Annotated in this window: 52 protein-coding genes and 2 tRNA genes (1 of these 54 only partly in view); 35 read left to right on the forward strand and 19 right to left on the reverse strand. The window is 69.3% G+C overall.

Annotation, left to right across the window (positions count from 1 at the left end; translation table 11 throughout):
* Window positions 1-426, reverse strand: partial view of a 1,4-alpha-glucan branching protein domain-containing protein gene (locus ABD987_RS27415; protein WP_345399761.1) — the beginning only. The gene continues 1,086 nt to the left of window position 1, outside the view; the window shows 426 of its 1,512 coding nt (coding positions 1-426); it begins with the start codon at window positions 424-426; its stop codon lies off the left edge, out of view.
* The gene (locus tag ABD987_RS27420; RefSeq protein ID WP_345399764.1) at window positions 423-1,196 is read right to left on the reverse strand and encodes a class I SAM-dependent methyltransferase; all 774 of its coding nucleotides are present in this window, start codon (window positions 1,194-1,196) and stop codon (window positions 423-425) included. Before ABD987_RS27420 ends, ABD987_RS27415 begins: the two co-directional genes overlap by 4 nt.
* An 86-nt stretch (window positions 1,197-1,282) precedes the next feature.
* On the opposite strand from ABD987_RS27420, the gene ABD987_RS27425 reads away from it, so the two are divergent.
* Window positions 1,283-1,708: a hypothetical protein gene (locus tag ABD987_RS27425; protein WP_345399767.1), complete on the forward strand. Its 426-nt coding sequence runs from the start codon at window positions 1,283-1,285 to the stop codon at window positions 1,706-1,708.
* On the opposite strand, the gene ABD987_RS27430 is transcribed toward ABD987_RS27425, so the two are convergent.
* Window positions 1,686-2,534 carry a DegV family protein gene (locus ABD987_RS27430; RefSeq protein ID WP_345399770.1) on the reverse strand — a complete coding sequence of 283 codons (849 nt, stop codon included), beginning with the start codon at window positions 2,532-2,534 and terminating at the stop codon, window positions 1,686-1,688. The two genes, ABD987_RS27425 and ABD987_RS27430, sit on opposite strands and share 23 nt — an antisense overlap.
* 241 nt (window positions 2,535-2,775) lie before the next feature.
* Between ABD987_RS27430 and ABD987_RS27435 the strand changes: the two genes are divergently transcribed.
* The 7 genes from ABD987_RS27435 to mnmA all read left to right on the forward strand — a co-directional run bounded on the left by ABD987_RS27435 (window position 2,776) and on the right by mnmA (window position 10,149).
* Window positions 2,776-3,561 carry an electron transfer flavoprotein subunit beta/FixA family protein gene (locus tag ABD987_RS27435; protein WP_345399773.1) on the forward strand — a complete coding sequence of 262 codons (786 nt, stop codon included), beginning with the start codon at window positions 2,776-2,778 and terminating at the stop codon, window positions 3,559-3,561.
* 26 nt (window positions 3,562-3,587) lie between these two features.
* Complete coding sequence (locus ABD987_RS27440; RefSeq protein WP_345399776.1) at window positions 3,588-4,547, forward strand: electron transfer flavoprotein subunit alpha/FixB family protein; 960 nt, start codon at window positions 3,588-3,590, stop codon at window positions 4,545-4,547.
* A gap of 177 nt (window positions 4,548-4,724) precedes the next feature.
* Entirely contained in the window at window positions 4,725-5,504 is a 780-nt protein-coding gene (locus tag ABD987_RS27445) for a GNAT family N-acetyltransferase (RefSeq protein ID WP_345399779.1), read from the forward strand.
* The gene (locus ABD987_RS27450) at window positions 5,504-6,385 is read left to right on the forward strand and encodes a lysophospholipid acyltransferase family protein (protein WP_345399782.1); all 882 of its coding nucleotides are present in this window, start codon (window positions 5,504-5,506) and stop codon (window positions 6,383-6,385) included. Before ABD987_RS27445 ends, ABD987_RS27450 begins: the two co-directional genes overlap by 1 nt.
* 50 nt (window positions 6,386-6,435) lie before the next feature.
* Window positions 6,436-7,800, forward strand: coding sequence for an MFS transporter (locus tag ABD987_RS27455; RefSeq protein WP_345399785.1), 1,365 nt, complete (start codon window positions 6,436-6,438; stop codon window positions 7,798-7,800).
* Window positions 7,801-7,863: 63 nt separating this feature from the next.
* Entirely contained in the window at window positions 7,864-9,054 is a 1,191-nt protein-coding gene (locus ABD987_RS27460) for a cysteine desulfurase family protein (RefSeq protein ID WP_345399788.1), read from the forward strand.
* A 3-nt stretch (window positions 9,055-9,057) separates the two neighbouring features.
* A complete protein-coding gene (gene mnmA / locus ABD987_RS27465; RefSeq protein WP_345399791.1) occupies window positions 9,058-10,149 on the forward strand; it encodes a tRNA 2-thiouridine(34) synthase MnmA in 1,092 nt (363 codons plus the stop codon).
* 77 nt (window positions 10,150-10,226) lie between these two features.
* On the opposite strand, the gene ABD987_RS27470 is transcribed toward mnmA, so the two are convergent.
* The 4 genes from ABD987_RS27470 to ABD987_RS27485 all read right to left on the reverse strand — a co-directional run bounded on the left by ABD987_RS27470 (window position 10,227) and on the right by ABD987_RS27485 (window position 13,710).
* The gene (locus ABD987_RS27470) at window positions 10,227-11,483 is read right to left on the reverse strand and encodes a DUF222 domain-containing protein (RefSeq protein WP_345399794.1); all 1,257 of its coding nucleotides are present in this window, start codon (window positions 11,481-11,483) and stop codon (window positions 10,227-10,229) included.
* A 240-nt stretch (window positions 11,484-11,723) separates the two neighbouring features.
* Window positions 11,724-12,176, reverse strand: a complete 453-nt coding sequence (locus ABD987_RS27475) for a GNAT family N-acetyltransferase (RefSeq protein ID WP_345399797.1) — start codon at window positions 12,174-12,176, stop codon at window positions 11,724-11,726.
* Window positions 12,169-12,588, reverse strand: a complete 420-nt coding sequence (locus tag ABD987_RS27480) for a GNAT family N-acetyltransferase (protein ID WP_345399800.1) — start codon at window positions 12,586-12,588, stop codon at window positions 12,169-12,171. The genes ABD987_RS27475 and ABD987_RS27480 overlap by 8 nt, the downstream gene beginning before the upstream one ends.
* Before the next feature lie 78 nt (window positions 12,589-12,666).
* The gene (locus tag ABD987_RS27485; protein ID WP_345399803.1) at window positions 12,667-13,710 is read right to left on the reverse strand and encodes an MBL fold metallo-hydrolase; all 1,044 of its coding nucleotides are present in this window, start codon (window positions 13,708-13,710) and stop codon (window positions 12,667-12,669) included.
* 236 nt (window positions 13,711-13,946) lie between these two features.
* On the opposite strand from ABD987_RS27485, the gene ABD987_RS27490 reads away from it, so the two are divergent.
* From ABD987_RS27490 to ABD987_RS27505, 4 genes are all read left to right on the forward strand, one after another.
* Entirely contained in the window at window positions 13,947-14,984 is a 1,038-nt protein-coding gene (locus ABD987_RS27490; RefSeq protein WP_345399806.1) for a methionine synthase, read from the forward strand.
* 70 nt (window positions 14,985-15,054) lie between these two features.
* A complete protein-coding gene (locus ABD987_RS27495; protein ID WP_345399809.1) occupies window positions 15,055-15,762 on the forward strand; it encodes a hypothetical protein in 708 nt (235 codons plus the stop codon).
* An 11-nt stretch (window positions 15,763-15,773) separates the two neighbouring features.
* On the forward strand, window positions 15,774-17,957 hold the full coding sequence (gene ligA, locus ABD987_RS27500) for an NAD-dependent DNA ligase LigA (protein ID WP_345399812.1): 2,184 nt from the start codon (window positions 15,774-15,776) through the stop codon (window positions 17,955-17,957).
* Window positions 17,944-18,444: a GNAT family N-acetyltransferase gene (locus tag ABD987_RS27505; protein WP_345399815.1), complete on the forward strand. Its 501-nt coding sequence runs from the start codon at window positions 17,944-17,946 to the stop codon at window positions 18,442-18,444. The genes ligA and ABD987_RS27505 overlap by 14 nt, the downstream gene beginning before the upstream one ends.
* Window positions 18,445-18,482: 38 nt before the next feature.
* Here the strand turns inward: ABD987_RS27505 and ABD987_RS27510 are convergent, their stop codons facing one another.
* Window positions 18,483-19,136, reverse strand: coding sequence for an ACT domain-containing protein (locus ABD987_RS27510; RefSeq protein ID WP_345399818.1), 654 nt, complete (start codon window positions 19,134-19,136; stop codon window positions 18,483-18,485).
* 221 nt (window positions 19,137-19,357) lie between these two features.
* Here ABD987_RS27510 and gatC point away from each other — a divergent pair, with 221 nt between their 5' ends.
* From gatC to ABD987_RS27535, 5 genes are all read left to right on the forward strand, one after another.
* Complete coding sequence (gene gatC, locus ABD987_RS27515) at window positions 19,358-19,657, forward strand: Asp-tRNA(Asn)/Glu-tRNA(Gln) amidotransferase subunit GatC (protein ID WP_345399821.1); 300 nt, start codon at window positions 19,358-19,360, stop codon at window positions 19,655-19,657.
* Entirely contained in the window at window positions 19,654-21,174 is a 1,521-nt protein-coding gene (gene gatA, locus ABD987_RS27520; protein WP_345399824.1) for an Asp-tRNA(Asn)/Glu-tRNA(Gln) amidotransferase subunit GatA, read from the forward strand. Before gatC ends, gatA begins: the two co-directional genes overlap by 4 nt.
* Window positions 21,174-22,679: an Asp-tRNA(Asn)/Glu-tRNA(Gln) amidotransferase subunit GatB gene (gene gatB, locus ABD987_RS27525; protein ID WP_345399827.1), complete on the forward strand. Its 1,506-nt coding sequence runs from the start codon at window positions 21,174-21,176 to the stop codon at window positions 22,677-22,679. Before gatA ends, gatB begins: the two co-directional genes overlap by 1 nt.
* A 10-nt stretch (window positions 22,680-22,689) precedes the next feature.
* On the forward strand, window positions 22,690-23,199 hold the full coding sequence (locus ABD987_RS27530) for a hypothetical protein (protein ID WP_345399830.1): 510 nt from the start codon (window positions 22,690-22,692) through the stop codon (window positions 23,197-23,199).
* A gap of 171 nt (window positions 23,200-23,370) precedes the next feature.
* Entirely contained in the window at window positions 23,371-24,516 is a 1,146-nt protein-coding gene (locus ABD987_RS27535) for a Gfo/Idh/MocA family protein (RefSeq protein WP_345399833.1), read from the forward strand.
* An 18-nt stretch (window positions 24,517-24,534) separates the two neighbouring features.
* Here ABD987_RS27535 and ABD987_RS27540 read toward each other — a convergent pair whose 3' ends face one another.
* A complete protein-coding gene (locus ABD987_RS27540; RefSeq protein ID WP_345399836.1) occupies window positions 24,535-25,752 on the reverse strand; it encodes a PQQ-dependent sugar dehydrogenase in 1,218 nt (405 codons plus the stop codon).
* 153 nt (window positions 25,753-25,905) lie between these two features.
* On the opposite strand from ABD987_RS27540, the gene ABD987_RS27545 reads away from it, so the two are divergent.
* Together ABD987_RS27545 and ABD987_RS27550 are read left to right on the forward strand one after the other, a co-directional pair.
* Entirely contained in the window at window positions 25,906-26,814 is a 909-nt protein-coding gene (locus ABD987_RS27545; RefSeq protein WP_345399839.1) for a 2-hydroxyacid dehydrogenase, read from the forward strand.
* Between the two features lie 84 nt (window positions 26,815-26,898).
* Window positions 26,899-27,423, forward strand: coding sequence for a DoxX family protein (locus ABD987_RS27550; RefSeq protein WP_345399986.1), 525 nt, complete (start codon window positions 26,899-26,901; stop codon window positions 27,421-27,423).
* A 310-nt stretch (window positions 27,424-27,733) separates the two neighbouring features.
* Here the strand turns inward: ABD987_RS27550 and ilvD are convergent, their stop codons facing one another.
* Together ilvD and ABD987_RS27560 are read right to left on the reverse strand one after the other, a co-directional pair.
* Entirely contained in the window at window positions 27,734-29,578 is a 1,845-nt protein-coding gene (gene ilvD / locus ABD987_RS27555) for a dihydroxy-acid dehydratase (protein ID WP_345399842.1), read from the reverse strand.
* A gap of 72 nt (window positions 29,579-29,650) precedes the next feature.
* The gene (locus ABD987_RS27560; RefSeq protein WP_345399845.1) at window positions 29,651-30,145 is read right to left on the reverse strand and encodes a PH domain-containing protein; all 495 of its coding nucleotides are present in this window, start codon (window positions 30,143-30,145) and stop codon (window positions 29,651-29,653) included.
* A 346-nt stretch (window positions 30,146-30,491) separates the two neighbouring features.
* Here ABD987_RS27560 and ABD987_RS27565 point away from each other — a divergent pair, with 346 nt between their 5' ends.
* The 4 genes from ABD987_RS27565 to ABD987_RS27580 all read left to right on the forward strand — a co-directional run bounded on the left by ABD987_RS27565 (window position 30,492) and on the right by ABD987_RS27580 (window position 34,435).
* A complete protein-coding gene (locus tag ABD987_RS27565) occupies window positions 30,492-32,381 on the forward strand; it encodes an acetolactate synthase large subunit (RefSeq protein WP_345399848.1) in 1,890 nt (629 codons plus the stop codon).
* A complete protein-coding gene (gene ilvN / locus ABD987_RS27570; protein WP_345399851.1) occupies window positions 32,378-32,884 on the forward strand; it encodes an acetolactate synthase small subunit in 507 nt (168 codons plus the stop codon). Before ABD987_RS27565 ends, ilvN begins: the two co-directional genes overlap by 4 nt.
* Before the next feature lie 45 nt (window positions 32,885-32,929).
* A complete protein-coding gene (ilvC, locus tag ABD987_RS27575; protein ID WP_016336537.1) occupies window positions 32,930-33,943 on the forward strand; it encodes a ketol-acid reductoisomerase in 1,014 nt (337 codons plus the stop codon).
* A 195-nt stretch (window positions 33,944-34,138) separates the two neighbouring features.
* Window positions 34,139-34,435: a DUF397 domain-containing protein gene (locus ABD987_RS27580; protein WP_345399877.1), complete on the forward strand. Its 297-nt coding sequence runs from the start codon at window positions 34,139-34,141 to the stop codon at window positions 34,433-34,435.
* Here ABD987_RS27580 and ABD987_RS27585 read toward each other — a convergent pair.
* The 4 genes from ABD987_RS27585 to ABD987_RS27600 form a co-directional block, all read right to left on the reverse strand.
* On the reverse strand, window positions 34,432-35,328 hold the full coding sequence (locus ABD987_RS27585) for a nuclear transport factor 2 family protein (RefSeq protein WP_345399880.1): 897 nt from the start codon (window positions 35,326-35,328) through the stop codon (window positions 34,432-34,434). The genes ABD987_RS27580 and ABD987_RS27585 overlap by 4 nt on opposite strands.
* A gap of 85 nt (window positions 35,329-35,413) precedes the next feature.
* Window positions 35,414-36,781: an ankyrin repeat domain-containing protein gene (locus ABD987_RS27590; protein ID WP_425551094.1), complete on the reverse strand. Its 1,368-nt coding sequence runs from the start codon at window positions 36,779-36,781 to the stop codon at window positions 35,414-35,416.
* Between the two features lie 176 nt (window positions 36,782-36,957).
* The gene (locus ABD987_RS27595) at window positions 36,958-37,791 is read right to left on the reverse strand and encodes a TIGR03620 family F420-dependent LLM class oxidoreductase (protein ID WP_345399883.1); all 834 of its coding nucleotides are present in this window, start codon (window positions 37,789-37,791) and stop codon (window positions 36,958-36,960) included.
* The gene (locus tag ABD987_RS27600) at window positions 37,788-38,696 is read right to left on the reverse strand and encodes a TIGR03620 family F420-dependent LLM class oxidoreductase (RefSeq protein ID WP_345399886.1); all 909 of its coding nucleotides are present in this window, start codon (window positions 38,694-38,696) and stop codon (window positions 37,788-37,790) included. Before ABD987_RS27600 ends, ABD987_RS27595 begins: the two co-directional genes overlap by 4 nt.
* Window positions 38,697-38,788: 92 nt before the next feature.
* Between ABD987_RS27600 and ABD987_RS27605 the strand changes: the two genes are divergently transcribed.
* Together ABD987_RS27605 and serA are read left to right on the forward strand one after the other, a co-directional pair.
* Window positions 38,789-39,352, forward strand: coding sequence for a TetR/AcrR family transcriptional regulator (locus ABD987_RS27605; RefSeq protein ID WP_345399889.1), 564 nt, complete (start codon window positions 38,789-38,791; stop codon window positions 39,350-39,352).
* Window positions 39,353-39,489: 137 nt separating this feature from the next.
* A complete protein-coding gene (gene serA, locus ABD987_RS27610) occupies window positions 39,490-41,091 on the forward strand; it encodes a phosphoglycerate dehydrogenase (RefSeq protein WP_345399892.1) in 1,602 nt (533 codons plus the stop codon).
* 57 nt (window positions 41,092-41,148) lie between these two features.
* Here serA and ABD987_RS27615 read toward each other — a convergent pair whose 3' ends face one another.
* Complete coding sequence (locus tag ABD987_RS27615; RefSeq protein ID WP_378214396.1) at window positions 41,149-41,787, reverse strand: GNAT family N-acetyltransferase; 639 nt, start codon at window positions 41,785-41,787, stop codon at window positions 41,149-41,151.
* 174 nt (window positions 41,788-41,961) lie between these two features.
* On the opposite strand from ABD987_RS27615, the gene ABD987_RS27620 reads away from it, so the two are divergent.
* From ABD987_RS27620 to cimA, 3 genes are all read left to right on the forward strand, one after another.
* Window positions 41,962-45,360 (forward strand): S8 family serine peptidase, encoded by a 3,399-nt coding sequence (locus ABD987_RS27620; protein WP_345399898.1) that lies wholly within the window; start codon window positions 41,962-41,964, stop codon window positions 45,358-45,360.
* Between the two features lie 231 nt (window positions 45,361-45,591).
* Window positions 45,592-46,632 carry a 3-isopropylmalate dehydrogenase gene (locus tag ABD987_RS27625; protein ID WP_345399901.1) on the forward strand — a complete coding sequence of 347 codons (1,041 nt, stop codon included), beginning with the start codon at window positions 45,592-45,594 and terminating at the stop codon, window positions 46,630-46,632.
* Window positions 46,633-46,991: 359 nt separating this feature from the next.
* Window positions 46,992-48,626: a citramalate synthase gene (gene cimA / locus ABD987_RS27630; protein ID WP_345399904.1), complete on the forward strand. Its 1,635-nt coding sequence runs from the start codon at window positions 46,992-46,994 to the stop codon at window positions 48,624-48,626.
* Between the two features lie 563 nt (window positions 48,627-49,189).
* Here cimA and ABD987_RS27635 read toward each other — a convergent pair.
* Together ABD987_RS27635 and ABD987_RS27640 are read right to left on the reverse strand one after the other, a co-directional pair.
* Window positions 49,190-49,390 (reverse strand): DUF397 domain-containing protein, encoded by a 201-nt coding sequence (locus ABD987_RS27635; protein ID WP_345399907.1) that lies wholly within the window; start codon window positions 49,388-49,390, stop codon window positions 49,190-49,192.
* Between the two features lie 14 nt (window positions 49,391-49,404).
* Window positions 49,405-50,223, reverse strand: coding sequence for a helix-turn-helix domain-containing protein (locus ABD987_RS27640; protein WP_345399910.1), 819 nt, complete (start codon window positions 50,221-50,223; stop codon window positions 49,405-49,407).
* 135 nt (window positions 50,224-50,358) lie between these two features.
* Here ABD987_RS27640 and ABD987_RS27645 point away from each other — a divergent pair, with 135 nt between their 5' ends.
* The 3 genes from ABD987_RS27645 (at window position 50,359) to ABD987_RS27655 (ending at window position 52,138) form a co-directional block, all read left to right on the forward strand.
* The gene (locus ABD987_RS27645) at window positions 50,359-50,667 is read left to right on the forward strand and encodes a hypothetical protein (protein WP_345399913.1); all 309 of its coding nucleotides are present in this window, start codon (window positions 50,359-50,361) and stop codon (window positions 50,665-50,667) included.
* 103 nt (window positions 50,668-50,770) lie between these two features.
* Window positions 50,771-51,331 (forward strand): lipoprotein, encoded by a 561-nt coding sequence (locus ABD987_RS27650; RefSeq protein ID WP_345399916.1) that lies wholly within the window; start codon window positions 50,771-50,773, stop codon window positions 51,329-51,331.
* A gap of 36 nt (window positions 51,332-51,367) precedes the next feature.
* Window positions 51,368-52,138, forward strand: a complete 771-nt coding sequence (locus ABD987_RS27655; RefSeq protein WP_345399919.1) for a fumarylacetoacetate hydrolase family protein — start codon at window positions 51,368-51,370, stop codon at window positions 52,136-52,138.
* On the opposite strand, the gene ABD987_RS27660 is transcribed toward ABD987_RS27655, so the two are convergent.
* Window positions 52,135-53,376, reverse strand: coding sequence for an FAD-dependent oxidoreductase (locus ABD987_RS27660; protein ID WP_345399922.1), 1,242 nt, complete (start codon window positions 53,374-53,376; stop codon window positions 52,135-52,137). The two genes, ABD987_RS27655 and ABD987_RS27660, sit on opposite strands and share 4 nt — an antisense overlap.
* A gap of 98 nt (window positions 53,377-53,474) precedes the next feature.
* Between ABD987_RS27660 and gltX the strand changes: the two genes are divergently transcribed.
* The 4 genes from gltX (at window position 53,475) to ABD987_RS27680 (ending at window position 56,191) form a co-directional block, all read left to right on the forward strand.
* Window positions 53,475-54,956, forward strand: a complete 1,482-nt coding sequence (gene gltX / locus ABD987_RS27665; RefSeq protein WP_345399925.1) for a glutamate--tRNA ligase — start codon at window positions 53,475-53,477, stop codon at window positions 54,954-54,956.
* Between the two features lie 202 nt (window positions 54,957-55,158).
* Complete coding sequence (locus ABD987_RS27670) at window positions 55,159-55,893, forward strand: HAD family hydrolase (RefSeq protein WP_345399992.1); 735 nt, start codon at window positions 55,159-55,161, stop codon at window positions 55,891-55,893.
* 51 nt (window positions 55,894-55,944) lie between these two features.
* Window positions 55,945-56,016, forward strand: a tRNA-Gln gene (locus tag ABD987_RS27675).
* Between the two features lie 102 nt (window positions 56,017-56,118).
* Window positions 56,119-56,191: transfer RNA gene (locus ABD987_RS27680), tRNA-Glu, on the forward strand.
* Window positions 56,192-56,803 lie beyond the last annotated feature (612 nt).

Below are 56,803 nucleotides of genomic sequence, written 5' to 3' on the forward strand. Positions count from 1 at the left end.
CGTCTCACTGTCCACAAGGGAGCGAAGAATGGGAGAAGATCCGTGGCGCCAACGGGTTTCGAGTTCCTCGGTAGCGTTGATGGCGGTACGGTGCTCGGCGGCCGCCAGCTCGCGCAGCAGCGGGTCGCCCCGCCACAACGTCGCCGCGTGCTGTGCGCGCAGCTGCCAGTGGCCGAGCCAGTCGTGGCACGCCGCGATGCTGTACGGGTCGTCGAGCTGGGCGGCGAGCACCGGCGTCATGCCGAGGGTGAGCACGTCACGGCGGCCTTCGTCGGCGAACCGGCGCAGCAGGTCGACCATCGGCAGGTAGGAATGCGCCCAGGCCTGGTAGAGCCATTCCTCGCCGACCGGCCAGCTCCCGTGATGTGCGAGCCACGGCAGGTGGCTGTGCACCACCAGGCAGAAGGTGCCCTCGTACTCGCTCACCGGCGCACCGCCACGGCGACCAGATCGAGGCTCGCGTCGAGGTCTTCCCCGTGGATGACGAAGTCCTCGGCGCGGATGGCCTCGACGTCCGCGAGCAGCGCGGGCGGCCAGGTCGCCTGACCGGGTAATTCACCCATGACGACGTCGAGCTGGGCGTCGATGATCGAGCCGCCGTACCGCGCGTCGAGCGCGCGGAGGGCCTCACCATGGTGCAGGCCGTGCAGCGATTCGACCTCGAATCCCGCGCCGGTCAGCAGTGAGTCCATTTCGGACGGTGCTAGTTCCCTGGTGTGGAACGGATTGAGCGGAGTTTCGCTGTCGGGGGTGAAGGTCAGCCGGTTCGGGGTGGTCACCAGTAGCCGCCCGCCGGGCACGAGCACACGGTGACATTCGGCGAGGAATCCGGCCTGGTCCCACAGGTGCTCGATCACCTGGAAGTTCGCCACGACGTCCACCGAAGCGTCCCGCAACGGCAGGAACGCGAGATTCGCGCGCGCGACCGCGACCGTGGGATAGCGGCGGGCGACGTGCTCGGTGGTCGGCCGGTCGTAGTCCAGCGCCACCACCCGGCGGGCGTGCCCGGCGAGAAGTCCCGCGCCGTACCCCTCGCCGCACCCTGCCTCCAGGACGGTCGCGCCCGCGCAGGAGGGCAGCAGGGCGAGATACGCGGCCTCGTGGCGGCGAAACCAGTAGTTCTCCTCGGCGATGCCGGGGACGGTCCGTTCGCCGGTGAGATGCAGCGCTTCGGCCCGCGTGGCTGGGGTGGTCACGCTCGCGACCCTAGCGGGTGACGCGGCCGGAACGGGTGGGGCGGCAGGCGATGTCACGTTTGGGGGAGCTGTCTTGTCCATGGGGTATGCAACGGACTTTCACACGTGTGCTGCTCGTGGTCTTCGGCGTGGTCGAGGCCGGTGTCGGCGTCTGGCCGCTGGTGGCTCCCATGGGCTTCTACCAGGATTTTCCCGGGTTCCGGCGGGGCTGGGTGGCCATGGACGGCCCTTTCAACGAACATCTCCTCCGCGATTTCGGCGGGCTGAACCTCGCACTCGCCGTCGTCCTGGTCGGGGCGGCGGTGATCGGCACGACGGCGACGGCCCGGCTCGCCGGCGTCGCCGCGCTGCTGTTCGGCGTCCCGCACTTCGCTTACCACCTCGTTCACCTCGTCCACTTCGACAGCGTGGACCGGATACTGATCGTCGCGACAACGGGGCTGGGCGCGCTGGTGCCGCTGGTGCTGATCCTGCTGCCGGGGCGGCGGGTCACGACACCGGCGACACCGTGATGCCGATGGCGCCCGGACCGACGTGGGCGCCGATGACGGTGCTGGCCTCGACAAGGAGGGCTTCGCCGAGGCCGGTCACCCGCCGCCGGATCGCGCCGCCGATCTCGAGTTCCCGCTCGTCGGGCCCGCCGAAACGGGTCACGGCGACATCCACGCGCCGCGTCCCCGCGGTCTGCACTGCCAGGTCGACCAGTTTGCCCAGGGCGCGCTTGGTGCCGCGGGCGCGTGACGCCGGGGAGACTTCGCCCGCGGTCACGGTGAGCAACGGCTTGATCGAGAGCGCCGTGCCCAGCATGGACTGCGCGGCGCCGATGCGCCCGCCGCGCCGGAGGTACTCGAGCGTGTCCACGTAGACGAACTCGGCGCTGGTGCGGCAGCGTTGTTCCGCCGCCGCGATCACCCGGTCCGCCTGGGCGCCGGCGGCGGCGGTCCGCGCCGCGGAAACGGCCGCGAAACCGAGGCTCATGCCGAGCGTCCCGCTGTCGAGGATGTGCACGGGGATGCGCACCTGTTGAGCCGCTTCGCGGGCGGCTTCGACGGTCGCGGACATGCGTCCCGAGATGTGGATGCTCACGACGGCGGCCGCGCCCCGGGCGGCCGCGTCCTGGTATGCCCAGAAGAACGCGCCGGGGTCGGGCGGGGTCGTGCTGACAGGGGTGCCGGCGCGCATCGACTCGATGAGCTCGGCGCGGTCGAAGCGATGTTCGTCGTCGAGGTGGTCGCCGACGTGGAGCTGGATCTGCGCGACGCCGATACCCCAGCGGGCGGCGAGTTGCTCCGGCAGGCAGGAACTCGAGTCCGTGATGACGGCGATGGAGGCGGCCATGGTGCCGGAGGTTAACAATTAACCACCTACTCCGAGTAGGCCACTGTTCGCCCGATCGGTGGAGTGAACGCCGGGATGGGTCAAAACAAAACTACTGGGACGATCGTCCAGCTGGATTGCTCATCCAGGTGAATGCGGTCACCTCGCCGGGTCAACGGCGCCGGATGGCCCTAATCTACCGGCCAGTAGAGCACTGTCCCGTGGCCGACGCCGGCCACTACCGGGAGGTCGAAGAAGACCCATGACGAACATCGTTGTCCTGGTCAAGCAGGTACCGGACACCTACTCGGAGCGGAAGCTCTCCGGCGCCGACCACACCCTTGACCGTGAATCAGCCGACGCCGTGCTCGACGAGATCAACGAGAAGGCCGTCGAAGAAGCCCTCAAGATCAAGGAAGCCGGCGAAGGCGAGGTCACCGTGATCTCGGTCGGCCCCGACCGCGCGACCGACGCGATCCGCAAGGCGCTGTCGATGGGGGCCGACAAGGCCATCCACGTCTCCGACGAGGCGCTGCACGGCTCCGACGCCATCGCCACCGCCAAGGTTCTCGCGGCCGCCATTTCGAAGGTCGACGGCTATGACCTGATCATCGCCGGCAACGAGTCCTCCGACGGCCGCGGTGGCGCCGTCCCGGCCATCCTCGCCGAGCTGCTCGGCCTTCCGCAGCTGACCTACGTCCGCGTGCTGAACGTCGAGGGCACGACCGTGAAGGCGGACCGCGAGACCGAGGACGGCATCACGCACCTCGAGGCGAACCTGCCCGCGCTGGTCAGCGTCGGTGAGAAGATCAACGAGCCGCGCTACCCGTCCTTCAAGGGCATCATGGCCGCGAAGAAGAAGCCGGTCGAGACCCTGACCATCGCCGACCTCGGCGTCGACGCGGGCGACGTCGGCCTCGGCAACGCCTGGTCGTCGGTCATCGAAGCCGCTCCGAAGCCGCCGCGCACCGCGGGCGAGAAGGCCGAGGACGAGGGCGACGGCGGCACCAAGGTCGCCGAATACCTGGTCGGCCAGAAGCTCATCTGAGACAGGTTTCGAGGAGGAATAGGGAAATGGCTGAAGTACTCGTCCTCGTCGACCACGTCGACGGTGAGGTCAAGAAGGTCACGCTCGAGCTGCTGACCGCCGCCCGTGCCCTCGGCGAGCCGTCCGCGGTCGTCGTCGGCCCGACCGGCTCCGCGGCGAAGGCCAAGGAAGCGCTGGCCTCCCACGGCGCCGCGAAGGTGTACGTCGCCGAGGGTGACGCCGCCACCGGTTTCCTGGTCACGCCGAAGGTGGACGTGCTGGCCAAGCTGGCCGAGCAGGCCTCCCCGGCGGCCGTGCTCGTCGCGGCCGGCGCCGAGGGCAAGGAGGTGGCCGCGCGTCTCGCCGTCCGGCTGGGCTCCGGCCTGCTCTACGACGCCGTGGGCGTCAACGCCGACGGCAGCGTGGACCAGTCCATCTTCGGTGGCGCGTTCTCGGTGAAGGCGAAGTCCGCCAAGGGCTCCCCGGTCGTCTCGGTGCGCCCCGGCGCGGTGGAGGCGGCGCCGGCCGAGGGTGCCGCGGCCGAGGAGACCGTCGAAATCCCGGCCGCCGACCCGGCGAAGTCCGCGCGCATCACCGGCGTGGAGCCGGTGGTGGGCGGTGACCGTCCGGAGCTGACCGAGGCGTCGATCGTCGTCTCGGGTGGCCGTGGCGTCGGCTCGGCGGAGAAGTTCGACGTCGTCGAGAAGCTCGCGGACTCGCTCGGTGCGGCCGTCGGTGCTTCCCGCGCTGCCGTCGACTCCGGCTACTACCCGGCGCAGTTCCAGGTCGGCCAGACCGGCAAGACCGTGTCGCCGCAGCTGTACATCGCGCTCGGCATCTCCGGCGCGATCCAGCACCGGGCAGGCATGCAGACCTCGAAGACGATCATCGCGGTCAACAAGGACCCCGAGGCGCCGATCTTCGAGATCGCCGACTTCGGCATCGTGGGTGATCTGTTCAACGTGGCCCCGCAGCTGACCGAGGCCGTCGAGAAGCGCAAGGGCTGAGCCCCGGCAGAATCGATTCGGATGGCCCTTCGGGATGTTCCCGGAGGGCCATTCGGCGTTTCCGGGGGTACTCGCGGACCTGAGAGGAGCCTGAGAACCCCCTATTCACTGAACGTGCACTAATCGGTCATCGGATTGCTCTCGCTGTGGCGCGTGCTCGCCAGGTACACCTTGACCATGACGACGTCACAGCTCCTCGTCAGCACTGATCAGCCGGGTGTCGAGGCCCCGCCCGGTGCCCCCAGGTACTCCTTGCTCGTCGCCCACGGAAACGACGAAGTCGTCGCCGCGCAAAAGCTGCGATACCAGGTGTTCGCCGAAGAAGTCGGCGCGAACCTCAATACCCTCCAAGCGGGGCTCGACGTCGACTATTTCGACGAGTTCTGCGATCACCTCGTGGTGCGGGACGACAACACGGGCGAGATCGTCGGCACCTATCGGATGTTGCCGCCCGAGCGGGCCGCGGAGGCCGGAAAACTCTATTCCGACAGCGAGTTCGACCTCACCGCGATCGACGGGATCCGGCCTTCGCTGGTCGAGACCGGACGTTCCTGTGTACACGCCGACCACCGCAGCGGCGCCGTCGTCAGCCTGGTGTGGGCCGGAATCGCGCGCTACATGCTCCTGTCCGGACATCGTTACCTCGCCGGGTGCGCCTCGGTGCCGCTGACCGACGACGGCAGCTTCGCCGCCGGGGTGTGGGACGTCCTGCGCACCAAGCACTACGCCGACGAGTCAGCCCGTGTCACACCCTTGCAGCCGTGGGTGGCCGATGGCGTCGCCCGGCCCGCGCGTTCGCTGCTCCCGCCGCTGATCAAGGGCTACGTCCGGCTCGGCGCCAAGGTGTGTGGACCGCCCGCGCACGATCCGGACTTCGGCGTCGCCGACTTCTTCGTGCTGCTCGACCTCCACAACGTCGACGAGCGTTATCTGAAGTTCTTTCTCGGAGCTCAGTGATGAGGCATCCGTGGATGCCCGCTTCCCCGTGCGGGGACGGCTGTCTGACCGAGGGTGCGCCGACGGTGGCGTTGCCTCGGCGGGTGCTGCGGTTCGCCGCGGCGATCGGTCTTGTCCTCGTAGCCGTGTTGAGCGCTCCACTTCTGCTGGTTCTTCGCGGCAGGGGCCGGGAACGGTTGGTCAGGGCGGTCTTCCGCGGGGTACTGCGTGCTTTTGGCGTCAAGCTGGTGGTACACGGCGGAGAAGGCTTTCTCGCAGCGTCAGCGGGACGTGGCGCGTTGGTCGTGAACAACCACATCTCATGGTTGGACATCGTGGCGATCAACGCGATTAGGCCGATGCGCGCGCTGGCGAAGCGTGAAATCGCGAGCTGGCCGATGCTGGGAAGCCTCGTCTCGCGGGGAGGCAGCATCTTCCTCGACCGGGAGCGGCTTCGCACGTTGCCGGGAACGATGGACGAACTCGCGGGTGCCTTGCGCGCCGGGTCGATGGTGAACGTGACCCCGGAAGGCACGACCTGGTGTGGCCTTGCTTCCGGCAGGTTCACGACGGCCACCTTCCAGGCCGCGATCGACGGGGGCGTCCCCGTGCGCCCGATCGCGCTGCGGTACCGGCTTTCCGACGGCAGGGAGACCAGCCAACCGGCGTTCATCGGTCCGGAGTCCCTGATCGCGTCGCTCCGCCGAGTGGCCGCTTTACAGGGGCTGGTGCTCGAGGTACGGGTGTGCCCGGAGATCGCGCCCGGACGCGCGTCGAACCGCCGTGAGCTGGCGTCACTGGCGGAGGCCGCGGTGCATTCGGCACTCGGGACAGTCCGCATCCCCGCGCAACGTCGCAAGCCGGTCCGTGTCTCCGCTCCGGTGCGCTCGGTCGGCAACTGACCAACGCGCATATTGACCTCCACCGAGCTGGAGGTTGCAGGCTGGCGATCATGAGCCGGACGACCGAGGCCCCTGCCCGTGGCAGCGTGCTCTGGGCGCCCGAACGCAGGTTGACCACCGTCGCACTACTGCTCGTCGTCACCTTGGTCGCTTTCGAGAACATGGGCGTCGCCACGGCGATGCCGACGCTGGTGGCCGAACTGCGCGGACTGTCGCTCTACGCGTGGCCGTTCGTCACGTTCCTGATCGCCAGCGTGGTCGCCACCGTGTTGTCGGGACGGATGGGGGACCGGCGTGGCCCGGTCCCCGGATTGCTCGCGGGCCCCGTCCTCTTCACCGGCGGCCTGGTCGTGGCGGGGACGGCGTCCGGTATGTCGCTGTTGCTCGCCGGTCGGGCGTTGCAGGGGTTCGGTTCTGGGCTGCTGCTGGTTTCGGTGTCGTTGCTCATCGCATTGACCTTCACCGACAGGGAACGGCCGGTCATCTACGCCGCGAACGCGGCGGCGTGGGTATTGCCGGCTGTCGTCGGGCCCTCGCTGGCGGGTTTGATCACAGTGAGTGTCGGTTGGCGGTGGGTCTTCCTCGGGCTTGTTCCCCTGGTCGTCCTGGGCATCGCGATGCTCGTCGTCGTCGCCCGCCGGCTACCGCCGCACATGCCCGCGGCTGATGGACGGCAGGCAGGGGTGATCATGGCGGTGGTCGCGGCCCTCGGCGTCGCCTCCCTGACCTGGGCCGCGCAACAGCGTTCGGCGTACGCCGCCGTTGCCGGGGTGGCCGGTCTCGTCGTACTGACGTACTCGCTGCGCAAACTGCTGCCCAAGGGCACCCTGACCTCTCGCCCAGGGTTGCCGACGGTCGTGGCTTCGCGAGCGCTGCTCGCCGGCGCCTACGCGGGTATGGAGGCCTACCTGCCGTTGACCATGAGCGCGGTCCATGGCTACGGCCCGGCACTTGCCGGGTTGCCGCTGACCATCACGGCGATGGGCTGGTCGGCGGCGTCCGCGGTGCAGGGCAAGTTCGTCGACTGGTCGAGGGAATCCTCCCTTCGTGCTGGATTCGTTCTGGTCGCGGTGGGCCTGGTCGGGTTCGGGCTCGTGTCCCAGCCCTGGGCTCCCGGATGGATCGCCTTCGTGGTCTGTGCGGTGGGAGGGGCAGGGATGGGGATCGCGATGCCGGCGGTTTCGGTGCTTCTGCTTAGGTACTCGCCAGAAGGTGAGCGGGGATTCAATACTTCGGCGATGCAGCTTGCCGACTGGGTGGGATCCGCACTGCTCATCGGGCTGGGCGGAGTCCTCCTGGGCCTTTTGGCGTCGGCGCGGCACCCGTCGTCGGCGATAGCGGTGCTCAGCGTGGTGCTCGTCGCACTCGCCGTGCTCGGCGCTCGTTTGACGGGCCGCTGGACGGCGAAGGTGTGACAGCCCACTCCGACCTGAGGGTGGGCTTCGTCACCCGCTGAAGCGGACTACCCTGAAGGGGCGATGACCTACCTCGACCACGCGGCGACGACCCCGATGTTGCCGGAAGCCATTGCGGCGATGACCGAGGCGTTGCCCACGGTGGGCAACGCCTCCGCCCTGCATTCTTCGGGAAGGCGCGCGCGGCGGATGGTCGAAGAGGCGCGCGAGACGGTCGCCGAGGCCCTGGGGGCGAGGCCGTCGGAAGTGATCTTCACCGGCGGCGGCACCGAGAGCGACAACCTGGCTGTCAAAGGCATCTACTGGGCGCGCCGGAACGAACGATCCGAGCGGCGGCGTGTGCTGTGTGGCGCGGTTGAGCACCACGCGGTCCTGGACACCGTCGAGTGGCTCGAGGAACACGACGAGGCGGAGATCACCTGGTTGGGGGTCGACGGCGAGGGCCGGGTTTCGTCCGAGACGTTGCGATCGGCTATCGCCGAGGACCCGGAGACCGTCGCCTTGGCGACGGTCATGTGGGCGAACAACGAGGTGGGGACGATCAACCCGATCCCCGAACTCGCGGCCGTTTGCGCGGAGTTCGGTGTGCCACTGCATACCGACGCAGTGCAGGCCGTCGGCGCGATCCCGGTCGACTTTGCCGCCAGCGGAGCCGCGGCGCTCAGCCTTACCGGGCACAAGGTCGGCGGGCCGTATGGTGTGGGCGCTTTGCTTCTCGGCCGGGACACTCCGTGCGTACCGCTTCTGCACGGTGGTGGCCAGGAACGCAGCGTCCGCTCTGGCACCTTGGACGTGCCGGCGATCGTTGGTTTCGCGGCCGCGGTACGAGTGTGCGTCGAAGCCCGGGAAGAACAATTCAAGAGGCTTGAACAACTCCGTGACGAGCTCATCGACGTAGTACGCCGCGAGGTGCCGGACGCGGTGCTCAACGGTGGCGAGGGAGAGCGGCTTCCGGGCCACGCCCACTTCACGTTTCCTGGGTGCGCCGGGGACAGCCTCCTGATGCTTTTGGACGCCAAGGGAATCGAGTGCTCGACAGGCTCGGCCTGTACCGCGGGGGTCGCCCAGCCCAGTCACGTACTGCTGGCCATGGGCGCGGATCCGGTCGCCGCACGTGGCTCGCTGAGGTTTTCGCTCGGTCACACGTCCTCCGCGGCGGACGTCGCGGCGCTCGCCCAGGAGATCGGCGGTGTCGTCACGCGGGCCCGCCAGGCAGGGCTGGCCGGGATGCGTAAACAGAAGCAAGAGGTGTAGGGCATGCGAGTACTGGCTGCGATGAGCGGGGGCGTCGACTCGGCGGTTGCCGCGGCACGGGCGGTGGACGCCGGCCACGACGTCGTCGGCGTGCATCTCGCGTTGTCGGCCAAGCCAGGCACCCTGCGCACCGGTTCGCGGGGCTGCTGCACGATCGAGGACTCGCACGATGCTCGCCGGGCTGCCGATATTCTCGGAATTCCTTTCTACATCTGGGATTTCGCTGAGCGCTTCACCGAGGAGGTCGTCGAGACCTTCGTCGGCGAGTACGCCGCGGGGCGTACCCCCAATCCATGCGTCACCTGCAACGAGAAAATCAAGTTCGAGGCGTTGCTGGAAAAGGCCATGGCACTCGGCTTCGATGCGGTGGCGACGGGACACTACGCACGCCTGGCTGTGCACGACGGTGTGCCGGAGCTGCGCCGTAGCGTGGACGAGGGTAAGGACCAGTCCTACGTTCTCGCGTCGCTGACACCCGAGCAGCTCGGTCACGCGATGTTCCCGCTCGGGGACTCGTGGAAGTCTGATGTGCGAGTCGAGGCGGAACGTCGCGGCCTGTCGGTGGCGAAGAAGCCTGACAGCCACGACATCTGCTTCATTCCGGACGGAGACACCAAGGCGTTCCTCGAGAAGCGGTTGGGACAGCATCCGGGGGACCTCGTCGACGCCGAAACCGGGGCGATCCTTGGACGGCACACCGGAGTGCACGGATTCACGGTCGGGCAGCGTAAGGGGCTCGGTATCGAAGCTCCCGCGCCCGATGGCCGGCCGCGGTATGTGCTCTCGCTGGAACCGGTGTCCGGTACGGTCAAGGTCGGTTCCAAGGCTGGCCTCGGGGTGCGGGTCATCGAGGCGGATCGTGCGATCTGGCCTGGCGGGCGGCCGTTGCACGGCCCGACCGAATGCGTTGTCCAGGTCCGAGCTCATGGTGGCATCGTCGATGCTGTGGCGGAAGTCGTGTCCGACAAGGTGACAGTTCAACTGCGAGAGCCTTTGCGTGGCGTCGCGCCCGGGCAGGTCGTCGTGCTTTACCGTCCGGATGCGGTTTCGGGTGACCTGGTCCTGGGTAGCGCGAAGATCTCGAGTACGCGCTGACCTCGGAGCCTGTCGAGTGGTTTCGCACAGCCCCGCTGTGATGGTGGCTCCAAACACGGCGACCTGATTCTCTGCTCCTACTCCGGGCGCGGGTCGTGGAAAGGCGGAGCAGAGCTGCTCTGAGTCCGGCCAGTGGGTGTGCTGACGGTGAGCAAATCATCTGAAGACACTTCATACCGCCAATTGGCGTGGCGTTTCAGTCGGCGATGGCGGGCACAGAGGGTTACCGGTTTTGACAGTGCTGTCTCGGTGCTGGCTCCGTTGCGGGTCTGAGTGTTTTCGACTCCGCAGTTTTGCGCCGGCCTCGTGCATCCCGGCTGGCGGCACTCGCGATCGCGGACGCGGACGAACTCGTCCATGTCGGGTGTGGGCCGGTATCGCGCGCTGCCGAGTTCGATCATTTGGCCGGTCATCGGGTCCGTGATGATCCGCCGAAGCGCCGTGTCCGGTCCTGCGGCGATGCGGCGGGCGAGCGTTGCGGGGATGTGGCCGTTGCCCGCCATCTCGACGGGATTGTCGTTGACGCCGAGATAGGTGGCCAGATCCATGTACAGAAATATCTCTGCCCGCTCCTCGCGGCCTCCGTCAGCGTCGAGCAGCAGATCCAGTGCGACGTCGGCTCTGAGCTGCTCCAGGGTCCGTCGTTCGTCGGGCGTCTTCAACGCGCGTGCGGCCCGATCGACACGGAGGTAGGCCGCTGTCGCCTTTTCCGCGGGTGCGTTGTCGATGGACAGGTGTGAAACACCTGCGGCGTTGTGGCGCAGTACTACGCGCCGTTCCGCACGGCGCCGCGCGCCACGGTGTGCGGCGCCGTCGGGGTCGACCTTCGTCGCGGCGTGCGTGGCGGCCTTCCGGACCTGGCTGGCGTTCTTGCCGGGCAAACGGTTCGACATGAGCGCGTCGACGATCGCCGCGTGTTCGTCGGAAAGCCAAGAGGTGGCATCTGTGACTTTTGTGGCCCGAAAGAGGTCAAGCGCGCCATCGTCCATCAGCTGCAACGTGCGTGGCAGCCGAACGGTGAGCGCTTCCGCGGCAGAGACCATTGTGTTCGCATGAGATTCGGTGATGGACAAGGTGGTGGCGATCTCGGTGATCGCGCTCTGGGAGTCGCGGTGGCGACGGGTGAACTCGGCGATGCAGCGGAGCTGCAGGGCCTGTAGCCGGGCTATTTCCGCATTCGCGTCCTGGGCTACCTGCAGGATCGTGTCATCATGCATACGCCGCAGGACCCGTGGGTCCGCGCGGATCGCGCGTCGCATGAAGGCAGAGCTTGCCGGTTGCTCTTGTTCGTCGGTGTCCCTGGTGTCGCGCATGGGGCGCGGTGAAGGTGTCATGTCAGCGACCGTACGCCTGCGAAGAGACAAAAAAGATGCGAGTGGAAGGAAACTGTCGAAATTGGCGCGAATGGTCCACTCGTGCCGTTGATTCTTGACCTGGAGCGGCGGCGTCGTCAATCTGATCCCGATGCGGCAAGGGATGCCGGCGGTGGTGATCAGTCGGCTATGCGAAGGGATCGAGGTGGAACGGACTTGACCGAGAGGGTCGGATATCGAGCATGTTCTCCGGCGGTACTTTCAGAGAGCCATTTTGAAACCCGTATGGCTCGCGACAAATCCAAGCCGCTCATAAAATCGGTGTGCGTTCACTCGCGACACGTCCGAAGTCAGCTGCACCAGTGCGCAGCCCCGCTGGCGAGACTCGGTGACAGCCCAGCGCATCAGCTCGCCACCGAGACCGGAGCCACGATGGTCGCGGCGAACCCGGACCGCCTCGATTTGGCCACGGCGCGCTCCCTTGCGGGCCATACCAGGGATGATCGTCAACTGGAGCGTGCCCACCGGCTCTCCCACGACGGCGGCGACGACCAGGAACTGATTCGGGTCGTGTTCGATTTCCTCGAAGGCCCGAAGGTAGGGAGCGAGGTCGTCTACCGAGTCCCGGGTAGCTCCGAGCTGGTCGTCGATGAGTAAACGAACGATGGTCGCGACGTCACCGCGGCGTGCTGGGCGGATTTCGAGATCAGTCACGCGGCGATTGTTTCAGCGAGCGGGTGAACCCTTGGTAGGTGTGGTCGAACCCGAACCGTGCGTAGTAGTCGGTCAGGTCTCCGCGTGCGACACCGGAGTCCAGGTGGAGCCGGGCGCAGCCGCGCTTGGTGGCCTCCTTGATGGCCCACGCCAACAAGGCGCTCGTCACACCGCGACGTGTGGCTCGGATGCCTTCGATGAGTCCACGCGAAGTGCCTCGCCAGGCCAAACCTCGGAGCACGGTCAGCTGCGCAGTGCCGACTATGCCCTGGTCGTCTTCTGCGACGACCAGGGCGACTTGGGGGTCTGCATCAAGCAGGTCGAAGGTGTCGAGCAGCGGTTGAACGGGCTCGCGGAAGAGCGCGGCGACAGCCACAATATCCGCTCGCCGTGCTCGCCTGATGACTTCCACCCTGCCCAGTATGCAAGGCAAGCGAAGCTGGGCGTGGCCATGGGATGGCTATACCCAACCGAAGAAGACACCTCGGCCTCAGGGCGCCGAGTAGCGACGTACCCCGTCGACGTCGCGCGCGGCAAGCCTGCCTTGGGAAACGAGCAGGTCCAGGTGGGCTCCTGTTTCCAGGACGGCGAGCATCTGGTTGAACGCGTCCATTTCGGACAGCTTGCGGCTGCGACGCGTCCATCCCCGGTTGGAGGCGATCTCGAATGCCGTGCTTGCGCCGGCCATAGCCTCTTGCCCCATGGTTTCGAGGCGTTGTCGATGGTGTTCCAGCAACTCGTCGACACGGGCATGCACACTGTCGGTGACCGGCCCGTGTGCGGGCAGCAGACGCTGGTCGGGCATGTCCCGGATGAGCCGCAGCGAGTCGATGTAGTCATTCAACGGCAACTCGGCGGGGACGGGTTGAAAGCCGATCGAAGGGGTGATGTGTGGCAGCACGTGGTCGCCGGAGAACAACAGACCGCCCACCTCGTCCACGAAGACGACGTGACCTGCGGTGTGCCCGGGTGTGCAGACGATTTCGAACTCGCGGCCGGGCATGACTGTGCGATGGCCAGGCAGGAGCCACTCGTCGGGTACCTCCCACAGATTGGCTTCGTGGTGTCGTGGGTCGGTGCCGAACAACCGCGCCAACGCTTCGACAACCTCGTCGGCCCCGCAACGGCGGAGGAGGTGGACCTGAGGAGCCATCGGCAGCCGCTCTGGGTTGGCGGACGCCTTCAGCGAAGGCTCCTCCCCTTGCCCGAGAGCGACTTTCATGCCGAATTCGCGCCGGAGAGCCACAGCCTGGGTGTAGTGGTCACGATGGACGTGCGTCACGAGGAACTCGGTTATGTCCGCGAGTTCGGCGCCGATTCCCCGCAAGGCGCTGGTGAGCAGCTTCCTGGACTCTGCCAACGCCCAACCGGAGTCGACCAAGGTCAGCGTCGTGCCATCGGTAATCGCGTACACGTTGACCGCGCGGAGCGCGTCGTCGGGAAGTGGCAACGGAATCCGGTAGACACCGGGGGCGACCTCGTAGATCCCGGGTTCCGCCCAGTTCCGGTCGCTGTTGTCGGGCAACGGTTCCACGGCGACCCTCCGTCCCGGCAGGACGTCGATGTCCGGCCATTTCTCACCTTGAGCCGTGGGGACGGCCGCTGTCTACGGGGGTGCGATGAGACGCCGGTCACTCGAAGGTGCGGCTGGGGCCATGTCGAGTGAGTACCCGCAGGTGTTGCCGGTCGGCGTGGGCAGGTTCCGTGAAACCGGAGTGACAGCAGGGCCGCCCTGGAGCAACCGGAGCCGGTCGGCCAGAATTAGAGGTCGTGAATCAACCTGCTTGGCAAGCTGGAGCCGCGACAGGGATCGGCTCCATGCCGGGAACCGATCCTGCTGAGGCGGCGGCCGTGGTGTTCGGCGAACTGCCGGGATTTCCGTACCTTCCGGAGCTGCCCGCGCGCGGAATCGGCGCTGACCTGCTTGGCCGCACCGCGGCGATGCTCGTCGACCTCGCCGTCGAAGTGGTGCCGAGTGGCTATCGGGTCGCCGCCCGGCCCGGCCACGATCATCGGCGGGGTACGGACCTGCTTCGCTGGGACTTGGACGCGGTCCAGGAGGCTCGCGAGAAGGCAGGGACCGCGCCACCAGTGGTCAAGACCCAGCTTGCCGGGCCATGGACGCTCGGCGCGGGCATCGAACTGGCTCGTGGTCATCGTGTGCTCACTGATCGTGGTGCCCTTCGGGACTTCGCCTCCTCGATGATCGAGGGGTTGGCCGAACACGTCGCCGAACTCACCGCACGCACCGGTGCCCCGGTGGTCGTCCAGCTCGACGAACCGTCGCTGCCCGTTGTCCTCGCCGGCGAACTGCCGACTCCCTCGGGGTATGGCAATGTCCCCGCGGTGCCGGAGCCGGAGGCGCGTGACCTGTTGTCGACGGTGGTCGAAGGCGCCGCGAAGATCACTGGCCAGCCCGTGGTTGTGCATTGTTGCGCGACGCGACCGCCTCTCGCGCTGCTGCGTGGGGCAGGTGCGGGGGCTCTCGCGTTCGACCTTTCCGTGCTCGACGGAGCGTCGGCCGCGTTCCTCGACGAGATCGGGGAGACGTGGGACAGCGGGGCCACCCTGTTCCTCGGACTGGTCCCCGCCACAGAACCCGGTACCCGGCCCGGCCTGCACGACGTAGCGAAGCCCGTGCTCAATTTGGTCGACCGACTCGGGTTCAACCGCAGCATTCTCGCCGAACGCGCCGTGCCTACACCGGCATGTGGGCTCGCGGGAGCCACCACCGAGTGGATGCGTCGCACCCTTTCCCTCACCCGTGACCTCGGCAAGGCGTTCGTCGAACCGCCCGAGACGTGGTGATCGGCAGACGGTGAGCCCCGCGGGCGCGTAGCGTGTCGGGGAAGCCGACCGAACGAGGATTCTCGGAGACATGCGTCTGTTCCGCCGCCGTCGTAACGACACCCCCGACCCACCCGACCCGCGCACGGCCTGGCCCGACCAGCCGGTCCCGGAGGATGCCGGGGCGGCGGCCGAGGAGTTCTGGCGTGGCTGGTTCGAGCTGCTGCCACAGGTCAGTGCCGCCCTGGGGGAGCGGGAGCCGCACCGCGTCGAGCATGACCTGTGCCAGTTGGTCGAGGCGCTGCACCCCCGCCTGCATTTCTCACTCGAGCGCGGTCAGCAGGCGATCTACGCTTTGGTGGTCACCGGCCAGGAAGATCCCGAGCTGCGGCCGTACACCGATGCCTGGAAAGTGGCCGCGCCGCCCGCCGACGCCATCTGGGAGTACCACGACTCCGTCCCTCCCGTTCCTGACCCGAGCGGGGTCACGGTGAACCTGGGGGAGCACCGGATCTCGCTCGCCGACGTCCGGGTAGCCGCCCAGATCGACGAGGCGGCCGCGGTCGTCGACGTCGCCGTCTTCCACCCGGCTCTGGCCGATCTCGAACCCGACGCCCGGACCACGATGACGTTCCTGCCCCTCGATGCCACACTCGGTGAGCGTGTCGCCGCGGAACGGCTACGCCGCGTCGAGACCGCGGCGGTCGAGCCCGACGGCGCCATCACCCTCATGGAGCTTCGTGACCTGGTCCGAACGCTGGACAGCCAACGGGGCGAGAATGTCGGTGGCCCCAGCTAGGGTTACTACCCGTGAGCACTGAGCTTCCCCAGGACCAGATCGCCGACCAGGCCGCTTCGGACGCCGCCGAGGACGTCACGGAGGTACCCGCCGAGGTCCGCGAGCGGCATGCCGCGCTGGCCGAAGAGGTTCGTGGCCACCAGTTCCGGTACTACGTGCTGGACGCGCCCATCGTCTCCGACGGGCAGTTCGACGAGTTGCTCGCCGAGTTGCAGCGGATCGAGGACGCCCATCCCGGCCTGGTCACGCCTGACTCGCCGACCCAGAACGTCGGCGGCACGTTCTCCACCGAGTTCGTCGCGCACGATCATCTCGAACGCATGCTCAGCCTCGACAACGTCTTCGACACCGAAGAATTCCTCGCGTGGGTCGAGCGGGTGGAGAAGGAGATCGGGAGCACCGAGTACCTCACCGAGCTGAAGATCGACGGCCTCGCCGTCAACCTGCTGTACGAGAACGGGCAACTCACCCGGGCACTCACCCGGGGTGACGGGCGTACCGGCGAGGACGTCACGCTCAACGTACGCACGCTTGAGCAAGTCCCGGAGGTGCTCGCGGGCTCCGCGCAGTTTCCGGTTCCGGCGCTGGTCGAGATCCGTGGCGAGGTGTTCTTCCGGGTCGAGGACTTCCTTGAGCTCAACGCGAAGATGGTCGAGGCGGGGAAGCTGCCGTACGCGAACCCGCGCAACACCGCGGCGGGGTCGCTGCGGCAGAAGGACCCGCGGATCACGCGCGAGCGGCGGCTGCGGCTGATCTGTCACGGGCTGGGCCGTCGCGAAGGTTTCGAGCCGGAGCGCCAGTCGGAGGCCTACGAAGCGCTGGCGGCGTGGGGATTGCCGGTCTCACCGCACAGCAAGGTCCTGCGGTCGGCGAAGGACCTCACCGACCACATCGCCTACTGGGGTGAGCACCGGCACGACGCCGAGCACGAGATCGACGGCGTCGTGATCAAGGTCGACCAGGTTTCGCTGCAGCGCAGGCTCGGCACGACGTCCCGGGCACCACGCTGGGCGATCGCCTACAAGTATCCACCGGAAGAGGCCATCACGACGCTGCTCGACATCCAGGTCGGGGTCGGCCGCACCGGCCGGGTCACGCCGTTCGCGGTGACCGAGCCGGTCAAGGTCGCCGGATCCACGGTGGCGAGGGCGACCCTGCACAACCAGGAAGAGGTCAAACGCAAAGGAGTACTGATCGGCGACCGGATCGTGCTCCGCAAAGCGGGTGACGTCATCCCCGAGGTTCTCGGGCCGGTCGTGGAGGCCCGCACGGGTGACGAGCGCGAGTTCGTCATGCCCACCGAATGTCCGGAGTGTGGCACCGAGCTGGCGTACCAGAAGGAGGGCGACATCGACATCCGTTGCCCGAACACCCGGTTCTGCCCGGCGCAGCTGCGGGAACGGCTTTTCCATCTGGCGGGCCGGGGCGCCTTCGACATCGAGGTGCTCGGCTACGAGGCCGCGGTGGCACTGCTGGACGCACGGGTCGTCGCCGACGAGGGTGACGTGTTCGACCTCGACGAGGAGAGCCTCGCAGAGGTCGAGCTGTTCCGGACGAAGGCGGGAGCGTTGTCCGCCAACGCACGCAAGCTGCTGGCGAACCTCGACGTGGCCAAGGACCGCCCGCTGTGGAAGGTGATCGTCGCGTTGTCCATCCGGCACGTCGGGCCGACCGCGGCGCAGGCACTGGCCAGGGAGTTCGGCTCGCTGGAGCGGATCGAGCGGGCGAGCGAGGAGGAGCTGTCCGCGGCCGACGGCGTCGGTCCCACCATCGCGCGCGCGACTCAGGAATGGTTCGAGGTCGGCTGGCACCGCGAGATCGTCGAAAAATGGCGACGCGCCGGGGTGCGCATGGAAGAGGAGCGCGACGAGTCCGTCCCTCGCACCCTGGAAGGCCTTTCCATTGTCGTCACCGGCTCGCTCACCACGTTCTCGCGTGACGAGGCCAAGGAAGTGATCATGGCCCGGGGTGGCAAGGCGGTCGGGTCGGTGTCCAAGAAGACCGCGTTCGTCGTCGTCGGGGACGCGCCCGGGTCGAAGTACGACAAGGCCGTGCAGCTCAAGGTTCCGGTACTCGACGAGGCGGGTTTCCAGGTCCTCCTCGACCGCGGTCCGGAGGCGGCCGCGGAGGTGGCGTTGCCGACGGAGGGCGACGAAGGCGGCGACGAGAAAGGGGACGCGGATGGTGACGGGTGATGTCGAGGTCCGTCCACCGCGGCGGGACGAGTACGCGGCGGTCGGCGATCTCACCGTGGAGGCCTACCGAGAGGACGGCTACCTCGAGGTCGAGCCTGAGTACGAGGCTGTTCTGCGGGACGTCGAGGGCCGGGCCGCGCACAGCGAGCTACTGGTCGCCGTGGACTGCGGCGGTGGCCTGCTCGGCGCGGTCACGATCGTGCGTCCGGGGACCGAGTTCGCCGAGATCGCCCACGACGGCGAACTGGAGTTCCGCATGCTCGCCGTCGCGCCCGCCGCGCGGGGCAAGGGGATCGGCGGAACGCTGACCCGAGCCGTCGTGGATCGCGCCCGGGTGCTCGGGTGCCATGGGGTGGTCATGAGCAGCCAGGACGGGATGAAGACCGCGCACCGCCTCTATGAGCGAATCGGGTTCACCAGGCTTCCCGACCGCGATTGGCGGCCGATCCCGCACGTCACGCTCGTTGCCTACGGTCTCGTGCTGTGAACGACGTCACGGGGCGGCGGTAGCGAAGAGCTCTCGCGTCAGCCGTCCAGGACAACCGCGACGATCCCCGCGAAGTGCGCGAGCCGGGCGACCTCGGCGGCGCGGAAGTTCGGGCCGCCGGGACGAGCCACGAGCAGCGCCTTTCCCGGTTTCCCCAGCGGCGTGGCGGCGAGTTCGGTGCCCAGCTCCTTCCATGTCTCCGGGACCCAGGTGTCCTCGCCGTCCAGGACCGTGGCGCGCTCGAGCGGTAGCCACGGAAGATCTGTGATGGGCGTCTCGGGCGCGGCACTGGACGAAGCCAGGCGCCGCGCGCCCGCGTCGGTGTGCTCGACGACGACGGCCCAGCCGGCCCGGATGATCCTCGGCACGCCCTCGGCGAGGATCTCGAGCCCGTCCTTCGGCTGTGCGGCGATGTCCTCGACGAGTTCCAGCTCACGATGTGTGTCCAGCACACCCGCGTATGGGCGCACGGCGTCCACCGCGACACCTTCGACGCTCTCCGCCGCGGTGATCAGCGCGTCCGGGAGACGTCCCGAAGGCAGCTCGACCACCAGGTCGTCGACGGCGACGCCGACGCCCCGTTCGACCACGTCCACGCTGAGGATGTCGGCGCCGACCGTGCCGAGCGCGGTGGCCACCGCGCCCAGGGTTCCCGGACTGTCCGGAAGCAGGACCCGGATCAGGAACGACACCACGCGCCCCTCTCGCCTCTGGCGTTCCAGCCTCGCCGTGGAACGCGTTCGCCGGGCGCCGATTGTGACAGACGGGACCGCGGACCGGGACCCGCTGTCCGACGGGCGGGATTCTCCGCCCGCTGCCTGCCCGCCGTAACCCAGTCGAGTTCGCCGACGCCGTCACCATAGACTTGCAGCTTCCGAGAGAACCCGCACAGCACAACCCGGGAGTCACCCGCGTGCCCAACATTTCCCGAGACGAGGTCGCGCACCTCGCGAAGCTGGCCAGGCTGGCCGTGACCGACGACGAGCTCGACGTCTTCGCCGGTCAGCTGGACCAGATCCTGGACTCGGTGGCCAAGGTGAGCGAGGTCGCCGCCGAGGACGTCCCGCCGACCTCGCACGCCGTGCCACTGACGAACGTCTTCCGTGACGACGTCGTCCGTCCCGGGTTGAGCCAGCAGCAGGCGCTGGCCGGTGCGCCGGCCGCCGAAGAGGGCCGGTTCCGGGTGCCGCGGATCCTGGGGGAAGAGCAATGACGGACACGGAACTGATCAAGAAGACCGCGGCCGAGCTCGCCGGGCTGATCCACGGCCGCGAGGTTTCCGCCGCCGAGGTCACGCGGGCCCACCTGGACCGCATCGCCGAGGTCGACGAGCACGTCCACGCGTTCCTCCACGTCGACACCGAGGGCGCGCTCGCCGCGGCCGACCGGGTCGACGAGGACATCGCCAAGGGGACACCCGCGTCGCCGCTGGCCGGCGTGCCGCTCGCGCTCAAGGACGTGCTGACCACCAAGGGCATCCCCACGACCTGTGGTTCCCGCACGCTCGAGGGCTGGCTCCCGCCCTACGACGCCACGGTCACGCGCAAGCTGCGCGAGGCAGGTCTGGTGGTGCTGGGCAAGACCAACATGGACGAGTTCGCGATGGGCTCGTCGACCGAGAACTCGGCCTTCGGCGTGACGCACAACCCGTGGGACCACGCCCGCATCCCGGGTGGCTCCGGCGGCGGTTCGTCGGCGTCGATCGCGGCGTTCGAGGCGGCGCTGGCCATCGGCACGGACACCGGCGGTTCGATCCGCCAGCCGGGCGCGGTCACCGGGACGGTCGGCGTCAAGCCGACCTACGGTGGCGTCTCCCGCTACGGCCTCGTCGCCTTCTCGTCGTCGCTGGACCAGGCCGGCCCGTGCGCGCGGACCGTCCTCGACGCGGCCCTGCTGCACGAGGTCATCGCCGGGCACGACCCGCTGGACTCGACGTCCATCGACGCGCCGGTACCGCCCGTGGTGGCCGCCGCCAGGCAGGGCCTGAACGGCGACCTCAAGGGCGTACGCGTCGGTGTGGTGAAGGAGTTCGGCGGCGACGGCTACCAGCCCGGCGTGCTGCGGTCCTTCGAGGCCGCGGTCGAGCAGCTGCGCGCGCTCGGCGCCGAGGTGGTCGAGGTGTCCTGTCCGCACTTCACCTACGCGCTGCCCGCGTACTACCTGATCGCGCCGAGCGAGTGCTCGTCGAACCTCGCCCGGTTCGACGCGATGCGCTACGGCCTTCGCGTCGCCGACGACGGCACGCGCAGCGCCGAAGAGGTCATGGCGCTGACCCGTGAGAAGGGGTTCGGCGCGGAGGTCAAGCGACGCGTGATCCTCGGTACGTACGCGCTGTCTTCCGGCTACTACGACGCCTACTACGGTTCGGCGCAGAAGGTCCGGACGCTCATCACGCGCGACTTCGACAACGCGTTCGAGAAGGTGGACGTGCTCGTTTCGCCGACCACGCCGACCACGGCGTTCAAGATCGGTGAGCGTGTCGACGACCCGATGGCGATGTACCTGTCGGACATCTGCTCCATCCCGTCGAACCTGGCGGGCAACGCCGCCATGAGCGTCCCGAGTGGACTGTCTGATGAGGACGGACTGCCGGTCGGCCTGCAGATCATGGCCCCGGCGCTGGCCGACGACCGGCTCTACCGCGTCGGCGCCGCCTACGAGGTCGCGCGTGACGCCGCGGCCGGAGGATCGCTGATACAGCAGGTGCCCGAGCTGGGAAGGAAGGCCTGATGACTGCCGTGGCCGAGTTGATGGACTACGCCGAGGTCGTCACCCGGTTCGACCCGGTGCTCGGGCTCGAGGTGCACGTCGAGCTCAACACGAGGACCAAGATGTTCTGCGGGTGCGCGAACGTCTTCGGTGGCGAGCCGAACACGAACGTCTGCCCGACCTGCCTCGGCCTGCCCGGCGCGTTGCCGGTAGTCAACGGCAAGGCGGTCGAGGGCGCGATCCGGATCGGGCTCGCGCTGAACTGTGAAATCGCCGAGTGGTGCCGGTTCGCCCGGAAGAACTACTTCTACCCGGACATGCCGAAGAACTTCCAGACCTCGCAGTACGACGAGCCGATCGCCTTCGACGGCTACCTCGACGTCACCCTCGACGACGGCGAGGTCGTGCGGGTCGACATCGAACGCGCGCACATGGAAGAGGACACCGGCAAGTCGCTGCACGTCGGCGGCGCGACCGGCCGGATCCACGGCGCCGAGCACTCGCTCCTGGACTACAACCGGGCCGGGGTGCCGCTGATCGAGATCGTCACCAAGCCGATCGTCGGCACCGGTGAGCGGGCACCCGAGGTCGCGCGCGCGTATGTTTCGGCGTTGCGTGACCTGCTGCGCGCGCTGGGCGTGTCCGACGTCCGGATGGACCAGGGCTCGCTGCGGTGCGACGCGAACGTCTCGCTGATGGCCAAGGACGCCGCCGAGTTCGGCACGCGGACCGAGACCAAGAACGTCAACTCGCTGCGCAGTGTCGAGCGCGCTGTCCGGTACGAGATGACGCGGCAGGGCGCGATCCTCGCCGAAGGCGGGACGATCAAGCAGGAGACCCGGCACTTCCAGGAAGCCGACGGCACCACGTCGTCGGGACGTACCAAGGAGACCGCCGAGGACTACCGGTACTTCCCCGAGCCGGACCTGGTCCCGATCGCGCCTTCGCGTGACTGGGTCGACCAGCTGCGGGGGACGCTGCCGGAGATGCCCTCCGAGCGGCGCAAGCGGATCCAGGCCGAGTGGAACCTCACCGACGAGGCCCTGCGTGACCTGCTCAACGTCGGCGCGGTCGAGCTGGTCGCCGCCACGGTCGAGGCGGGGGTGACGCCGGACGAGGCCCGCAGCTGGTGGGTCAACACGCTTGCGCAGGAGGCCAACACCCGCGAGGTCGAACTCGGCGATCTGGCCATCACCCCGGCTCAGGTGGCCGAGGTGATCGCGCTGGTCAACTCCGGCGAGCTGACGAACAAGCTGGCCAAGGAGGTCGTCCAGGGCGTGCTCGCCGGCGAGGGCGAGCCGCGTGAGGTCGTGGACAAGCGCGGCCTCAAGGTCGTCTCCGACGACTCGGCGCTGCTGGCCGCCATCGACGAGGCCCTGGCCGCGCAGCCGGACGTCGCCGACAAGATCCGCGGCGGCAAGGTCGCCGCGGCGGGCGCGATCGTGGGCGCGGTCATGAAGGCCACCAAGGGGCAGGCCGACGCCAAGCGCGTCCGGGAGCTGATCATCGAGCGCGTCGGTTCCTGAGGGGCCTTGGGTGTCCTTCTCGGTCAACCGCGTCTCGTGGCGCGAGTGGCTCGGCCTCGCGGCCGGGCTGCTCGCGCTCGGGGCGACCTTCCTGCCCTGGACCACGCTGAGCACCAGCCGTCCCGACGTCAAGGACGCGCTGAACTCGCTCCCGCACGACGATGTCGTGCGGGACGCGTGGGGTGCTGACTTCTTCTCCTGGTTCCCGCCGCTCCTCCTGCTTTTCGCCGGGCTGGCGGTGACGCTGTTCGGGCAGATCCGCAAGGTCCGGATCAGCGGCCTGCCCCAGCTGTGGCTCGTCGCCGACGCGGCCGTGCTGGTGCTCATGCTCATCGGCTGGGTGACCAACGACTGGCAGTTCACCGCCGACCAGCGGGGGCTTTTCGACGCCGGGGGCATTGTGATCGGCCTCGGCGCGGGCCGTTATCTCGGCCTCGGCGCCGCTCTCGTGGCATTTGTCGTCGCGATTCTCGACATCCGCGCCGCGCGCGCGGAGAGCCGGATGCCGCGTCGCCGCTGAGCCGTTGTGGTGGTCGTGCTACGACATTGGCTGTAATATGAGAAAGCGCTTTCTTAACGCGTTCACTGCGCGTTCCGGCTGCCGGGAAGTTTCCCGGGCGCGGGTCCGGCCGTCCGTAGGGTGACGGATGGTCCAGTCGCGCCGTGGTCGCCGAAGAGGAAGGCGGAAGTGATGAATCAGCCCGAACTGGGGGTCGTGCTCAACGGCGTCACCGGCCGGATGGGCTATCGGCAACATCTGCTCCGCTCGGTACTGGCCATTCGTGAGCAGGGCGGCGTGGCACTGCCCGACGGGTCACGCGTGCGGCTGGTACCCGTTCTCGCCGGGCGTAACGCGGCGAAACTGGCGGAAATGGCCGCACGGCACGGCGTGGACCGGTGGACAACCGATGTCGACACCGCGTTGTCCGATCCGGGCACGCATATCTACTTCGACGCGCAGTTGACCTCGGCCAGGGAACCGTGGGTGCGCAAGGCGATCGCCGCCGGAAAGCACGTGTACGCCGAGAAACCGCTTGCCGAATCGCTGCCGGACGCGCTGGAGCTGGCCGGGCTGGCCCACGAGGCGGGCATCTGCCACGGCGTGGTGCACGACAAGCTGTTCCTGCCCGGCCTGCGGAAACTGCGGCGGTTGATCGACGGTGGGGTCTTCGGCCGGATCCTGTCGGTCCGGGGTGAGTTCGGGTACTGGGTGTTCGAGGGCGACTGGCAGTCCGCGCAGCGGCCGAGCTGGAACTACCGGGCCGCCGACGGCGGCGGGATCGTGCTCGACATGTTCTGCCACTGGAGCTATCTGCTGGAGAACCTGTTCGGTCGGGTCACCGCCGTGACCGCGAAGGCGGCGACGCACATTCCCCGGCGCTGGGACGAGGCGGGTGAGCCCTACGCGGCCACGGCCGACGACGCCGCTTACGGAATCTTCGAGCTCGAATCGGGCACGATCGCGCAGGTCAACTCGTCCTGGTGCACGCGCGTCTTCCGGGACGAGCTGGTCGAGTTCCAGGTCGACGGCACCGAGGCGAGTGCCGTCGCCGGATTGCGGCGATGCCGTGTCCAGCATCGGTCGGCGACACCGAAGCCGGTGTGGAACCCCGATCTCCCAGTGACCGAGTCCTTCCGCGACCAGTGGGCCGAGGTGCCGGACAACGGCGAGTTCGACAACGGGTTCAAGGCACAGTGGGAGGAGTTCGTCCGCGACGTCGCCGCGAAACGGCAACACCGCTACGACTTCTTCGCTGCCGCTCGCGGCCTTCAACTGGCCGAAGCGGGCCTGGCCTCGTCGGCGGAAGGCCGCCGCGTCGAGCTGAAACGGCTCTGAAGCGGCTTCGAGCAGCTGCTAGTCCTTGCCCTCGCCGCCGTTGACCGACGACGGCGTGATGATCACTACCCGGTCGTCGCTGGACACCGGGTTCCCGCCGTCCTTGTTGATCGTCCCCGCGACAGCCAGCTGCGGGTTGACCATGCCCATCCCCGCCAGCTTGCCGTAGGTCAGCGGCGGCTTCCCGCTCTTGCCGTCCAGGGTGACCGACGGCTTGCCACCGACCGAGCCGTCGGGCTTGACCGGGAGGTTCTGCATGTTCCCCGCCCCCGAGGCGGCGATCGCGAGGAACCCGTTCGCGTCCACGAAGTCGGCGCAGCCCGCGACGCCGGGCTTGTCCGGCCACGACCACGCCGGCGCGGTGAGCGACTGGCCGGGCTGCAGGCGGTAGAGGACGTCCTTGTCGCCGAGGCGGTCGGTGGCCCACAGGCGCCCGCCGTCGGCCGACGAGCACAGTCCGCCGGGCGCGTGCAGACCGCTGGCGAAGACGGCCGTGCCGGTCGGGTTGCCCGGCGCCGGCTTGCCGGAGGTGTCGATGCGCAGCACCTTCCCGGCGAGGGAGTTCGGGTCGGCCGCCGCCGCGGCGTTGCCCGCGTCCCCGGTGGCGACGAGCAGGGCGCCCTTGCCGTCGGAGAGCAGCGCGCCGCGGTTTCCGCTCGCGCCCTTCGGGATCCCGGTCAGTACCGGCTTCGGGGCCTGGCCCCTGGCGAAGCGCACCACACGGTTGTCCGACGGCGTCGTGACGTAGGCGAAGACGAGCTGGTCCTCGGCGTAGCCGGGGGAGAGCGCCAGCCCGGTCAGGCCGCCGTCACCGGTGGCGTCGACGTCGAGTTTCGCGAAGTCCGCGGCGCTCTTGCCCGCGCTGGCCAGCACCACCCGGCCGGATTTCCGTTCACCGGCGAGCGCGCTCGGGGCCGATCCGTCACCGGGGAGACCCGCGACCGCGGAAACCGTGTCCAAACACGTCGCGAGCACGGCCTTGTCGAAGTCCTTGCAGCCCTGCGGCGGCGGGATCGGGGTGGGTTGCCCCGGCTGGCCCTTGTCGGTCTTGCCACCGGCGCCGCCGGGCCCCTGCACCGAGGGCGGCGCTTCGGGGCTGGGGCGTGGCGCGGGGGTGAAGGTCTGGCCCGCGCCGGTGCCGGGACCGTCGAACCGGGCGCAACCGGAGAGCATAAGGCCGCCGCAGGCCAGCAGAGCCAGCGGCGAAGACCACATCCGCCGGTACCGGGTACGCACGATCACCAGCCTAGGTGAGCGTGCGTGAGCCACAGGTAAGTGGTGGGCGTATACCAATGAGACGAAAGCAAGCCGACCAGGGCAGGCGACCGACACGCACGACTGCTTACTTTTGGCCGGTTCGGTATCCACAAGCACAGTAACGTGGTGATCATGAGCCTTACCGTGCTGGTCCCCGACGACGAAGGCGTGGCGGTTCTTTCCGAGATTGCCAGGGTGCGGGCGGTGCGCTACCTCTGGGGTGAGCCGACGCCGCCGGAAGCCGCCGACGCCGAAGTACTCATCCCCGGCAGGCACCGCGCCGGTCCCGAGCTGTGGGACGCGGTGCCGAACGTCAAGCTCATCCAGCTCCTCACGGCGGGCGCGGAGGACTGGGTCGGCAAGGTCCCCGACGGCGTGCTGCTGTCCACCTGCCGTGGCGCCCACGGCGGCAGCACGGCCGAATGGGTGGTCGCGGTGCTGTTGTCGATCTATCGCAAGCTCGACGTGTTCGCCGCCGGACAGCGCGAGCGGCGCTGGGATCGGCAGACCGCCGACACGCTGCAGGGCAAGCGGGTGCTGATCGTCGGCGCGGGCGACCTCGGGCAGCATCTGCGCCGCAGGCTCGAACCGTTCGACGTCCGCTGCACGATGGTCGGCATGTCGGCACGCGCTGGCGTCCACGGCGTCCAGGAGCTGCCCGGCCTGCTGGGGCTGCACGACGCCGTCGTGTTGATGGTCCCGTTGACGTCGCGGACCAGGGGAATGGTCGACGCGGAGTTCCTCGCCGCGATGGCCGATGGGGCGGTGCTGGTCAACGTCTCCCGTGGCTCCGTGGTGGCGACGGACGCGCTGGTCGCCGAGCTCGCGGCGGGCCGGTTGCGTGCCGCGCTCGATGTCACCGACCCGGAGCCGCCGCCGGCGGAGCATCCGCTCTGGGCGGTCCCGGGCCTGCTGCTCACCCCGCATATCGGCGGCACGGTCCGCGGTGGCCGGAGCCGGTCCTACGCGGTCGCGGCGGCGGAGATCGCGCAGTACGCGGGCGGCGAACTGCCGAACAACCTCGTCCGAGGGGAGTACTGACCGGTGCTCCCGGTCGCGGGAGTGTGACGCATCCCCTACCCTGCGCCCGTGAGCAGTCAAGCCGACGATTCTCAGAACACCAGTATCTTGTCCGGCGTGGACGACACTGACGACGCCTCGCGCTCGGGCGACCTGGGGCTACTGGTACTCCGGCTCGCGCTCGGCGCGATCATGGGCGCGCACGGGCTCCAGCACCTCTTCGGTCTGTTCGGCGGTCCGGGTATCGGCGGTTTCGCGCGGGCGCTCGAGACGTTCGGGTACCACAAGCAGACGACGCTGCTTTCGTGGGTCACCGGGATCACCGAGGTCGGCGGTTCCGTGCTGGTGATCGCCGGGCTCTTCACCTGGCTGGGGGCCGCCGGACTGCTCGGGGTCGCCGTCAACATCGTGTTCGCGAAGTTCCACGGCGGTTTCTTCCAGGGCAGCGGCCAGGGCTTCGAGTTCGAGCTGCTGCTCGGCGTCGTGGCGCTGGCGCTGTTGTTCACCGGCGCGGGGCGGATCGCGCTGGACCGCAACACGCCGTGGCGCAGGCGGCCGTTCCCGTTCGCCGTCGGCGGGGTGCTGCTGGCGGCGGCCGCCTCGGTCGTCGTCCTCACCCTGACCCGTTAGCCCAGGTCAGGAGCCTGTTGCCGTTTTTCGGCAACGGGTGGCCTGGCATGCCGATCGCGCGGCTGGTCGTTCCGAGGGCGGGGGACCGGTCGAGCAACAGCCGCGGTTCGGCGTCGTGGCGGATCGGCTCGGGGACGTGGCCACGAAACGGCGACGCCCACCTCGGGTAGGCGTCGCGCTCCCGCTCCGAGTTCCGCTTCTGACGAACGGTCTCGGCGATCCACCTACGCTGGTCGAGGACCAGCCCAGGCGTTGTGCCCGGCGACCTCGGAGGACACTCGATCATCCCAGGCCGCCGAGCGCGCCGGGCCTACTTGTTCACGTCGCGGACGGCCCCGGTGTCGGCCGAGGTCGCCATCCGGGCGTAGGCGCGCAGCGCCGCGGTGATCGGGCGCTGCCGGTCCTTCGGCTGCCACGGCCGCTCCGCGGCCTCCATCTTCGACCGGCGCTCGGCCAGGACCTCGGCGTCGACGAGCAGTTCGAGCCGTCGCTCGTGGATGTCCAGCAGGATGCGGTCGCCGTTCTCGACGAGCCCGATCAGCCCGCCCGCGGCGGCCTCCGGCGAGATGTGCCCGACCGAGATGCCCGACGAGCCGCCCGAGAACCGGCCGTCGGTGATCAGCGCGCACTTCTTGCCGAGACCGGAGCCCTTCAGGAACGCCGTCGGGTGCAGCATCTCCTGCATACCCGGCCCGCCCGCGGGGCCTTCGTAGCGGATCACCAGCACCTCGCCCGGCTGGATCTCCTTCTTCAAGATCGCGGAAACGGCTTCTTCCTGGCTTTCCAGCACCCGCGCCGGGCCCTCGAAGTGCCAGAGATCCTCGTCGATGCCCGCCGCCTTGATCACCGCGCCGTTCTCGGCGAGGTTGCCGCGCAGGATCGCGAGACCGCCGTCCTTGGTGTAGGCGTGCTCGACGTCGTGGATGCAGCCACCGGCGGCGTCGGTGTCCAATGAGGACCAACGGGCGTCGGTGGAGAACGCCTTCGTGGTCCGCACCCCGCCCGGCGCCGCGTGGAACAGCTCCAGCGCGGCCGCCGAAGGCCCGTCGGCGCGGATGTCCCACTCGGCCAGCCAGGACGCGAGGTCGGGCGAGTGCACCGAGTGGACGTCGGTGTTCAGGAGCCCGCCGCGGTGCAGTTCGCCGAGGATGGCCGGGATGCCGCCCGCCCGGTGGACGTCCTCCATGTGGTAGTCGGAGTTCGGTGCCACCTTGGACAGGCACGGCACGCGTCGCCCGATTTCGTCGATGTCGGCGATGGTGAAGTCGACCTCGCCCTCCTGGGCGGCGGCGAGGATGTGCAGCACGGTGTTCGTCGAGCCGCCCATGGCCATGTCCAGCGCCATCGCGTTCTCGAACGCCTTCTTCGTCGCGATCGACCGGGGCAGGGCCGAGTCGTCGTCCTCCCCGTACCAGCGCTTGCACAGGTCGACGACGGTACGACCGGCGTTCTCGAACAGTGCCCGCCGCGCGGCGTGCGTCGCCAGTGTGGAGCCGTTGCCCGGCAGCGAGAGGCCGAGCGCCTCGGTCAGGCAGTTCATCGAGTTCGCGGTGAACATGCCCGAGCAGGACCCGCAGGTCGGGCACGCGGACCGCTCGACGATCGCCAGCCCGTCCTCGTCGACCTCGGAGCTCGCCGACGCGGCGATCGCGGTGATCAGGTCGGTGGGTGCCTGCGCGACACCGCCGACCACCACGGCCTTCCCGGCTTCCATCGGCCCGCCGGACACGAACACGGTCGGGATGTTCAGCCGCATCGCGGCGTTGAGCATGCCCGGGGTGATCTTGTCGCAGTTGGAGATGCACACCAGCGCGTCGGCCTGGTGCGCGTTGACCATGTACTCGACCGAGTCCGCGATGATCTCGCGCGAGGGCAGCGAGTAGAGCATCCCGGAGTGCCCCATGGCGATCCCGTCGTCGACGGCGATCGTGTGGAACTCGCGCGCGACGCCGCCCGCCTCGGCCACCGCACCGGCCACGATCTCGCCGAGGTCCTTGAGGTGCACGTGCCCCGGCACGAACTGGGTGTAGGAGTTGGCGATGGCCACGATCGGCTTGCCGAAGTCGCTGTCGGTCATCCCGGTGGCACGCCACAGCGAGCGCGCGCCCGCCGCGTTGCGGCCGTGGGTGGTGGTCCGGGAACGGAGTTGAGGCACGGCGTTCTCCCAGGTGGAGGCGGATGGACCAGTGCGGGGTTCGAGGGGCCCGCAAAACTGGTCCTACCAATTCTACTCCTGGGGTGCCGCCCCGGAGGGGCCGGTCTCGGTCGGCTTGTCCGCGACGGGCTTTTCGGCCGGCGGCTCGTCGTTGTCGAGCAGCCCGCTCGGGTCGGCCACGAGACCCTCGCTGACCAGCGACAGCACCGGCAGGTGCCGGGTGCGCACGGTCGGCAGGGTGACCTGGGTGTCGTCCTGCAGTACGGCCCGCACCCGCGCCTTCTTGGTAATGGCGAGGCCCTTCAACGATGACCACGGAATGTCGCGGTTGCCGAACATCGTCCGGATCGCGAGTCCCTCCCGGGTGGCCACCGTGCGGGTCCGGAGCACGAAGACGAACAGCGCGATCGGGGCGAGGTAGAGGAACTCGAGCCCGGGGATCTCGCCGAGTGCGACAGGCGTCACACACACGGTGAGGAGGGCGATCGCCGCGTACGCGGTGCCCGGGATCCTGAAGACGGCCTTCCGGCCCTCGTCCGCCTGGTTGCGCTGCTCTTTTTCGGCCACGCCCAAGATGGTGCACGGCCGCGCGCGGCGGCTCGGCAGCGGGTGCGCTCACCTCTTCGGGTGTCCAGCATGCGGAATCCTCATCCCGCAGAGTTGACACCTCGCCAGGGGCCGGATTACCGTCTGCCTCGTGACAACGCAGACCGGCCTCGTACTTCCCCAGCGCGTCGACGCTTAGGAAGTCTCCGCTGCGTCGACGCGCGACCCTCGTGCGACCTCACGGTCGGCGGGGGTTTTTTGATGTTCGGACACGGCCATGTTCGGACACAGCGTTGCCCAGGACCAGCTCCACCGCCGGATCCGCACCCGAACGAGTGACACATCGAGACCCACGAGGCAGAGACCGATGACCAGTGCCACGTCGCGCAGCGACGCGAAGCCCGGGCCGACAGCGCCCGGTGTCCCAGGAGCACGTCCGAAGCCGGCGCCGCCGGCGGGAACGCCGGTAAGGGTCACGGGCGCCCAGTCGCTCGTGCGCTCGCTCGAGGCGGTCGGCGCCGAAGTCGTCTTCGGCATTCCGGGCGGGACCATCCTGCCCGCCTACGACCCGCTTCTCGACTCGACGAAGGTCCGCCACGTCCTGGTCCGGCACGAGCAGGGCGCCGGGCACGCCGCCACCGGGTACGCGCAGGCGACCGGCAAGGTCGGCGTCTGCATGGCCACCTCCGGCCCCGGCGCGACGAACCTGGTCACGCCGCTGGCCGACGCCAACATGGACTCCGTCCCGGTCGTCGCCATCACGGGGCAACAGAGCCGGGCGCTGATCGGTACCGACGCGTTCCAGGAAGCCGACATCTGCGGCATCACGATGCCGGTCACCAAGCACAACTTCCTGGTCACCGACCCGGCGGACATCCCGAGGACCATCGCCGAGGCCTTCCACATCGCCTCGACGGGCCGGCCAGGCCCGGTCCTGGTGGACATCCCGAAGGACGTCCTCCAGGAGATGACGTCGTTCGCGTGGCCTGCCGACCTGCGGCTGCCGGGCTACCGGCCGACGCTGCGCCCGCACGGCAAGCAGGTCCGCGAGGCCGCGCGGCTCATCGCCAAATCCCGGCGACCGGTGCTCTACGTCGGCGGCGGCGTCATCAAGGCGGAGGCGTCGGAGCAGCTGCGCGAGCTGGCCGAGCTGACCGGCATCCCGGTCGTCACGACGCTGATGGCGCGGGGCGCCTTCCCCGACTCGCACCCGCAGCACCTGGGCATGCCCGGCATGCACGGCTCGGTCGCCGCGGTCGCGTCGATGCAGCGGGCCGACCTGCTGATCGCCCTCGGCGCCCGCTTCGACGACCGGGTCACCGGTCAGCTCTCGTCGTTCGCGCCGGACGCCGCCGTGGTCCACGCGGACATCGACCCCGCCGAGATCTCCAAGAACCGCAAGGCCGACGTGCCGATCGTCGGGGACTGCAAGGAGATCATCGGCGAGCTGATCACCGCGGTGCGAGCCGAGCAGGAGCGCGGCAAGCCGGATCTGGCCGACTGGTGGACGCAGCTCGACGACTGGCGCAAGACCTACCCGGCGGGCTACGAGTGGCCCGACGACGGTTCGCTGTCGCCGCAGTTCGTCATCGAGCGGATCGGTGAGCTGGTCGGCCCGGACGCGGTGTACGCGGCGGGCGTCGGGCAGCACCAGATGTGGGCCGCGCAGTTCGTCAAGTACGAGAACCCGCGCACCTGGATCAACTCCGGCGGTCTCGGCACGATGGGCTACGCCGTGCCCGCGGCGATGGGCGCGCAGTTCGGTGTCCCGGACAAGCCGGTGTGGGCGATCGACGGCGACGGCTGCTTCCAGATGACCAACCAGGAGCTGGCCACCTGCGCCATCGAGGGCGCGCCGATCAAGGTCGCGGTGATCAACAACGGCAACCTCGGCATGGTCCGCCAGTGGCAGAACCTGTTCTACTCCGAGCGCTACTCCAACACCGACCTCGGCACGCACAAGCACCGCATCCCCGACTTCACGCTGCTCGCCGAGGCACTTGGCTGCGCGGGCCTGCGCTGTGAGACCAGGGAAGACGTCGACGCCACCATCCGCCGCGCGATGGAGATCAACGACCGTCCCGTCGTGATCGACTTCGTGGTGGGGAAGGATGCCCAGGTGTGGCCGATGGTCGCCGCCGGCACCGGGAACGACGAGATCATGTCGGTGCGCGGGATCCGGCCGCTGTTCGACGACGACGAGGTCAGCGAGGTCGCCGAGATCGCCGAGGCCAGTGCGGAAGGAGAACAGCGATGAGCGTGCACACGCTGAGCGTGCTGGTCGAGAACAAGCCGGGCGTGCTCGCCAGGGTGTCCGGGCTGTTCTCCCGCCGCGGGTTCAACATCGAGTCCCTCGCCGTCGGGCCCACGGAAAACCCCGAGGTGTCCCGCATGACGATCGTGGTCGCCGTTGAGGAGCTACCGCTCGAACAGGTGACCAAACAGCTCAACAAGCTGGTCAACGTGATCAAGATAGTGGAACTGGAGCCGTCCACCGCCGTGCAGCGCGAACTGCTGCTGGTGAAGGTCAGGGCCGACGCCACCGTGCGCAGCCAGGTCCTCGAAACGGTCCAGCTCTTCCGAGCCAAGGTGGTGGACGTCTCGCCGGAGGCGCTCACCGTCGAGGCGACCGGGACCTCGGACAAGATCGGCGCGCTGCTGCGGATGCTGGAGCCGTACGGCATCCGTGAGCTCGTCCAGTCCGGCATGGTCGCGGTGGGGCGCGGGGCCCGCTCGATCACCGCCACCTCCCCCCGCTAGTCCCGCTAGTTTTTCGTGCAGTCAGGAAAGGAAGTAGTACCCCCCATGGCAGTGGAAATCTTCTACGACGACGACGCCGACCTCTCGATCATCCAGGGGCGCAAGGTCGCTGTCATCGGCTACGGCAGCCAGGGCCACGCCCACTCGCTGAGCCTGCGTGACTCCGGCGTCGACGTCCGCATCGGCCTGCCCGAGGGGTCCAAGTCGCGGGCGAAGGCCGAGGAGCAGGGCCTGCGCGTGCTCACCCCGGCCGAGGCGTCGGCCGAAGCCGACCTGATCATGATCCTGGCGCCGGACACCAAGCAGCGCTTCATCTACGAGCAGGACATCGCGCCGAACCTGAAGGACGGCGACGCGCTGTTCTTCGGCCACGGCTTCAACATCCGCTACGACCTGATCAAGCCGCCGTCCAATGTGGACGTCGCCATGGTCGCGCCGAAGGGCCCCGGCCACCTGGTCCGCCGTCAGTTCGTCGACGGCAAGGGCGTGCCCGCCCTGATCGCGGTCGAGCAGGACGCCTCGGGCAACGCCCAGGCGCTCGCGCTGTCCTACGCCGCGGCCATCGGCGGTGCCCGCGCCGGTGTCATCAAGACGACCTTCACCGAGGAGACCGAGACCGACCTCTTCGGCGAGCAGGCCGTGCTCTGCGGTGGCGCGTCCGCGCTGGTGCAGACCGGGTTCGAGGTGCTCACCGAGGCCGGTTACGCCCCGGAGATCGCCTACTTCGAGGTGCTGCACGAGCTGAAGCTCATCGTCGACCTCATGTACGAGGGCGGCATCGCGCGTCAGCGTTACTCGATCTCTGACACCGCCGAGTACGGCGACCTGACCCGCGGCCCGCGCGTCATCTCGCCCGCGGTCAAGGAGGAGATGAAGAAGATCCTCGGGGAGATCCAGGACGGCACGTTCGCTCGCGAGTGGGTCGCCGAGGACGAGGCGGGGCGCCCGAACTTCACCAAGCTCGAGGAGCAGGGCAACCAGCACCCGATCGAGGAGACCGGCAAGAAGCTGCGCGACCTGATGTCGTGGGTGGACCGCCCGATCACCGAGACCGCCTGAGTCTCTCCCGCTGTTCCGTGAAGGCCTCCTTCACAGCTCCATCCATGCCCCCGCCGCCGCCCTCAACGGACGCGCTGCGCGCGGCATGACTGGATTCAACGCTGTGAAGGAGGCCTTCACGGCGTTTCGGGGGCGACGGAAAGTGAGCAGGGGACCTTTGCTGTCGCTCGGTGCGCGGGCAGCTACCCTGGCGTCATGAGTGAACAGCCGGTCGACGACAAGGCACACATCCGGCACGAGCTGGATCTGAGCGAGGCCGCCTGGATCCGCGCCGAACCCGAGGGCGTCACGCTCGACGACTGCATCGAGTACGCGTTCGTCCCGCACACCGACGGGGTCACCTACGTGGCCATGCGCCAGTCGGCCAAGCCCGACGGCGTCGTGCTCGTGTTCACCCCGGCGGAATGGGACGCCTTCGTCGCCGGGGTCCGCGACGGCGAGTTCGACCTGCCCGAGGACTTCGAAGAGCCCGCCCCGGCGAAGGAGAGCTAGGCGCCCAGCCGCGCCGCGAGCTCGTCGAGACGGTCCGCGGCGGCCGCGAGCGCGAGGTGGTCGCCGTAGTCGCGGGATTCGACGATCAGCCCGTTCCGCACCCGCAGCACGAAGATGTTCGCCACCCGGAACGGCGAGCCGATCCCGGTGCTGCCCTGGTAGGTGAACTCGCCGATGATCACCTCGGGGTCGGTGCTCTGGTAGGTCACCAGATCCCGCGCCTCGATGTCGATCTCCATCGTGGCGCCGACGGAGAAGTGCTCCCGGAGGTCGTCGCGCGAACGCAGTACCGGCGCGCCCGGCAGGAACGGGTGCGTCACGTGGGTTTCCGGCGCGTAGAGATCGGGCAGTTCGGCCCATCGCCCGTCCGAGACGCCGTGGACGAGCCGTTCGAACACGCCTCGCGGGCTGCTGCCCGGATCCGCTGTCGATGCCGGACGCGGCGGCAGCGGGGCGAGTTCCCTTTTCGTGTCGGCGAATCCGGCCTTGAGCACGGCGAAGGTCTCCTGGGCCACGGCGAGCTTAAGGTAGTCGTGGTAGTCGCGGGAGTGCGTGATCAGCCCGTCCCGCACCCGCAGCACCTGGATGTTGGCCGACTCGAACGTGTTCCCGGTCTTCAGCGCTTCGCCCGAGTACGCGTACTCGGCGACGATCACCTCCGGATCGGTCGTTTCGTGCACCACGGTGTCGTGGCGGCGCAACCGGAGCGACGCGGCGAGCGGGCTGGTGAACCGCTCGTGCACCGCGGCGCGGCCCTCGATACGGCCGGGCACGGGCGGCTGGTGCGGGAGCTCGACGACGGTGTCTTCGGCGTAGAGCGCGGAAAGCTCGCCCCAGCGCGCTTCCGCGATGCCCTCGCCGAGCCGGTCGAACACCACCCGGGGTGTGGTCATGGTTCCTCCCAGTCAGAAAAAACGGAGTGGCTAGTCCGTATTCAACGCTACGGACTAGCCACTCCGTTTGTCTATCGTATTGCCGTCAGTGCCGCGCCAGGCCGCGCAGCACCTCCCGGGCCGCCGGCTGTCCACAGTGGTCCGCCCAGCCCTCGGGCGTGCTGTCGTACAGCGCGTCGCGCGCGGACGGGTCGGCGCCCGCGTCGAGCAAAGCGGTGATGACGCCGACGTGCCCGCCCTGTGCCGCCAGGTGCAGCGCCGTGACGCCCACGCCGTGTCCCGGACCGCCGAAAGTGCCGCGCTGGTCGACCTCCGCGCCGAGGTCGAGCAGCGCTCGGGTCGCGGCGGCTTTGCCCTGCGCGGCCGCCCAGGCCAGCGCGGTGCCCCGGTAGACGTCGGCGTCGGGCACGGCACCGCGCTCGACGAGCGTGCGCAGCGTGTCGACCCGGTCATTGCGGGCCGCCCAGCTCAGCGCTTCGTCGCGGATCTCGGCCGGATCGCCGGACGGCCGCCAGCGCGGGAAACCGCTGTGCGGCCGGTAAAACGCGCGACGCGCTCCGGCGGCGGGGGACAGCGTGCCGTCCGGGGTGAGCAACTCGTCGAGCAGGTCCGCGCGGCCGAGGCCGGCGGCGACGCGGAGGTTCGCCGGTGTCAGGTCGTGGATGGCCAGCTTTTCGGCGGCTTCGCGGTGCCCCCAGAACAACGCCACGACCAGCGGAGTGCCGCCGTCGCCCCGGGCGGAGACGTCCGTCGGCGCACCGGCTTCGAGCAGCATGTCCAGCAGCAGCGGCAGATTCCCGTACGCGGCCTGGTGCAGCGGTGTCCAGCCGTGCGCGTTGGGGCGTGCCGGATCGGCGCCATGGTCGAGCAGCACCCTGGTCAGCCGTTCGTCGCCGGTCGCGCCCGCCATGCCGAGCAGGTCGTTGCCGTTGGTCCCGGCGGCGTGCACCAGCCAGGGAAACCGCCGGACGAGTTCGGCGAGCCCGTCGACGTCGTGGGCCTCGACCAACCGGTACGCCCGCGCGAACGGCTCACCACTGTCCGCGAGGGTCCGGACGTGGTCGCGAAGGGCACGCCAGGAGGCGAAGCCGTGCTGACGCGCGACAACGGTGCGGGCGCCCTCGGGAGTGAGTGGCTGGTACCAGCGGTCGAAGTGCTCGTGGGTGCCGGGTGTTTCGTCCAGAGCCGAGGCGAGCAGGCCGTCCGCGCGGTCGGCGTAGTACGCGGTGTCCTGGTGGTAGGCGTGCTGAAGTCCGTCGCCGTGCTCGGCGATGCGCCGGACGTACGCCTGGAGTTTCGGCCAGCTCGGGAAGCCGTGCTGCCGGGCGAGGCGGAACTGCGCCTCCGACAGCTTGACCGACTCCGCGCGGGCGAGCTCCTTCGCGCGTTTACGCAGCTGCTCCAGGCTGGGTTTCGCGGGCAGGATGTGCACGGGATCCTCCTTCCCCGTCATGCCCGTGGTCCGCTGGCGCCGGGCAGGAAAGAAGGCGGCCGATGGGTGAAACGGGTCGTACGGGGGTGGGCTCGGCCCTTTCCGCGGACGGGACGCGGCCCGCACCGCGCACCTCCACGCTACCGCGACCCGTGCGCGAACGTGGGACTCACGCGTGTGAGTCCCACGTTCCGTCCTCAGGCCACGAGCTGGGCGAGGCGGCGCCAGCCGGTCAGCGGGATCTCCGGGCCCTCGCCGAGGACCTGGACGCAGACGTGGTCGGCGCCCGCGTCGAGGTGTGCCCGGACCCGGTCGGCGACCTCCTGCTCGCCGCGGTGGGCCACGATGGCGTCGACGAGCCGGTCGCTGCCGCCGTCGGCGAGATCGGCGTCGGTGAAGCCCAGCCGCCGCAGGTTCGCCCGCTGGTGCGGTGCCATCCGCACGTAGCCGCCGACGTGCTCGCGCGCGATCCGCCGCGCCCGCTCGGGATCCGCGTCGAGCACGACCGCCTGCTCGACGGCGAGGTACGCGTCCGGTCCCATCGTCTCCCGCGCGAACGCGGTGTGCTCCGGCGGGACGAAGTACGGATGGGCGCCGTCGGTCCGTGCCGCCGCCAGCTCCAGCAGTTTCGGCCCCAGCGCGGCGAGCACCCGGCGCGGCCGGGCGCCGGGGACGTCCAGGTCCGCCTCGTCCATCGCGTCCAGATAGGACCGCATGGCGGTGAGGGTGCCGCTGCCGGGCCGGTGCCCGCCGAGTCCGAGCGTGAACCGGCCCGGATACGCCTCGGCGAGGGTACGCCCGGCCGCCTCGGCCGTCGGGGCGTCGCGCTGGGAGAACCGCGCGATCCCGGTCGCCACGGTCAGCGTGCTGGTCGCCCCGAGCAGCAACGCCGCCTGGACGAACGCCTCGCGGCCGCGGTACTCGCCGAACCACAGCGCGGTGAACCCCAGCGACTCGACCTCGGCGGCGGCCGCGCGGACCTCGCCGATTTCCTTGCCGTCGAAGGCGAAGGTCCAGATCCCGACGGTCATCGCGCCACCGCCGTCACCGCGGGCGCCAGTTCGGCCAGTACGTCCACAATGGACTCCAAGGTTTCGGTGGCCGGGCTGAGCAGCACGTGGTCGGCTCCGGCGTCGAGCAGTTCCGCCAGTCGTCCGGCGATGGTCTTCGGCGTGCCCCACAGGACCATGCCATCGGTGAACCGGTCGCTGGGGCCGGTGAAGTCGGCGTCGGTGTAGCCCAGCCGTTTCCAGCCGTCGAGGTACCCCTTGACGTTGTTCGCCCGTATCTGCTCCGCCAGCCGGAGGACGTGCTCCCGCGCGTCCTCGCGCGTGCCGATCAGGACGGTCTGCTGCGGGATCAGCAGCTTGTCCTGCCCGAGGATTTCGCGCGCGTACGGGGTGTGCTCGACGGGCTGGGCGAACGGGTGCGCGCCGTCGGTGAACTCGCGCGCAAGCTCCAGCATTCTCGGGCCGACGGCCGCGAGCACGCGGGGAAACGCGACCGGCGCGGGTTTCTCGGCCGCCGTGGAGTCCATTTCGGACAGATACGCGCGCATCTTCTCGTACGGGCGGTACTTTTCGCCGTACTTCTCGGCCTGGAACGCGTGGCCGATCCCGACACCGAGCACGAACCGGCCGGGGTGGGCCCGCGCCAGTGTCGTCCCGCCGCTCTGCGCGGTCCGGCCCGGCCGGGACCAGACGTTGGCGATGCCGGTGCCGAGCACCACGTTCTCCGTCGACGCCAGCAGGTCGCCGAAATGCGCGAACACCTCGCGGGTGCCGGGCCCTTCGCCGCTCCACACCGAGCCGTAGCCCAGTTCGGCCAGTCGCCGGGTGGCGGCGCGCTCGGCCTCCGGCGGCGGTGTCAGCGGTGCCGTGGGCAGCCAGGCGCCGACGGCGCCCAGCCTGGCCCTGGTCTCTTCGATCAGTGTCATCCCCAGGTCATCCCTTCGGTAAACAGAGGCTGCCTCCGGTTACTTTACGGAGGTAGCCTCCGGTTTGTCACGCGGTAAGCTTCGGAGCCGAGATGACCGACGTCAAGCCGATGCGGGCGGACGCCCGCCGCAACTACGAACGCCTGCTGGCCGAGGCGAAGCGCGCCTTCACCGAACGCGGGGTGGACGCCTCGCTCGAGGACGTCGCGCGCAGCGCCGGGGTCGGGATCGGCACCCTCTACCGGCACTTCCCGACCAGGGAGGTCCTGCTCGAAACGCTGTTACGGGACCGGTTCGACACCCAGGCCGGGAAGGCGCGGGAGCTGCTCGCGGCCGAGGACCCGCTCGACGGGCTGTACACCTGGCTCGTCGGGTTCGGCACGGCTTCCGGTGCCTACCGCGGCCTCACCGAGCTGCTGGCCGACGCGATCAACGACCCCGGCTCGGCGCTGCACGCCTCCTGCCACGCGATGCAGGAGGCGGCGTCCCAGCTGGTGGACAGGGCCAAGGAAGCCGGCGCACTCCGGGCCGACGTCACCACCCGCGAGCTGCTTCTGTTGCTGCACGGTGCTTCCTGGGCCGGGACGCACCTGCCCGGTGAGCGAGGCATGGAGCGCCTGTTGACCCTTGTTTTCGAGGGATTACGGGCAAGTTAACAACGGGGGCAGCGGGGTGGGCGCCCACCGGGCTAAACTCCCGCTCACACGGGCACAACGGCGTGCGCCGATCCGTCCACCGGTTGATCAAGCACCGCGCGTCCTCGGCGCGGTGACCAGATAGTGGGAGCCGCCCTGTGAGCAGCAAGCCCAGCAAGCCCGTCGTCCTCATCGCGGAAAAGCTCGCGCCCTCGGTGCTGAGTGTGTTCGGCGACGAGGTGGAGGTCCGGCACGTGGACGGGACCGACCGCCCGGCGCTGCTCGAGGCGGTGAAGAGCGCCGACGCGCTCCTGGTGCGCTCGGCCACCAAGGTCGACGCCGAGGTGCTCGGCGCCACCACCCAGCTCAAGGTCGTCGCGCGCGCCGGCGTCGGCCTGGACAACGTCGAGGTCCCGGCCGCCACCGAGCGTGGCGTGCTGGTGGTCAACGCGCCGACGTCGAACATCGTCTCCGCCGCCGAGCACGCCGTCGCGCTGCTGCTCGCGGTCGCCCGCCGGGTCCCCGCCGCCGACCAGAGCCTGCGTGGCGGCGAGTGGAAGCGCAGCGCCTACACCGGCGTCGAGCTCAACGGCAAGACCGTCGGCGTCGTCGGCCTCGGCAAGATCGGCCAGCTGTTCGCCCAGCGCATCGCCGCCTTCGGCACCAAGCTCATCGCCTACGACCCCTACGTCTCGGCCGCCCGCGCCGCGCAGCTCGGCATCGAGCTCGTCACCCTCGACGAGCTGCTGGAGCGCGCCGACGCGATCTCGATCCACCTGCCGAAGACCCCGGAGACCAAGGGTCTCATCGACGCCGAGGCGCTGAAGAAGACCAAGCCGGGCGTCATCATCGTCAACGCGGCCCGCGGCGGCCTCATCGTCGAGGAGGCGCTGGCCGACTCGCTCCGCTCGGGTCACGTCGGCGGCGCCGGGATCGACGTGTTCGTCACCGAGCCGACGACGGCCAGCCCGCTGTTCGAACTGGACAACGTCGTGGTCACCCCGCACCTGGGCGCCTCGACCGCCGAGGCGCAGGACCGCGCGGGCACCGATGTGGCACGTTCGACGCTGCTCGCGCTGCGCGGCGACTTCGTGCCGGACGCGGTGAACGTCTCGGGCGGCGGCGCGGTCGGTGAGCACGTCCGGCCCTACCTCTCGCTCACCCAGAAGCTCGGCACCGTGCTCACCGCGCTCAAGCCGAAGGCGCCGACCTCGGTCACCGTCGTGGTCAGGGGTGAACTGTCCACTGAGGACACCAGTGTGCTGACGCTCGCCGCCGAGCGCGGCGTGTTCGCCGGTGTCGTCCACGACCAGGTCACCTTCGTCAACGCGCCGCGGCTGGCCGAGGAGCTGGGCGTGCAGGTCGAGCTGGTGACCGAGTCGGAGAGCCCGAAGTTCCGCAGCCTGGTCACGGTGCGCGCGGTGCACGGCGACGGCACCACGCTGTCGGTCTCGGGCTCGGTGACCGGCAAGGACGACGTCGAGAAGATCGTCGAGGTCAACGGCCGCCACTTCGACCTGCGGGCCGAGGGTGACGTGCTGCTGCTGGAGTACCCGGACCGCCCCGGCATCATGGGCCGCGTCGGCACCCTGCTCGGCGAGGCGGGGCTCAACATCGAGGCCGCGCAGATCAGCCAGACCACCGACGGGTCGGACGCGGTCATGCTGCTGCGCGTGGACCGCGCGGTGGACGCGCACGTGCTGGAGCCGATCGGCGCCGCCGTCGGCGCGCACACCATCCGCGCGGTGAACCTCGACTGACATTCGTCCCGTCGAAAGCCGCCCCGGGTCTCCTGGCCCGGGGCGGCTTTCCGCGTTTCAGGCCGGGGGAAACGCCGTGAGCCGTTCGCGCAGGCGTTTCCGTGCGGGCGGCCATTCGTTTTCCACCATCGAGTAGACGACGGTGTCCCGTGCGGACCCGTCCGGCCGGATCCGGTGCGCGCGGAGCACCCCTTCCCGGAGCGCGCCCAGCCGTTCGATGGCGCGCTGGGAGCGCAGGTTGCGGATGTCGGTCTCCCAGCTCACCCGCTGCGCGCCGAGCGTGTCGAAGGCGTGCGTGAGCAGCAGCAGCTTCGCCTCGGTGTTGAGCGCGGTCCGGTGCCAGTCCGCGCCGAGCCAGGTGTAGCCGATCGACAGGATCCGGTGGGTTTCGTTGAGCTGGTAGTACGACGTCGTGCCCGCGACCCGGCCCGTCTTCGCGTCGAGCTGCGCCCACGCCTGGCGGGTGCGGTCGGCGAGCATCGCTTCGACCATGCGCTCGGCCTCGGGCAGGTCGGCGGGCTGCCGCAGGCTCAGCCAGGTCCAGATCGCGGGGTCCTGGCCCGCTTCGAACAGCCCCTTCGCGTGCTCGGCGGTCAGCGGTTCGAGGCGGACGTGCTCGCCGGTCAGCGCCGGGTGGGTTTGCCAGTGATTCACGACGCTCAGATTAGGCAAAGCGCTGCCGATAAGCGCGGTCATTTTCGCCACTTTTTGGCGACCGCGCCGGCAATCACATTCACGTAACGGAGCAAGCTGCCTACCGAAGTAGGTGTTTCGTGCCATTAGGTTCGGTTCGCGAGACTGCGGCTCACCGTCGGGGTTCGGAGCCACAGTAGGTTCTTCCATCCAGGTTTCGAGTAAGGGGAGCCACCCATGAGTAGATCCCGCTTGCCCGGTTGGGCGGTGCGGTCCTCCACCGCGCTGTTCGCCGTGGTGCTGGCGACGGCGGTGGCGGGAGCGCCCGCCGCCTCGGCGCAGGACGCGCCACTCGCCGAGAGCGCCGGGAAGGCCAGGATCGACCCGGCCGCGCTGGACGGCAAGATCGAGCCGCGGCTGAACACCGCGCAGGGACAGGTCACCGCGTTCGTCGAGGTGGCGAAGAAGCCCGCGGTCGACGCGTTCAACGAGGAGCAGGGCAGGGGCGCGGGCAAGGAGAAGGCCAAGCAGGCCGCCCGCGCGGCCAAGGCGGACGCCGCCGCGGCGGTGGGCTCGGTGCTCGGCCAGCTCAAGGCCGCCGACGCGGGCACCCGGCTGGTCACCCAGACCGCGAACGCGGTCCCCGGCGCCGTGGTGACCACCGACGCCGCGAAGCTGCGTGAGGTCGCCAAGCGGGCCGACGTCGTCTCGGTGCGCACCGTCGTGCCGAAGACCCGCACCAACGCCAGCGCGGAGCAGCTGACCAACACGCTCGCCACCTGGCAGCAGACCGGGAAGTTCGGCGACGGGATCCGCGTCGGCGTCATCGACGACGGCATCGACTACACGCACGCCGACTTCGGCGGGCCGGGCACTCCCGAGGCGTACAAGGGCGTCGATCCGGCGAAGCCGACCCCGTTGTTCCCCAGCGCCAAGGTGGTCGGCGGCACCGACCTCGTCGGCGACGGCTACGACGCGAGCGGCAAACAGGGCTCGCCGACGCCGGTACCGGACCCGAACCCGCTCGCCTGCGGTGAGCACGGCACGCACGTCGCCGGCACGATCGCCGGGTACGGCGTCAACGCCGACGGCAGCACCTTCACCGGCGACTACAAGAAGCTGACCGGCAAGAAGCTCGACGAGATGCGGATCGGCCCCGGCACCGCGCCGAAGGCCCTGCTCTACGCCGTCAAGGTGTTCGGCTGCAAGGGATCGACCAACGTCACCTCGCAGGCGCTCGACTGGGCGCTGGACCCGGACGGCGACGGGGACTTCACCGATCACCTCGACGTCGTGAACCTCTCGCTCGGCATGGACTTCGGCGCGCCGGACGACCCGGACTCGCTGTTCGTGCGCAAGCTCGTCGCGAACAACGTGCTCCCGGTGTTCTCCGCGGGCAACGGCGGGGACATCAACGACATCGGCGGTTCGCCCGGCAGCACGCCCGAGGCGCTCACCGTGGCCAGCGGCCGCGACGCGGGTGTGCTGCGGGACGCGATCGACGTGACGGCCCCGGCGCCCGCGCAGCGGACCGGGCAGTTCAGCCAGGACTTCGCCGGGTACGACAAGCTCGACCTGACCGCGCCCGTCGTCGCGCTCTCGGCGGCCAACAACGCGGGCTGCAAGCCGTATTCCGCGGAGGACAAGGCGAAGGCCGCGGGCAGGATCGTCTGGCTCGAATGGGACGACAACGACGCGACGCGCGCGTGCGGGTCGGCGGCACGGGCCACCAACGCGCAGGCCGCCGGTGCCAAGGGTGTGCTGGCTTCGTCCGCTTTGGAACACTTCGGCGCCGGGATCGCGGGCAACGCGGGCGTGCCGATGTTCCAGCTCACCGGCAGCGCCACCGCCGCGACGCGCCCGGCGCTGAACGCGGGCACGCTGCAGGTGCGCCTGACCGGCGCGGGCCGCGCCAGCGTCCAGACCTCCGACAAGTCCATTGTGGACACCCCGAGCGGGTTCACCTCACGCGGCGGGCGCGGCCCGGCGGTCAAGCCGGACGTCACCGCGCCCGGTGACACGATCACCTCGGCGTTCCGGGGCAGCGGCAACGGCAGGACCGTCCTTTCCGGGACGTCCATGGCAGCTCCGCACACCTCGGGCATCACCGCGCTGATCCGCCAGGCCCACCCGGACTGGTCGGTCGAGGAGGTCAAGGCCGCGGTGATCGGCACCGCCGGGCACGACCTGCACGACGCGGCGGGCCACACCTACGCGCCGCAGCGCGTGGGCAGCGGCCGCATCGACGCGAAGGCCGCGCTGGACAACCAGGTGCTGGCCTACGTGGCGGACGACCCGGGCGCGGTGACGGTCAACTTCGGCACCGTCGAGGCGGGCGGGCCGGTCACGCTGAGCAAGACGCTCAAGGTCGTCAACAAGGGCGTCACCCCGGTCGAGTACGCCGTCGGCTACGAGGCCGTCAACGCGCTGCCCGGTGTCGAGTACACAGTGGACAAGCAGTCGGTGAAGCTGAGCCCGCGTGGTGTCGCGAAGGTCAAGGTGACGTTGAAGATCACCGACCCGAAGGCGCTGCGCAAGGTCATGGACCCGACCATGGCGAGTGCGCAGGCCGGGCTGGCCCGCCAGTTCGTCGCGGACGCTTCCGGCCGGGTCGCGTTCACGCCGAAGAGCGGCGCGACGGTGCCGCTGCGGGTTTCGGTGTATTCCGCGCCGAAGCCGGTCTCGTCGATCAAGACCCCCGGCGCGGTGAAGTTCGGCCCCGGCCAGGACCAGGCCGTGCTGAACCTGACCGGCAAGGGGATCGACCAGGGCAGCGGCGCCCAGCGCTACCGCTCGCTGGTCAGCGTCTTCGAGCTGCAGGCGGAGTCTCCCCGGCTGCCCGAATGCGACCGCGACACGGTCACCGGGTGCACGCTCAACCGGACCGCGCAGGGTGGCGACCTCCGCTACGTCGGCGCGGCCTCGACGGCGCCGCTGGCCAAGGCGCAGGGCAATCCGGACGACGCGCTGCTCGCGTTCGGCGTGTCCACCTGGAGCGACTGGGCGAACCTCGGCAGCAACACCACGGTGTTCGTCGACATCGACACCACCGGTGACGGGAAGCCGGACTTCGAGACCTACGTGACCAAGGCCAGCGCGTCCGACGTGCTGTTGGTCAGCACGGTCTCGCTGACCCAGCCCGGCAATCCGAGGGTCGATCTCCAGGCGGTCAACGGCCAGCTCGGCGACGTGGACACCAACGTGTTCGACACGAACGTGGTGGTGTTGCCGGTCCGTCTCGCGGCGCTGGGCATCGACCCGAACGGGGGATCTCACCGGATCGGCTACACCGTAGGTACGAGCGGCTTCTACGCGGCGCCGGGCGGGAACAGCTCGGTGATCGACCAGGTCGACGGTCCGCTGTCGTTCGACGCCCTCGCGCCGGGTTACACGGTGCAGGGCGGTGGCGACGCCGCGATCGGTTACGTGGCCAAGCCGGGAACGGCGCTGGTCGTGAACCGGAATGAGGCGGCGGCCTCGGCCGACAAGCCGCTCGGGCTGCTCGCGATCGAACACCACAACGCCGCGGGCGACCGGGCGAACGTGGTGAAGGTCGAGGCGGCCGGCGGCGACCGGAACGCCGGGCACGACAACCCGGGAAGGCAGGGCGGGCGTCAGCCCATCGGGGTGAGCTGACCCTGCCGGTCGTACCCGTGAATCACTGAGGTGGTGGGGGCTTTCCCTGTCCCGAGGATTGGGAAAGCCCCCACTGTATTCACTCGTATGGCGGACTGGGCCCCAGTCGGGATCCGGCATAAGGGTGGTGCGGCTACGACGCCTTGTCTACGGCCGGTAACCTTCCGCCTGCTGGCGTTTGTTGCGGATGGGCCATCCGGACCCGGTGGCCTGGTCGACGGAGGTGTGTGGATGCGGCTCGCGGTGATCCCAGGTGACGGGATCGGGCCCGAGGTAGTCTCCGAGGCGCTGAAGGTGCTCGGTGAAGTGGTACCGACAGCGGAGATCACGAACTACGACCTCGGCGCCGCCCGATGGCACGCCACCGGCGAGCTGCTCCCGGAGTCGGTGCTCGGCGAACTTCGCCAGCACGACGCGATCCTGCTCGGCGCGGTCGGCGACCCGACGGTGCCCAGCGGAATCCTGGAGCGCGGCCTGTTGCTGCGCCTGCGGTTCGAGCTCGACCACCACGTGAACCTGCGCCCGGCGCGGCTCTACCCCGGTGTGCGTGGTCCGCTCGGTGACCCCGGCGACGTCGACATGATCGTCGTCCGTGAGGGCACCGAGGGGCCCTACGCGGGCAACGGCGGGCTGCTGCGCAAGGACACCGAGCAGGAGATCGCCACCGAGGTGAGCGTCAACACCGCGTTCGGCATCCGCCGGGTCGTCGCCGACGCGTTCAACCGCGCCGAGCAGCGCCCGCGCAAGCACCTCACCCTGGTGCACAAGACCAACGTGCTGCTGCACGCCGGCTCGTTGTGGTCGCGGATCGTCGAAGAGGTCTCGCTGGAGCACCCGGAGGTGACCGTCGCCTACTCGCACGTGGACGCGGCCACCATCCACCTGGTCACCGACCCCTCCCGCTTCGACGTGATCGTCACGGACAACCTGTTCGGCGACATCATCACCGACCTCGCGGCCGCGGTCACCGGTGGCATCGGGCTGGCCGCGAGCGGCAACCTCGACATCACCCGCCGCAACCCGAGCATGTTCGAGCCGGTGCACGGCTCCGCCCCGGACATCGCGGGCCAGGGCCTCGCCGACCCGACCGCCGCGGTGCTGTCGGTGTCGCTGCTGCTCGATCACCTCGGCCAGAAGGAGGCCGCGCGGCGCATCGAGGCGTCGGTCGCCTTCGATCTCGCCACGCGTGATCAGGCCTCGCCGGGCGCGACCCAGGCGATCGGCGACCGGCTCGCGGCGCTGGTCTCCTCCAACGTCCGCTCCGTGGGCTGAGATTTCTCGACGGTAGGTCCGTGAAGGCCTCCTTCACAGCGTTGAGCGCTGTGAAGGAGGCCTTCACGGCTTTTCGGGGGTTCGCCCCAGGTCCGTGAATGCCACATTGAGGGACTCTGAGTCCCTCAATGTGGCATTCACGGACACCGTGGGCGTCTCGTCAGGTGGGAGGGTGGGCCCAGCCGTTGGACGCGGCGAGGAGTGTGTGGCATGATGCCCGCATGGCCACCATCGCCACGATTATTGCCGAGCGCGCCGGATAGGTGCTCCACGAGAGCATCCGGCGCGCAGCCTTCCGCATCCCTGCGGGAGGCTTTTTTGTTGCCATAGAACAGTTTTTCCTGGCCTAGGAGCTGACCGTGAACCGCAAGGAGCCCGCCGATACTCCGCTCGGCGACGCGTTCCACCTGTACGACACGACCCTGCGCGACGGTGCCCAGCGCGAGGGAATCTCCTACTCCGCCACGGACAAGCTGGCGGTGGCCCGGCTGCTCGACGAGCTCGGTGTCGGGTTCATCGAGGGCGGCTGGCCCGGTGCGCTGCCGAAGGACACCGAGTTCTTCGCCCGCGCCGCCGCCGGGGAACTGCGGCTCAGGCACGCCGCGCTCGTCGCGTTCGGCTCGACCCGCCGGGCGGGGACCACAGCCGACGCCGACCCGCAGGTCCGCGCGCTGCTGGACTCGCAGGCCCCGGTCGTCACGCTGGTGGCGAAGTCGGACCTGCGCCACATCGAACGCGCACTGCGGGCCGACGTGGACGAGGCCTGCGCGATGGTGCGTGACACGGTCGCTTTCCTTGTCGGAGAAGGACGTCGCGTGTTTCTCGACGCCGAGCACTTTTTCGACGGCTACGCGTTTTCGCCCGAGACCTCGCTTCGCGTGCTGGACGCCGCCGCCACCGCGGGCGCCGACGTCCTCGTGCTGTGCGACACCAACGGCGGGCAGCTTCCGCTCGGCCTCGCCGAAACCGTCCGCGAGGTCAAGGAAAAGACCGGGTTCCGGCTCGGAATCCATTGTCAGGACGACACTTCCTGCGCGGTGGCGAACTCCGTCGCCGCCGTGCAGGCCGGCGCGACGCACGTCCAGTGCACCGCCAACGGTTACGGGGAACGGGCGGGCAACGCCGATCTGTTCGCCGTGACGGGAAACCTGGTGACCAAGCTCGGCATGGAGGTCCTTCCGACCGGAGGAACCGCCGAGCTCACCCGCGTCTCCCATGCCCTTGCCGAAATCGCGAACATCGCCCCCGACACCCACCAGGCCTACGTCGGGGCTTCGGCCTTCGCCCACAAGGCGGGGCTGCACGCGAGCGCGATCAAGGTGGATCCGGTGCTGTACAACCACATCGATCCAGCTTCCGTCGGCAACGACATGCGGGTACTGGTCACCGAGATGGCCGGCAGGGCCAGCCTCGAGCTCAAGGGACGTGAGCTCGGGGTCGACCTTGCCGGCCGGCCCGAAACGCTCACCAGCGTGGTGCGGAAGGTCAAGCGGCTCGAATCCGAGGGCTGGTCCTTCGAAGCCGCCGACGCCTCGCTGGAACTGTTGCTGCGCAGGGAAGTCGACGGCCCCGAGCACGAAGTGCTCGACGAGCCGCCGTTCGAGCTGGAGTCCTACCGGGTCGTGCTCGACCATCGGCCCGACGGCGAGGTCGTGTCCGAGGCCACCGTGAAGGTCCACGTGCGCGGCGAGCGCGTGATCGCCACGGCGGAGGGCAACGGCCCGGTGCACGCGCTGGACGCCGCGCTGCGCAAGGCACTGACACCGTATCTGTCCTGGTTGGACAGTGTGGAACTGGCCGACTACAAGGTCCGGATCCTGGCCGGTCATCCGGGCACCGACGCCGTCACGCGGGTGCTCGTCGAGACCACCGACGGGGAACGGGAATGGACGACGGTCGGCGTGCACGGCAACATCGTCGAAGCCAGCTGGCTCGCGCTGTGCGACGCGCTGGTGCACAAGAGCATTTCCGCGCGGCAGCTCGCCGCCGGGTGAAGTGAAGTGGGCGCAAGTCCCTGAAGGCCACCTTGAGGGACCTCAACGCCCTCAAGGTGGCCTTCAGAGACCAGGGCTCGGGGTGGTCATGCGCCCCAATGTGGCGTTCGGTGCGTCCAACGCACCGAACGCCACATTGGGTGCGTGGAATGGGGGCTGGGCGCGGAGCGTCTCCGTTGAGGGTGGCGGTGGGGGCAAGGGCGGAGCACCCAATGCCACATTGGGGCGCTCGACCACGCGGGGAGCGGCCGGGCAAGGCCGCTTTCAGGGCGTTAGAGTCTCTGAAGGTGGCCTTCAGAGACCAGACGTCCGGTGGGCTGTCGGGGTGCGGGTTCCGAACTGCGTTTGGGAACACCGACCACCCGTCGGCGAGGGCGGCGATCATCTCCTGTGGCTGCGCGATCCGACCGGTGAATCCTGGGCCGTCGCGCGCTACAGCGGTGCTCCTGGGCCCCGCCTCATCCGCCAGTACGGTCCCCGGCGCCTGTGGGACGAGGTGGAAGCGGCGTTCCGTGCCTGGGCCGCCGAGGGAAAGCCGCCGGTGGATGCGTGGCGGGCCGTCGTCACTCCGGAGAACGCTGAGCGATGACGCGCAGGAACGAGCCGAACGCGGCGGCGGAGAACGCCAGCGCGCCGCCCTCGGGATCCTTCGAGTCCCGGGCCGCCACCCCGCCCGGCACGAACGCCACCTCGACACACGTGCCGTTGTTGTTGCTGTAGCTGCTCTTGACCCACTGGACGGTGGCGAGGTCTGGGGCGGACACGGCTGGCCTCCGGGCTAACTCCCGTCGATCATGGATCTGATCAACGCGACGGATTTGGTCGGTGCGGACGCGACCGATCGTAGGTTCTCGACCGCCATTCTATAGGTCCGCAGGTGATCCTGGTCCTGCACGTAGACGGCACCTTCCAGGTGCTCGTTGTAAGCGATCGACTGTGCTTGGGCGAAGTCAAACACGACGAACTGCCCGGTGGTCGCGACGTGCTGGCCGTCCTCGGGAGAGAGCACCTGGATCGTGACATTCGGCAGTTTTGCCAGCTTGAGCAGATGCCGGTACTGGGCCTGGCGGATCTCCTTGGTGCCGATGTTGAACCGCAGGGCCGCCTCGCCGATCACTGCGTGAAGTTCGAGCGGGTCCTCCTCGGTGAGCCGTTTGGCGCGGGCCAGCCGGAACGATACGAACCGCTCGCTATGGTCTCGGCGGACGAAGCCAGCCGACTCGGTGAGGGCTTGGGCGTAGTCCTCGGTCTGCAAGAGGCCGGGCAGCACCATGGGCTCGAACACGAACTCGGCGTCGGCCAGGCCTTCCAGTCCGACGAAGGTTTTCACCCAGTCCGGCACGATGTGCGACCAGGGTGCCCACCAGGACTTGCCCTCGGTACTGCCCGCGAGCGAGGTCAGCCGGTCGATGTCGCGCTGCGTGGCGCCGTAGGAGGCCAGCAGCTTCGCCACGTCGTCGGGGTACTGCTGGTACCGGCCGGTCTCCATGTGCCCGACCTTGGCCCGCGTGATGCCGGACGCCTCCGACGCGTCCGCGATGGTCATGCCGGTCTGCCTGCGGAAGTGCGCCAGTTCCACGCCGACCAGCCAGCGCATCGCGGAAGGATCGTTCCTGGTTGCCATGGCCCACATCCTCTCTCGCTTCGCGGCGCTCGGGTGTCGCCCAATGGTGTGATTGCGATCGCTAGATATCTCGCATAGCGTTCGGCTAGCCGAATTCGGGAGGGCAAAGTGGACGAAAACGAACTGACACTGGCTGTGCTGGACGACGAGGCGAGGGAGTACGCGCCTCGTCTCTTCGCGCTCTACGGCGTGTACCGGGAGCGGCTGGACGACGAGGACAACGGCGCGTTCCTCGCCTACGGCATCGAGTTCGGGGAGCCGCGCGAAGCGGTCATGTGGGAGCCGGGCATGACCTGGCGCTCGCATTCGGCGGACGGCATCCTGAAGCGCCACCTCGGTTTCGCCGACGCCCGGCTGGTCTGGCTCGACGAACCGGAAAGCCGTGCGGCGGACGACTACGAGCTCGCGGGCGGCTGAACCGCGGACGCGCGGCGTGCCCGGGTGAAAAATCCCGGCACGTCCGGATCGCGGTGCTCTAGGCTGACGCGCGGGTCGGGGGGCTCTTCACGAGGGGACACCCATGCGCAAGATCATCAGCGCGGCCGCCATCGCGGTCGCGGGATTCACCCTCGCCGGCTGCGGTTCCGATCCCGCACCGGCGAACGGGACGAAGGCGGCGGCGGGCGGCGCGGAGATCGGCGCGGCCGGTACGGCCTGCCCGATGCCGGTCAGCTTCCGGCCCGCCGAGAAGTGGCAGCCCAAGGCGGTCAGCCCACCGGAGCGGATGAGCGGCGCCGAGCTGCTGTGCGAGATCGACGCCAAACCCGCCGGGGGCATCGGCTTCGTCCGGGTCCTGCGCGCCACCGGCGTGACCGACCCGATGGCCGCGCTCAAGTCCTTCACCAGCGTCGGCAAGTACGCGGACTTCGCGTACAAGGACGTCAAGGCCGGGTCCATCGCGGCCAAGGAGGTCACGTACAACAGCGTGGCGAGCGAGGAGAAGCTGCCGCAGGTGGCGCTGGCCGTCCCGGTCGGGGCGGACACCGTGCTGGTCACCACGAGCGGGCTCGACGCGGAGCTGTTCAAGGACAACCTCGCGGCGTACGAGCTGGCGAAGTCGACCCTGCACCCGACCACCTGAGGCGCTGCCGGCTAGACGCACGTAGACTCCGCAGACGTGCGTCTAGCCCGTATCGCTCACCCCGCCGGAGTCGCGTTCGCCTCGATCGAGGGGGACGGTGACGACGCCCAGGTCCTCGAGATCGCCGAGCACCCGTTCGGGAAGCCGAACTTCACCGGCAAACGCTGGCCGCTGGCCGACGTGCGGCTGCTCGCGCCGATCCTGCCGTCGAAGGTGATCGCGGTCGGCCGCAACTACGCCAAGCACGCGGCCGAGCTCGGCAACGAGGTGCCCGCCGCGCCGATGCTGTTCATCAAGCCGTCGACCACCGTGATCGGCCCGCACGCGCCGATCCGGCGTCCGGCCGGTGTGGGCCGGGTCGACTTCGAGGGCGAGCTCGCCGTCGTCATCGGCCAGCCGGTGAAGAACGTCAAGGCCGAGCAGGCGAAGAGCGTGATCCTCGGCTACACGGTCGCCAACGACGTCAGCGCGCGCGACCTGCAGAAGTCCGACGGCCAGTGGGGCCGCGCCAAGGGCTTCGACACCTTCTGCCCGCTGGGGCCGTGGATCGAGACCACGCTCGACCCGGCGGACCTGTCGCTGAAGGCCGAAGTGGACGGTGAGCTCAAGCAGGACGGGCGCACCTCGGACCTGGTGCACAAGATCCCCGAGCTGGTCGAGTTCGTCTCCGGTGTCATGACGCTGCTGCCCGGCGACATCATCCTGACCGGCACCCCGGAGGGGGTCGGCCCGATCGTCGACGGGCAGCAGGTCTCGATCACCGTCGAGGGCATCGGCACCCTCACCAACCCGGTGGTGGACGCCTAGTTCCGAGCGGCCGGCTCCATCGCCCGCCTGGCGAACACCGGGGCGTGCTCCGGCCGGAAACCGAGGCCGAGCAGGCGCGCCGGGAGCACGGTGAGCGCCGGGAAGCGGCTGAAGAGCTTGATCATCAGCGGGGGCGGGCCGTTGCGCTTGCCCGCCATCACCGGGCGGATCACGGCCCGGTGCAGGATCCGCTGCAGGCCCTGCACCAGCGCGGTCGGCAGCAGGCGCCGCGCGCGGACCTTGGCGAGGTCCGCTTCCGAGGGCCTGCCCCGGCGCAGCGAGGCGGCCAGCAGCGTCGCCGCGGCCACCGCGTCCTGCACCGCGAGGTTAATGCCGACGCCGCCGATCGGCGACATCGCGTGTGCCGCGTCGCCGACGCAGAGCAGCCCGTCGATGTGCCACTTCCGCAGCCGGTTCAGCCGGACGTCGAGGAACTTCACGTCGTCGGTCGTCTTCAGTTCGTGCACGCGGTCGGCGAAGTCGGGGATGACCTCGACGACGTTCTCCCGGAACCACTCGACGCCGTGCTCCCGCAGGTCCTCGCCCTTCGGGCCGAGATAGGCGACCTGGAAGTAGCCGGGGCGCGGCAGCGGCACGGCGAACCGGCCGTTGCGCATCCTCGGCCGGAGCATCCCGCTGCCCTCGCCTTCGTGACGGGAGATCCGGAACCACCAGGCGTCGAACGGGTTGTCGTACTCCACCGGCACCAGACCGGCCTCGCGCCGGGCGAGTGACCAGCGGCCGTCGGCGGCGACTACCAGATCGGCGCGCAGTTCACCGGTCTCGCCGTCGGCGGTCCGGTAGCCGATCCCGGCGACGCGGCCGCCCTCGCGGACCAGCCCGGTCATCTCCGTGCTCATCCGCAGCGTGAACGTCGGTTCCTTGGCCGCGGTTTCGGCGAGCAGATCGAGGAAGTCCCACTGCGGGACCATCGCGATGTAGGGGTGGGGCACCTTCAGCCTGGTCAGGTCGGCGAGCTTCATCATGCCGCCGTCGGCGGTCGGGAAGCCGGCCGAGTCCATTTCGCTGTGTGGCAGCGCGTGGAACTTCTCCCCGAGGCCCAGTTCGTCGAGCAGCGTCAGCGTCGACGGGTGCACGGTGTCGCCGCGGAAGTCGCGCAGGAAGTCCGCGTGCTTCTCCAGCACGGTCACCTCGACCCCGGCCCTGGCCAGCAGCAGGCCCAGCACCATGCCAGCGGGACCGCCCCCGACGACGACGCATCCGGTGCGTTCGGTCATCTCGATCACCCCTTATTCATCACCTGTTGAATAAGTTCAGGATGCACCCGGCACGCGGGTGCGTCAAGCGTGCCGGGGACGGATACGCTGATCGGGCTATGACTGAGACGACTCCTGTGGTTCGCGCGCGTTTCTGCCCCTCGCCGACCGGCACCCCGCACGTCGGCCTGATCCGCACGGCGCTGTTCAACTGGGCCTTCGCCCGGCACAACGGCGGCAAGCTGGTGTTCCGGATCGAGGACACCGACGCCGCGCGGGATTCGCAGGAGTCCTACGAACAACTGCTCGACGCGCTGCGCTGGCTCGGGCTCGACTGGGACGAGGGGCCCGAGGCCGGCGGTGAGCACGGCCCGTACCGGCAGAGCGAACGGCGGGAGATCTACGCCGACATCGCCGCCCGGCTGCTCGCGGCCGGTGAGCTGTACGAGGCGTTCTCGACCAACGACGAGGTCGAGGCGCGGCACAAGGCCGCCGGTCGCGACCCGAAGCTCGGCTACGACAACTTCGACCGCGATCTCACCGACGAGCAGCGCGCCGCCTATCGCGCCGAGGGCCGCGTGCCGGTGCTGCGGCTGCGCATGCCGGCCACCGACCTCGGCTGGACGGACCTCGTCCGCGGCGACATCAACTTCCCGGCGGGCTCGGTGCCCGACCCGGTCCTGGTGCGCGCCAACGGCGAGCCGCTGTACACGCTGACGAACCCGGTCGACGACGCGCTCATGCGGATCACGCACGTCCTGCGCGGTGAGGACCTGTTGCCCTCGACGCCGCGCCAGCTCGCGCTCTACGCCGCGCTGCGCCGCATCGGCGTCACCGACTTCACCCCCGAGTTCGGGCATCTGCCCTACGTGCTGGGGGAGGGCAACAAGAAGCTGTCCAAACGGGACCCCCAGTCGAACCTGTTCAACTACCGGGACCGGGGTTTCATCCCGGAGGGGCTGCTCAACTACCTCGCGCTGCTGGGCTGGTCCATCGCCGACGACCGGGACATCTTCGGCGTCGACGAACTCGTCGCGGCCTTCGAGCTGGGGAAGGTCAGCGCCAACCCGGCGCGTTTCGACCTCAAGAAGGCCGAATCCATCAACGCCACGCACGTCCGCGCGCTGCCGGTCGGCGAGTTCGTGACCCGCGTGACGCCGTATCTCGTCGCGGACGGCGTCCTTCCCGCCGAGCCGGGTGACGAGCTGCTCACACGGCTCAACGCGATCGCGCCGCTGGTACAGGAGCGCGTCACGGTTCTCTCGGAAGCTTCCGCGATGGTGCGGTTCCTGTTCGTCGCCGACGCGGATTTCGTACCCGAAGAGGACGCGGCGGCCAAGAACCTCGGCGAGACGGCGAAACCGGTGCTGACCGCCGCGATCGCCGCGCTCGAAGTGCTGCCGTCGTGGACCACCGAGGGCATTGAGCAGGCGCTCAAGGAGGCCCTTGTGGACGGTCTGGGTCTCAAGCCCCGCAAGGCTTTCGCGCCGGTGCGCGTCGCGGTCACCGGGCGCACGGTCTCACCGCCGCTGTACGAATCCATGGAGCTGCTTGGCCGGGACGTCTCGCTCGGCAGGCTGCGCCGCGCGCTGAACGGATAACCGAACGGGGACGATCCACCAACCGCGAGTAGCACGGCTGCCCCGGTCCGGTGCCGGTGCAATCACCTCTTTGGCCGCGTCGCGCACGCGGTAAAAGCCCTAGCCTCACGGGGTGGATTTCGCCTTGGCACCCCGGACCCCGTTGCCAACCGCTCCTCCCGCCACCGGGCAGGAACCGTGGGTACCGCCCGAACTACGGTTGGTGTGCCTGGACATCGACGACACCCTGATCGACTGCACCACGGCGATCCGGCGCACCCTCACCCTGCTCACCGGCCGCGGCGACCTGTGGCCGCTGTGGGACCTCATCACCGAGGAGCACGTCGCCCTCGTCGTGGCCGGGGAGATTGACTACCCGGCCATGCACCATCGGCGCACCGAGTGCTTCCTCGCCGAGCTCGGCATCTCCGCCGACGACGACCACGTGCGCTCCTTCGAACGCCGTCGCCGCGAGCTGCTGGCCGACTCGTGGTCACTCTTCGACGACGTCATGCCGTGCCTGGAATGGCTGCGGGCCGCCGGGCTCCGGCTGGCGGCCGTGACCAACGCCTCGGGAGCGCACCAGCGAAGAAAGATCGCCGATCTCGGGCTCGCCCCGTTTTTCGATCACGTCGCCATTGCCGGGGAACTCGGTGTCGCCAAACCACATCCTGTGATGTTCCACTCGGTGTGTTATGAACTCGGCTGCGATCCCGCCCACGCCGTCCACGTGGGAGACAAATTGGATACCGACGCCATCGGCGCGCACAACGCGGGCCTCGGCGCGGTCTGGCTCGACCGGGACGGCGTCGGTGAGCGCGCGCCGGCGGGGGTGCACACCGTGGCGAGCCTCGACGAGCTCCCTGAGCTGCTGGTTTCCGAGTACGCGACGGTCGGCGTGCCCGCGCAGCGCGGCGGGGCGACCCCCGCGTTCACGCTCCGGGACGGCGTGCTCTAGTATTTCTCCTCGTGCGGTGCTGAACCACGCAAGATCGGATCAGTACCTCACTGGGGTATGGTGTAATTGGCAGCACGACTGGTTCTGGTCCAGTTAGTCTAGGTTCGAGTCCTGGTACCCCAGCTGCAAGGGAGACCCCCTCGCAGGCCGGAAAATCCGATCTGCTAGATTCTCTCTCGCAAGAAAAACAGAAAAGCTCCCCGGTAACACGGGGAAAGTTCCTAAGCCCCCGTCGTCTAGCGGCCTAGGACGCCGGCCTCTCACGCCGGTAGCGTGGGTTCGAATCCCATCGGGGGTACGTACAACTACCACCCACCCTCTGACCTCCCAGGTCAGGGGGTGTTTTGGTTGTAGTCGACATGACGTCGTCGATCCTCTCCGCGATGTGACCTGTTGCCGGTAGCCGGTCGACCGGCAGCTTGATGCTCATGGTGGCCTCCTCGCCTTCGCCGTGCAAGCGGATCTCGAGCTGCGTGGCTTCGAACAGCTCTCGCAGCAGCGGCTGCGGGGCCGAGGCCAGGTTGGCGGTCAGGTAGGGGAGCGCTTCGAGCAGTTCGAGGTCGGCGGGCTTCGGCCTGTCCGGCTCGGTGGCGTCTTGGGCGGCGAGCTGGGCGATAGCGCTCTGGGCCTTGCTCTTCTGGCCTTCGAGGTCGTTGTAGGTCTGCCGGAGGGCTTTCGCGAACGGGTCGTCCGGGTCTCCTGCTTGCGCCTGCCTCATCACGGCGTCCTGACGCTTGGCCACGTCGGCCAGCTGGCGCTGGAGGCGTTCTCGTTCGACTTGGCGCTCGCGGCCAGCGTGGTCGTCGAAGTTGGCGAGGTCGTTGGCGAGGTCGTTGGCGAGGATCGTGTGGCGGTGGGTTCCGAAGACGCGGTCGGCGTAGAAGCGGGCGATGGCGTCGAGCAGGTCGTC

Origin of the sequence: Amycolatopsis samaneae, assembly GCF_039541975.1 — a bacterium.
Classification (GTDB): Bacteria; Actinomycetota; Actinomycetes; order Mycobacteriales; family Pseudonocardiaceae; genus Amycolatopsis; species Amycolatopsis samaneae.

Bases quoted from the DNA above. Each gene is read 5' to 3' on its own strand.
- ABD987_RS27640 (WP_345399910.1), bottom strand. From the start codon at position 50,223: ATGCGCTGGCTGGTCGGCGTGGAACTGGCGCACTTCCGCAGGCAGACC.
- ABD987_RS27470 (WP_345399794.1), bottom strand. From the start codon at position 11,483: ATGACACCTTCACCGCGCCCCATGCGCGACACCAGGGACACCGACGAA.
- mnmA (WP_345399791.1), top strand. From the start codon at position 9,058: ATGCGAGTACTGGCTGCGATGAGCGGGGGCGTCGACTCGGCGGTTGCC.
- ABD987_RS27615 (WP_378214396.1), bottom strand. From the start codon at position 41,787: ATGACCGCGCTTATCGGCAGCGCTTTGCCTAATCTGAGCGTCGTGAAT.
- ABD987_RS27495 (WP_345399809.1), top strand. From the start codon at position 15,055: ATGCGTCTGTTCCGCCGCCGTCGTAACGACACCCCCGACCCACCCGAC.
- gatA (WP_345399824.1), top strand. From the start codon at position 19,654: ATGACGGACACGGAACTGATCAAGAAGACCGCGGCCGAGCTCGCCGGG.
- ABD987_RS27450 (WP_345399782.1), top strand. From the start codon at position 5,504: ATGAGGCATCCGTGGATGCCCGCTTCCCCGTGCGGGGACGGCTGTCTG.
- ABD987_RS27580 (WP_345399877.1), top strand. From the start codon at position 34,139: ATGAGTGAACAGCCGGTCGACGACAAGGCACACATCCGGCACGAGCTG.
- ilvN (WP_345399851.1), top strand. From the start codon at position 32,378: ATGAGCGTGCACACGCTGAGCGTGCTGGTCGAGAACAAGCCGGGCGTG.
- gltX (WP_345399925.1), top strand. From the start codon at position 53,475: ATGACTGAGACGACTCCTGTGGTTCGCGCGCGTTTCTGCCCCTCGCCG.
- ABD987_RS27600 (WP_345399886.1), bottom strand. From the start codon at position 38,696: ATGACACTGATCGAAGAGACCAGGGCCAGGCTGGGCGCCGTCGGCGCC.
- ABD987_RS27425 (WP_345399767.1), top strand. From the start codon at position 1,283: ATGCAACGGACTTTCACACGTGTGCTGCTCGTGGTCTTCGGCGTGGTC.
- ABD987_RS27660 (WP_345399922.1), bottom strand. From the start codon at position 53,376: ATGACCGAACGCACCGGATGCGTCGTCGTCGGGGGCGGTCCCGCTGGC.
- ABD987_RS27620 (WP_345399898.1), top strand. From the start codon at position 41,962: ATGAGTAGATCCCGCTTGCCCGGTTGGGCGGTGCGGTCCTCCACCGCG.
- ABD987_RS27590 (WP_425551094.1), bottom strand. From the start codon at position 36,781: ATGACGGGGAAGGAGGATCCCGTGCACATCCTGCCCGCGAAACCCAGC.
- ABD987_RS27625 (WP_345399901.1), top strand. From the start codon at position 45,592: ATGCGGCTCGCGGTGATCCCAGGTGACGGGATCGGGCCCGAGGTAGTC.
- ABD987_RS27545 (WP_345399839.1), top strand. From the start codon at position 25,906: ATGAGCCTTACCGTGCTGGTCCCCGACGACGAAGGCGTGGCGGTTCTT.
- ilvC (WP_016336537.1), top strand. From the start codon at position 32,930: ATGGCAGTGGAAATCTTCTACGACGACGACGCCGACCTCTCGATCATC.
- ABD987_RS27445 (WP_345399779.1), top strand. From the start codon at position 4,725: ATGACGACGTCACAGCTCCTCGTCAGCACTGATCAGCCGGGTGTCGAG.
- ABD987_RS27430 (WP_345399770.1), bottom strand. From the start codon at position 2,534: ATGGCCGCCTCCATCGCCGTCATCACGGACTCGAGTTCCTGCCTGCCG.
- ABD987_RS27650 (WP_345399916.1), top strand. From the start codon at position 50,771: ATGCGCAAGATCATCAGCGCGGCCGCCATCGCGGTCGCGGGATTCACC.
- ABD987_RS27595 (WP_345399883.1), bottom strand. From the start codon at position 37,791: ATGACCGTCGGGATCTGGACCTTCGCCTTCGACGGCAAGGAAATCGGC.
- gatB (WP_345399827.1), top strand. From the start codon at position 21,174: ATGACTGCCGTGGCCGAGTTGATGGACTACGCCGAGGTCGTCACCCGG.
- ABD987_RS27535 (WP_345399833.1), top strand. From the start codon at position 23,371: ATGAATCAGCCCGAACTGGGGGTCGTGCTCAACGGCGTCACCGGCCGG.
- ABD987_RS27565 (WP_345399848.1), top strand. From the start codon at position 30,492: ATGACCAGTGCCACGTCGCGCAGCGACGCGAAGCCCGGGCCGACAGCG.
- ABD987_RS27440 (WP_345399776.1), top strand. From the start codon at position 3,588: ATGGCTGAAGTACTCGTCCTCGTCGACCACGTCGACGGTGAGGTCAAG.
- ABD987_RS27455 (WP_345399785.1), top strand. From the start codon at position 6,436: ATGAGCCGGACGACCGAGGCCCCTGCCCGTGGCAGCGTGCTCTGGGCG.
- ABD987_RS27435 (WP_345399773.1), top strand. From the start codon at position 2,776: ATGACGAACATCGTTGTCCTGGTCAAGCAGGTACCGGACACCTACTCG.
- ABD987_RS27505 (WP_345399815.1), top strand. From the start codon at position 17,944: ATGGTGACGGGTGATGTCGAGGTCCGTCCACCGCGGCGGGACGAGTAC.
- ABD987_RS27585 (WP_345399880.1), bottom strand. From the start codon at position 35,328: ATGACCACACCCCGGGTGGTGTTCGACCGGCTCGGCGAGGGCATCGCG.
- ABD987_RS27460 (WP_345399788.1), top strand. From the start codon at position 7,864: ATGACCTACCTCGACCACGCGGCGACGACCCCGATGTTGCCGGAAGCC.
- ABD987_RS27605 (WP_345399889.1), top strand. From the start codon at position 38,789: ATGACCGACGTCAAGCCGATGCGGGCGGACGCCCGCCGCAACTACGAA.